General features: G+C 64.1%; 51 protein-coding genes (1 of these 51 running past the window's edge). 29 read left to right on the forward strand and 22 right to left on the reverse strand.

Annotated elements, in window-relative coordinates; all coding sequences use genetic code 11:
• The 5 genes from BG57_RS22120 to BG57_RS22140 form a co-directional block, all read right to left on the reverse strand.
• On the reverse strand, window positions 1-354 hold a 354-nt coding region (locus tag BG57_RS22120; RefSeq protein ID WP_035968084.1), incomplete at its 3' end, for an ABC transporter permease subunit.
• A 24-nt stretch (window positions 355-378) separates the two neighbouring features.
• A complete protein-coding gene (locus tag BG57_RS22125) occupies window positions 379-1,329 on the reverse strand; it encodes a branched-chain amino acid ABC transporter permease (RefSeq protein WP_035968088.1) in 951 nt (316 codons plus the stop codon).
• Between the two features lie 221 nt (window positions 1,330-1,550).
• Window positions 1,551-2,768: a branched-chain amino acid ABC transporter substrate-binding protein gene (locus BG57_RS22130; RefSeq protein WP_035968090.1), complete on the reverse strand. Its 1,218-nt coding sequence runs from the start codon at window positions 2,766-2,768 to the stop codon at window positions 1,551-1,553.
• Between the two features lie 345 nt (window positions 2,769-3,113).
• Window positions 3,114-4,082, reverse strand: a complete 969-nt coding sequence (gene ispH / locus BG57_RS22135; RefSeq protein ID WP_035968091.1) for a 4-hydroxy-3-methylbut-2-enyl diphosphate reductase — start codon at window positions 4,080-4,082, stop codon at window positions 3,114-3,116.
• A gap of 2 nt (window positions 4,083-4,084) precedes the next feature.
• Window positions 4,085-4,540, reverse strand: a complete 456-nt coding sequence (locus BG57_RS22140) for an FKBP-type peptidyl-prolyl cis-trans isomerase (RefSeq protein ID WP_035968092.1) — start codon at window positions 4,538-4,540, stop codon at window positions 4,085-4,087.
• 204 nt (window positions 4,541-4,744) lie between these two features.
• Here BG57_RS22140 and radC point away from each other — a divergent pair, with 204 nt between their 5' ends.
• The 4 genes from radC to nadB all read left to right on the forward strand — a co-directional run bounded on the left by radC (window position 4,745) and on the right by nadB (window position 7,916).
• Entirely contained in the window at window positions 4,745-5,482 is a 738-nt protein-coding gene (gene radC, locus BG57_RS22145) for a RadC family protein (protein ID WP_035968093.1), read from the forward strand.
• Window positions 5,483-5,715: 233 nt separating this feature from the next.
• On the forward strand, window positions 5,716-5,949 hold the full coding sequence (gene rpmB, locus BG57_RS22150; RefSeq protein ID WP_035968094.1) for a 50S ribosomal protein L28: 234 nt from the start codon (window positions 5,716-5,718) through the stop codon (window positions 5,947-5,949).
• A gap of 11 nt (window positions 5,950-5,960) precedes the next feature.
• Window positions 5,961-6,128 (forward strand): 50S ribosomal protein L33, encoded by a 168-nt coding sequence (rpmG, locus tag BG57_RS22155; RefSeq protein ID WP_014190626.1) that lies wholly within the window; start codon window positions 5,961-5,963, stop codon window positions 6,126-6,128.
• Between the two features lie 189 nt (window positions 6,129-6,317).
• A complete protein-coding gene (nadB, locus tag BG57_RS22160) occupies window positions 6,318-7,916 on the forward strand; it encodes an L-aspartate oxidase (protein ID WP_035968096.1) in 1,599 nt (532 codons plus the stop codon).
• A 6-nt stretch (window positions 7,917-7,922) separates the two neighbouring features.
• Here nadB and nadC read toward each other — a convergent pair whose 3' ends face one another.
• From nadC to purN, 6 genes are all read right to left on the reverse strand, one after another.
• Window positions 7,923-8,786 (reverse strand): carboxylating nicotinate-nucleotide diphosphorylase, encoded by an 864-nt coding sequence (gene nadC / locus BG57_RS22165; RefSeq protein ID WP_035968100.1) that lies wholly within the window; start codon window positions 8,784-8,786, stop codon window positions 7,923-7,925.
• Entirely contained in the window at window positions 8,786-9,913 is a 1,128-nt protein-coding gene (gene nadA, locus BG57_RS22170; RefSeq protein WP_035968103.1) for a quinolinate synthase NadA, read from the reverse strand. Before nadA ends, nadC begins: the two co-directional genes overlap by 1 nt.
• A 110-nt stretch (window positions 9,914-10,023) precedes the next feature.
• Window positions 10,024-11,223: a DesA family fatty acid desaturase gene (locus BG57_RS22175; protein WP_035968105.1), complete on the reverse strand. Its 1,200-nt coding sequence runs from the start codon at window positions 11,221-11,223 to the stop codon at window positions 10,024-10,026.
• A 262-nt stretch (window positions 11,224-11,485) separates the two neighbouring features.
• Window positions 11,486-12,859 carry a mechanosensitive ion channel family protein gene (locus tag BG57_RS22180; protein ID WP_035968106.1) on the reverse strand — a complete coding sequence of 458 codons (1,374 nt, stop codon included), beginning with the start codon at window positions 12,857-12,859 and terminating at the stop codon, window positions 11,486-11,488.
• 6 nt (window positions 12,860-12,865) lie between these two features.
• The gene (locus tag BG57_RS22185) at window positions 12,866-14,176 is read right to left on the reverse strand and encodes an RsmB/NOP family class I SAM-dependent RNA methyltransferase (protein WP_035968109.1); all 1,311 of its coding nucleotides are present in this window, start codon (window positions 14,174-14,176) and stop codon (window positions 12,866-12,868) included.
• Window positions 14,173-14,823, reverse strand: a complete 651-nt coding sequence (purN, locus tag BG57_RS22190) for a phosphoribosylglycinamide formyltransferase (protein WP_035968111.1) — start codon at window positions 14,821-14,823, stop codon at window positions 14,173-14,175. Before purN ends, BG57_RS22185 begins: the two co-directional genes overlap by 4 nt.
• Before the next feature lie 164 nt (window positions 14,824-14,987).
• On the opposite strand from purN, the gene BG57_RS22195 reads away from it, so the two are divergent.
• The 6 genes from BG57_RS22195 (at window position 14,988) to dut (ending at window position 22,138) form a co-directional block, all read left to right on the forward strand.
• Window positions 14,988-15,983, forward strand: a complete 996-nt coding sequence (locus BG57_RS22195; RefSeq protein WP_035968114.1) for a bifunctional riboflavin kinase/FAD synthetase — start codon at window positions 14,988-14,990, stop codon at window positions 15,981-15,983.
• 93 nt (window positions 15,984-16,076) lie between these two features.
• Window positions 16,077-18,908: an isoleucine--tRNA ligase gene (ileS, locus tag BG57_RS22200; protein ID WP_035968116.1), complete on the forward strand. Its 2,832-nt coding sequence runs from the start codon at window positions 16,077-16,079 to the stop codon at window positions 18,906-18,908.
• A gap of 14 nt (window positions 18,909-18,922) precedes the next feature.
• On the forward strand, window positions 18,923-19,417 hold the full coding sequence (gene lspA, locus BG57_RS22205; protein ID WP_371875833.1) for a signal peptidase II: 495 nt from the start codon (window positions 18,923-18,925) through the stop codon (window positions 19,415-19,417).
• A 52-nt stretch (window positions 19,418-19,469) separates the two neighbouring features.
• A complete protein-coding gene (coaBC, locus tag BG57_RS22210) occupies window positions 19,470-20,678 on the forward strand; it encodes a bifunctional phosphopantothenoylcysteine decarboxylase/phosphopantothenate--cysteine ligase CoaBC (RefSeq protein WP_035968121.1) in 1,209 nt (402 codons plus the stop codon).
• 3 nt (window positions 20,679-20,681) lie between these two features.
• On the forward strand, window positions 20,682-21,689 hold the full coding sequence (locus BG57_RS22215) for an LLM class flavin-dependent oxidoreductase (protein ID WP_035968122.1): 1,008 nt from the start codon (window positions 20,682-20,684) through the stop codon (window positions 21,687-21,689).
• A 2-nt stretch (window positions 21,690-21,691) separates the two neighbouring features.
• On the forward strand, window positions 21,692-22,138 hold the full coding sequence (dut, locus tag BG57_RS22220) for a dUTP diphosphatase (protein ID WP_035968127.1): 447 nt from the start codon (window positions 21,692-21,694) through the stop codon (window positions 22,136-22,138).
• A 72-nt stretch (window positions 22,139-22,210) separates the two neighbouring features.
• Here dut and clpA read toward each other — a convergent pair whose 3' ends face one another.
• Entirely contained in the window at window positions 22,211-24,514 is a 2,304-nt protein-coding gene (clpA, locus tag BG57_RS22225; protein ID WP_035968130.1) for an ATP-dependent Clp protease ATP-binding subunit ClpA, read from the reverse strand.
• A complete protein-coding gene (gene clpS / locus BG57_RS22230) occupies window positions 24,511-24,825 on the reverse strand; it encodes an ATP-dependent Clp protease adapter ClpS (protein WP_008351199.1) in 315 nt (104 codons plus the stop codon). The genes clpA and clpS overlap by 4 nt, the downstream gene beginning before the upstream one ends.
• Window positions 24,826-25,340: 515 nt before the next feature.
• On the opposite strand from clpS, the gene cspD reads away from it, so the two are divergent.
• Window positions 25,341-25,547: a cold shock domain-containing protein CspD gene (gene cspD, locus BG57_RS22240; protein ID WP_008351201.1), complete on the forward strand. Its 207-nt coding sequence runs from the start codon at window positions 25,341-25,343 to the stop codon at window positions 25,545-25,547.
• A 150-nt stretch (window positions 25,548-25,697) separates the two neighbouring features.
• Here the strand turns inward: cspD and icd are convergent, their stop codons facing one another.
• The gene (gene icd / locus BG57_RS22245; protein WP_035968135.1) at window positions 25,698-26,954 is read right to left on the reverse strand and encodes an NADP-dependent isocitrate dehydrogenase; all 1,257 of its coding nucleotides are present in this window, start codon (window positions 26,952-26,954) and stop codon (window positions 25,698-25,700) included.
• A 202-nt stretch (window positions 26,955-27,156) separates the two neighbouring features.
• Between icd and BG57_RS22250 the strand changes: the two genes are divergently transcribed.
• The 10 genes from BG57_RS22250 (at window position 27,157) to BG57_RS22295 (ending at window position 38,197) form a co-directional block, all read left to right on the forward strand.
• Entirely contained in the window at window positions 27,157-27,732 is a 576-nt protein-coding gene (locus BG57_RS22250; protein ID WP_035968137.1) for a pseudouridine synthase, read from the forward strand.
• A 364-nt stretch (window positions 27,733-28,096) separates the two neighbouring features.
• The gene (locus BG57_RS22255; protein WP_035968139.1) at window positions 28,097-28,312 is read left to right on the forward strand and encodes a hypothetical protein; all 216 of its coding nucleotides are present in this window, start codon (window positions 28,097-28,099) and stop codon (window positions 28,310-28,312) included.
• 299 nt (window positions 28,313-28,611) lie between these two features.
• Window positions 28,612-29,052, forward strand: coding sequence for a DUF192 domain-containing protein (locus tag BG57_RS22260; RefSeq protein ID WP_052005942.1), 441 nt, complete (start codon window positions 28,612-28,614; stop codon window positions 29,050-29,052).
• Window positions 29,053-29,299: 247 nt separating this feature from the next.
• Window positions 29,300-31,405: an elongation factor G gene (fusA, locus tag BG57_RS22265; RefSeq protein WP_035968140.1), complete on the forward strand. Its 2,106-nt coding sequence runs from the start codon at window positions 29,300-29,302 to the stop codon at window positions 31,403-31,405.
• Between the two features lie 102 nt (window positions 31,406-31,507).
• The gene (locus BG57_RS22270; RefSeq protein ID WP_035968141.1) at window positions 31,508-31,987 is read left to right on the forward strand and encodes a cupin domain-containing protein; all 480 of its coding nucleotides are present in this window, start codon (window positions 31,508-31,510) and stop codon (window positions 31,985-31,987) included.
• Between the two features lie 115 nt (window positions 31,988-32,102).
• Window positions 32,103-33,764 (forward strand): ABC transporter substrate-binding protein, encoded by a 1,662-nt coding sequence (locus BG57_RS22275; protein WP_035968142.1) that lies wholly within the window; start codon window positions 32,103-32,105, stop codon window positions 33,762-33,764.
• A gap of 12 nt (window positions 33,765-33,776) precedes the next feature.
• The gene (locus tag BG57_RS22280; protein WP_035968143.1) at window positions 33,777-34,784 is read left to right on the forward strand and encodes an ABC transporter permease; all 1,008 of its coding nucleotides are present in this window, start codon (window positions 33,777-33,779) and stop codon (window positions 34,782-34,784) included.
• Complete coding sequence (locus tag BG57_RS22285; RefSeq protein WP_035968144.1) at window positions 34,781-35,638, forward strand: ABC transporter permease; 858 nt, start codon at window positions 34,781-34,783, stop codon at window positions 35,636-35,638. Before BG57_RS22280 ends, BG57_RS22285 begins: the two co-directional genes overlap by 4 nt.
• A complete protein-coding gene (locus BG57_RS22290; RefSeq protein ID WP_035968148.1) occupies window positions 35,635-37,719 on the forward strand; it encodes an ABC transporter ATP-binding protein in 2,085 nt (694 codons plus the stop codon). Before BG57_RS22285 ends, BG57_RS22290 begins: the two co-directional genes overlap by 4 nt.
• 61 nt (window positions 37,720-37,780) lie before the next feature.
• A complete protein-coding gene (locus BG57_RS22295) occupies window positions 37,781-38,197 on the forward strand; it encodes a Rap1a/Tai family immunity protein (protein ID WP_174447241.1) in 417 nt (138 codons plus the stop codon).
• A gap of 11 nt (window positions 38,198-38,208) precedes the next feature.
• Here the strand turns inward: BG57_RS22295 and BG57_RS22300 are convergent, their stop codons facing one another.
• From BG57_RS22300 to aspT (BG57_RS22310), 3 genes are read right to left on the reverse strand one after another with little or no spacing between them, the layout of a single operon-like run.
• Window positions 38,209-39,054, reverse strand: coding sequence for an aldo/keto reductase (locus BG57_RS22300; protein WP_035968154.1), 846 nt, complete (start codon window positions 39,052-39,054; stop codon window positions 38,209-38,211).
• 53 nt (window positions 39,055-39,107) lie between these two features.
• On the reverse strand, window positions 39,108-40,814 hold the full coding sequence (aspT, locus tag BG57_RS22305; RefSeq protein ID WP_035968158.1) for an aspartate-alanine antiporter: 1,707 nt from the start codon (window positions 40,812-40,814) through the stop codon (window positions 39,108-39,110).
• 29 nt (window positions 40,815-40,843) lie between these two features.
• Entirely contained in the window at window positions 40,844-42,526 is a 1,683-nt protein-coding gene (gene aspT / locus BG57_RS22310) for an aspartate-alanine antiporter (RefSeq protein WP_035968159.1), read from the reverse strand.
• Between the two features lie 513 nt (window positions 42,527-43,039).
• Between aspT (BG57_RS22310) and BG57_RS22315 the strand changes: the two genes are divergently transcribed.
• Window positions 43,040-44,041 (forward strand): LysR family transcriptional regulator, encoded by a 1,002-nt coding sequence (locus tag BG57_RS22315; RefSeq protein ID WP_052005939.1) that lies wholly within the window; start codon window positions 43,040-43,042, stop codon window positions 44,039-44,041.
• 50 nt (window positions 44,042-44,091) lie between these two features.
• On the forward strand, window positions 44,092-45,132 hold the full coding sequence (locus BG57_RS22320) for a 2-hydroxyacid dehydrogenase (protein ID WP_052005940.1): 1,041 nt from the start codon (window positions 44,092-44,094) through the stop codon (window positions 45,130-45,132).
• A gap of 21 nt (window positions 45,133-45,153) precedes the next feature.
• Here BG57_RS22320 and BG57_RS22325 read toward each other — a convergent pair whose 3' ends face one another.
• Entirely contained in the window at window positions 45,154-45,651 is a 498-nt protein-coding gene (locus BG57_RS22325) for a plasmid fertility inhibition factor family protein (RefSeq protein ID WP_035968163.1), read from the reverse strand.
• Window positions 45,652-45,836: 185 nt separating this feature from the next.
• Between BG57_RS22325 and BG57_RS22330 the strand changes: the two genes are divergently transcribed.
• The 4 genes from BG57_RS22330 to pdeM are packed head-to-tail and all read left to right on the forward strand — an operon-like array spanning window position 45,837 to window position 51,919.
• On the forward strand, window positions 45,837-46,889 hold the full coding sequence (locus tag BG57_RS22330; RefSeq protein WP_035968166.1) for a ligase-associated DNA damage response exonuclease: 1,053 nt from the start codon (window positions 45,837-45,839) through the stop codon (window positions 46,887-46,889).
• On the forward strand, window positions 46,886-48,541 hold the full coding sequence (locus BG57_RS22335; RefSeq protein WP_035968170.1) for an ATP-dependent DNA ligase: 1,656 nt from the start codon (window positions 46,886-46,888) through the stop codon (window positions 48,539-48,541). Before BG57_RS22330 ends, BG57_RS22335 begins: the two co-directional genes overlap by 4 nt.
• A 38-nt stretch (window positions 48,542-48,579) precedes the next feature.
• Window positions 48,580-51,243 carry a ligase-associated DNA damage response DEXH box helicase gene (locus BG57_RS22340; RefSeq protein WP_035968172.1) on the forward strand — a complete coding sequence of 888 codons (2,664 nt, stop codon included), beginning with the start codon at window positions 48,580-48,582 and terminating at the stop codon, window positions 51,241-51,243.
• Between the two features lie 7 nt (window positions 51,244-51,250).
• Window positions 51,251-51,919: a ligase-associated DNA damage response endonuclease PdeM gene (gene pdeM, locus BG57_RS22345; protein ID WP_035968173.1), complete on the forward strand. Its 669-nt coding sequence runs from the start codon at window positions 51,251-51,253 to the stop codon at window positions 51,917-51,919.
• On the opposite strand, the gene BG57_RS22350 is transcribed toward pdeM, so the two are convergent.
• Window positions 51,920-52,360, reverse strand: a complete 441-nt coding sequence (locus tag BG57_RS22350; RefSeq protein WP_052005941.1) for a hypothetical protein — start codon at window positions 52,358-52,360, stop codon at window positions 51,920-51,922. It abuts the gene before it with no gap.
• A gap of 269 nt (window positions 52,361-52,629) precedes the next feature.
• On the opposite strand from BG57_RS22350, the gene BG57_RS22355 reads away from it, so the two are divergent.
• The gene (locus tag BG57_RS22355) at window positions 52,630-53,802 is read left to right on the forward strand and encodes an MFS transporter (protein ID WP_035968175.1); all 1,173 of its coding nucleotides are present in this window, start codon (window positions 52,630-52,632) and stop codon (window positions 53,800-53,802) included.
• A 67-nt stretch (window positions 53,803-53,869) separates the two neighbouring features.
• Here BG57_RS22355 and fahA read toward each other — a convergent pair whose 3' ends face one another.
• On the reverse strand, window positions 53,870-55,153 hold the full coding sequence (gene fahA, locus BG57_RS22360; RefSeq protein WP_035968178.1) for a fumarylacetoacetase: 1,284 nt from the start codon (window positions 55,151-55,153) through the stop codon (window positions 53,870-53,872).
• The gene (hmgA, locus tag BG57_RS22365) at window positions 55,150-56,487 is read right to left on the reverse strand and encodes a homogentisate 1,2-dioxygenase (RefSeq protein ID WP_035968180.1); all 1,338 of its coding nucleotides are present in this window, start codon (window positions 56,485-56,487) and stop codon (window positions 55,150-55,152) included. Before hmgA ends, fahA begins: the two co-directional genes overlap by 4 nt.
• 183 nt (window positions 56,488-56,670) lie before the next feature.
• Between hmgA and BG57_RS22370 the strand changes: the two genes are divergently transcribed.
• Window positions 56,671-57,492 carry an EAL domain-containing protein gene (locus BG57_RS22370; protein WP_035968184.1) on the forward strand — a complete coding sequence of 274 codons (822 nt, stop codon included), beginning with the start codon at window positions 56,671-56,673 and terminating at the stop codon, window positions 57,490-57,492.
• Between the two features lie 8 nt (window positions 57,493-57,500).
• On the opposite strand, the gene BG57_RS22375 is transcribed toward BG57_RS22370, so the two are convergent.
• A protein-coding gene (locus BG57_RS22375; protein ID WP_035968186.1) for an FGGY-family carbohydrate kinase crosses the window boundary here: on the reverse strand, window positions 57,501-57,671 show its end. Its footprint extends 1,374 nt past the window's final position; only the last 171 of its 1,545 coding nucleotides appear in the window; the start codon falls outside the window, past its right edge; it ends in the stop codon at window positions 57,501-57,503.

Raw genomic sequence — 57,671 nt, forward strand, 5'->3', positions numbered from 1 at the left:
AAGGAACGGCACGTGCAGGCCGCCCGGCGCGAGGTGCGCGATCCATTCGAACTGCGACGTGAGCTGCGGCGACGACAGCAGCGCCGCCGTGTACGCGCCGACCGCGTAGAACGCGATATAGCCCAGGTCGAGCAGGCCGGCGAAGCCGACCACCACGTTGAGACCGAGCGCCAGCATCACGTAGAGCATCGCGAAGTCGAGCACGCGGACCCAGTAGTTGCCGCCGGCCGCGCCGATCACCATCGGCGCTGCGATCACGAACACGGCGGTCAGAACGCCGACGACGAGCGTCTTCGTCGTGTTCTTCTCGGGGATGAGCGTCGTCGACGGCTCAATCGGTTGAATCGATGTCATTTTATTCAGCTCCTCACACGGTCTTTAAGCGCGATCCGCGACACGTTCGCCGAGCAGACCCGACGGACGGAACACGAGCACGATGATCAGCACGATGAAGGCGAACACGTCCTGATAGTTACTGCCGAAGACGCCGCCCGTCAGATTGCCGATGTAACCGGCGCCCAATTGCTCGATCAAGCCGAGCAGCACGCCGCCGACCATCGCGCCGCCCAGATTGCCGATACCGCCCAGCACCGCCGCCGTGAACGCCTTCAGGCCGGGGATGAAGCCCATGTAGAAGTGCGCGTTGCCGTATTCCGACGCGATCATCACGCCGGCGAGCGCGGCGAGCGCGGAACCGATCATGAAGGTCGCGGAAATCACGAAGTTCGGATTCACGCCCATCAGCGATGCGACGCCGGGGTTCTCGGCGATCGCGCGCATTGCACGGCCGAGCTTGGTCTTGTGCACGAGCAGGAGGAGACCGGCCATCACGAGGAACGCGACCACGATGATGACGATTTCCGTCATCGAGATCACGGCGCCCGGGTTGTTCTCGCCGGCGGTGATCACGTTGATCGGATCGGTCGGCAGAAGCTGCGGGAACGCGAGCGGATTGCGGCCCCAGATCATCATCGCGATGGTCTGCAACAGAATCGACACGCCGATGGCGGTGATCAGCGGCGCGAGACGCGGCGCCTTGCGCAGCGGCCGGTACGCGACTTTCTCGATCGTATAACCCACGACCGCGCAAACAACCGCGGCAATCACGAGCGCGATCGTCAGCATGATCGGCCCGGGCATCGATGGAAAGTGGTTCTGCATGACGCCTATCGCTGACAGGGCGACCATCGCGCCCACCATCAGCACGTCGCCGTGCGCGAAGTTGATGATGCCGAGAATCCCGTACACCATCGTATAGCCCAGAGCGATGATGGCGTAGACGCTGCCAAGCACCAGACCGTTGATGATCTGCTGGATGAAAATATCCATTAAAAGCTCCTTAGCCCCGTGCGACCAGATCACGCCTTTATCACCGGCCGATAAACCGGTGTGAAGCGAAATCTGGAGCAGCACTGCGCGTACTTTTGAAAAAAACCGGTAAGGGTTAATCGCCTGCCGTTCGGCCCGCCGCCGGATAGGTGCGGGCTTCCGGCAGACGGATACGAAACGGCGCTGTCGATAAGGCGCCGCAAGACTGCAAACGCCTGCTGCTACTGCTTGACGACGTCGAGCACTTCCTTCTTTTTGTCCTTGAAGTCGTAAAGCGTGATGGTGCCCGCCTTCAGATCGCCTTTATCGTCAAACGCGATATGCCCCGTCAGACCGTTGAAATCCGTCGTGGCCATCGCCGCGAGCACCTTGCCCGCTTCGATGGAATTGGCGCGCTTCATTGCATCGACGATCACGTACATCGCGTCATACGTGAACGGCGCGTAAATCTGCACCGGCGTGTGAAAACGTGCTTCGTACTTCTGCGCGAAGTCCGCCCCCTTGTCCATCTTCGAGAGCGCGGGCCCGGCTTCCGTGCAGACGACGTTCTGCACCGCGTCGCCCGCCAGCTCCGGCAACTGCTGCGTGCAGACGCCGTCGCCCGCCAGAATCTTCGCCTTCACGCCAAGCGCCGCGGCTTCCTTCGCGAACGGGCCGCCCGTCACGTCCATGCCGCCGTACATCACCACGTCGGGCTGCACGCGCTTGATCTTCGTGATGATCGCCTTGAAATTGCGCGCCTTCTCGGTTGTCGACTCGCGCGCCGCAATCTTTATCCCGCCTGCCTGAACCGTCTTTGCGAACTCGTCCGCGAGGCCGCGGCCGTAGGCGCTGGCGTCATCGACGATCACGACTTTCTTCGCATGCAGCGTCTTCATCGCGTAGCCGGCCAGCACGGGGCCCTGCTGCGCGTCGGTGGCCACGACGCGGAACGTCGTCTTGTAGCCTTGCTTCGTGTACTGCGGGTTCGTCGTCGAGGGCGAGATCTGCGCGATGCCCGCATCGCTATAAATCTTCGACGCCGGAATCGACACGCCCGAATTCAAATGTCCGATCACGGCGACCACATGGTCATCGATGAGGCGCTGCGCGGCTTCCTCGCCGGTGCGCGGATCGGCGGCATCGTCCTGGCTGTCGAGCTGAAGGCGGATGGCGCGACCGTCGATCGTCAGACCCTGACTGCTGATTTCTTCCAGCGCGAGCCGCGCGCCGTTTTCATTGTCCTTGCCGAGATGCGCCTGAGTGCCGGTGAGCGGCGCGACATGACCGATCCTGACGATCGTCGCCTCGCTCGCGGGCGCCACGGCTGCCGCCGGCGCGACAGCGGCGCTGGCCGCCGACGCTGCTCCGCCCGCTCCGCCTTCGTCCTTCTTGCCGCATGCAGTTGCCATTGCAACCGCAGCCGCGATGGACACGGCGTGAGCAAACTTGAATCGCATCAAATAGGTCTCCTGCGGCTTTCAAAACGGTTACCAAAGCCCCTTGGGACTCAAGACGCGCGAATTGTAACGCCAAATATGAGACGAGCAATATTCTTGCGTGGCGGGGTTTTCCAGCATTGCAACCCGCATTTTCGGGCTGTTTCGCAGCAAAAGCGCAACCGGGTTGCGATCCACCGTTGTGCAGTAGTTGCACCACTTCAGCAGTGGGCCTACAGCGAGCCTCAAAAACTTGAGTCGCGAAGTGGTCCAGATTGGTGCATCCTGTTCAATGAAGCCCGTCGCGGTACGAAGCACAGGACGAAAAAAAAGCGCCCGGAGGCGCTTTTCGAGGAATCCGTCTAATTACTGCGGCAGGGACAAACCGCGCGGCAGCGGGAAGGAAATCGTTTCTTCGATGCCTTCGAGCGACCGCACGCTGCGCACGCCAAGTTCCCGCAGCCGTTCGATGACCGCCTGAGCCAGCACTTCCGGCGCGGATGCTCCCGCCGTCACGCCGATGCGCTTCTTCCCCTTCAGCCACGCCGGATCGATCTGGGCAGGCGAGTCCACCATATAAGCGGGAATGCCGCTGCGCTCCGCCACTTCCCGCAGGCGGCTCGAATTCGAGCTGTTCGGGCTGCCGACCACGATCACCACATCGCACTGCGGCGCAAGAAACTTCACCGCGTCCTGGCGATTCTGCGTCGCGTAACAGATGTCCTGCTTCTTCGGTTCCTTGACGCTCGGATACTTGCGCTTCAGCGCATCGATGATGGCGGAGGCATCGTCGACGGAAAGCGTCGTCTGCGTGACATAGGCGATGCGGTTCGGATCGCGCAAGTCGAGCTTCTGCACGTCGTCGATATCTTCGACGAGATGCATGCCTTCGCCCGACTGCCCCATCGTGCCTTCGACTTCCGGATGGCCCTTGTGGCCGATCATCACGATATCGAAGCCTTCCTGGCGCATCTTCGCGACCTCCATGTGCACCTTGGTCACGAGCGGACACGTGGCGTCGAACACACGCAGACCGCGCGCTTCGGCCTCGGCGCGCACTGCCTTCGATACCCCGTGCGCGCTGAAAATCAGCGTGCTGCCCTCGGGCACGTCCGTCAGTTCCTCGATGAAGATCGCGCCCTTCTTGCGCAAATCCGCGACGACATAGGCGTTATGGACGATTTCGTGCCTGACGTAGATCGGCGCGCCGAACAGCTTGATGGCCCGCTCGACGATCTCGATGGCGCGATCGACGCCCGCACAGAACCCGCGCGGCTGGGCGAGCAGGATTTCGAGGTCGGTTTCGATGTCGTTGAGGCTTTCGGTCAGGCTCATGGCTACAGAATTCCGATGATTTTCACTTCGAAGGCCAGCGCCTGGCCGGCGAGCGGGTGATTGAAGTCGAACAGCGCCGACGTCTCGCCCACTTCCTTGAGCACGCCGGCGTAGCGCCCGCCGTTGGGCGCGTTGAATTCGACGAGATCGCCCGGAGAAAAATCCTCGCCGATCATGCTGTTTTCGCGCAGCGTCGCAAGCGACACGCGCTGCACCAGTTCCGGATTGCGCGGCCCGAACGCCTGCTCGGGCGTTAGCTGAAAGGTCGAATGGTGGCCGACCTTCAATCCCAGCAGAATTTCTTCGAGCGGCGGCGCGAGCTGGCCCGCGCCCAGGAGGAGCGTCGCGGGCTTTTCGGTGAAGGTATTCACGATGTCGGCACCATCGGCCAGTGCGAGCCGGTAATGAAGCGTGACGTGGGAACCGGGTTTCACCTCGGAGATATCGATGATGCTCATGAGTATTGGATGTGGCGGTTCAGTGAGAAGCGCGGCGTGCGCCGGGCGAGCGGCGGCTCTTCGGCACGAAGCTGCGAACCGCGGGGCGCATCGTCGGAACGAGCGCCAAAACCGCTATTGTAAGACAGAGTTGCGTAACGTCGTGACGGGCGCACGCGGCGTTCGTGCGGCGCGCCTCGCAAGTTTGCTTGTACGGAGCGTGCGATGACAGCCGCCCTTCCGCTGCCCGCGCCCGTCGATGCAATCGTGCAGGAGCGGCTGCGCTCACTGTCGATTCCCGAATGGGACGAGGCCGACCGGCCGCGCGAGCGTCTGCTCAAGGCCGGACCAGCCACGCTCTCCGACGCCGAACTGCTCGCGCTTTTCCTGCGGACGGGCGTGCCGGGCCTGACCGCCGTCGACGTAGCGCGCGCGCTGCTGCGACGATTTGGCTCACTGCGCGCGGTGCTGGATGCGTCCGCGTCCGATTTGCAGGACGAGCGCGGCGTCGGCGAAGCGCGCGCCGCGACGCTGCTCGCCGTGTCCGAAATGTGCCGCCGGGCGCTCGCCGAGAAGGCGCGCGACCGCATGCTCCTCAATTCGCCCGGCGCGGTGGAAGACTTCCTGCGCCTGAAAATCGGCACGCGGACGAACGAAGTGTTCATCTGCATCTATCTGGACGCGCGTCATCAACTACTGGATATCTGCGAGGAGGCGCAAGGGTCGCTGACGCGGGTGGCGGTTTATCCGCGCGAGATCGTCAAGCGCGCACTTGCATTCAATGCGGCGGGGCTGATCGTCGCGCATAATCATCCGTCGGGCGGCGTCGAGCCCAGCGGCAGCGACCGCAAGCTCACGCGCACGCTGCAGGATGCCCTCGCACTCATCGACGTCAAGCTGCTGGATCATATGGTCGTCGCGTCCAATGACATTTTTTCGTTCGCGCGCGAGGGCTGGCTGTGACGCTCCAAACACAGGCGCGCCCGGACCAGAAAATCTTGATAACGCACTGTTTTTCCTGCTAGAATCCTCGTTTGCTTTTTTCAACCCGCCTGTTCTGATCCACGCAGTCCTCATTGGCATAACCGTGCTGCCAAGTCCCCGATCGGCAAATTGGGCGATTAGAGGCATCGACGAAGGAATTCTCCTTCATTCGAGCGTTCGATTCAGACTCAACGTGTATTAGGAGTGTCACCATGGCACGCGTATGCCAAGTAACTGGGAAAGGCCCGATGTCGGGCAACAACGTTTCCCACGCAAACAACCGGACCAAGCGTCGTTTCCTGCCGAACCTGCAGAACCGCCGTTTCTTCGTTGAAAGCGAAAACCGCTGGGTGCGTCTGCGCGTCTCGAACGCCGGCCTGCGCCTGATCGACAAGAACGGTATTGACGCCGTGCTCGCAGACTTGCGCGCACGCGGTGAAATCTAAGGAGCACGCACATGGCCAAAGGCGCACGCGACAAGATCAAGCTGGAGTCGACCGCAGGCACGGGTCACTTCTACACGACGACCAAGAACAAGCGCAACATGCCGGAAAAGATGCTGATCAAGAAGTTCGATCCCGTCGCCCGCAAGCATGTTGACTACAAGGAAACCAAGATCAAGTAAATCTTGATCTCGAGTCCTTGACGAAGACACCGGAAAGCCCCGCCCATGCGGGGCTTTCTGCGTTTCGGCCCGATATTTCGCGTTTTCACACGCTTTTCACACGCCCGTGCGCGGGTTTTCGTTGTTCGTGCCGCACACCGCGCGTTATGCTTGCCGGCTAGGCAAGCACGGGAACGGAGACGCGGCAGCATGAATTTCGATGTAGCGATCGTAGGAAGCGGCCTCGCGGGACTGAGCGTCGCGCTGAACCTGGCCGAGACGCGGCGCGTCGCGATTGTCGCGAAACGCCCGGTGAGCGAGGGCGCCAGCGACTGGGCTCAGGGCGGCATCGCGGCGGTGCTGGATTCGGCCGACAGTATCGACAATCATGTCGCCGATACGCTTATCGCGGGCGGCGGCCTGTGCGACGAAGCCGCGACGCGCTTCATCGTCGAGAACGGGCGCGCGGCGATCGAATGGCTGATCAATGCGGGCGTCCCCTTCACCCGCGATAGCTCCGCGGAACTCGGGTTTCATCTGACGCGCGAAGGCGGTCATAGTCACCGCCGCATCATTCACGCCGCCGACGCGACGGGCCACGCCGTCGTCACGACGCTCAACGAGCGCGTGCGCAATCATCCGAACATCACCGTTCTCGAAGATCACTACGCGATCGACCTCATCACGTCCGACCGGCTTGGAATGCCCGGCCATCGTTGCCACGGTCTCTATGCGCTCGACCTGAAAAGCGGCCGGACCGTGACGATCCAGGCGCCGCATACGGTGCTGGCGACGGGCGGCGCGGGCAAGGTCTATCTCTACACGACCAATCCCGACACCGCCACCGGCGACGGCATCGCGATGGCGTGGCGCGCGGGCTGCCGTGTCGGGAACATGGAGTTCATCCAGTTCCATCCGACGTGCCTGTTCCATCCGTACGCGAAGTCGTTTCTCATCTCCGAAGCGGTGCGCGGCGAAGGCGGCATCCTGCGTCTGCCGGACGGCACGCGCTTCATGCCCGAACACGACGAACGCGCCGAACTCGCGCCCCGCGATATCGTCGCGCGGGCAATCGACTTCGAAATCAAGAAGCGCGGGATCGACTGCGTGTATCTGGACATCAGCCACCAGCCGCGTGCATTCCTCGAAGAACATTTCCCGACGATCCTCGCGCGCTGCCGCGAATTTGGCATCGACATCGCGAAGGAGCCGATTCCGGTCGTGCCCGCCGCACATTACACATGCGGCGGCATCGTCACCGATCTGGCCGGGCGCACGGACCGGCCGGGGCTGTATGCGGTCGGTGAAACCGCCTGCACCGGTTTGCATGGCGCGAACCGGCTCGCGAGCAATTCGCTGCTCGAATGCATCGTGATCGGACGCGCGGCGGCCAGCGCCATCGAAGCCGACGGCTTCTCCTCCGGCTGCCACGCCGAGTTGCCCGACTGGGACGAGAGCCGCGTGTCGGACCCGGACGAGGAAGTCGTCGTCGCGCACAACTGGGACGAGTTGCGGCGGCTCATGTGGAATTACGTCGGCATCGTGCGCACGGACAAGCGGCTCGCGCGTGCGCAACACCGGATTGCGCTGCTGCGCGACGAGATCCACGAGTACTACGCGAACTTCAAGGTGAGCCGCGATCTGCTCGAACTGCGCAATCTGGTCGACGTGGCGTCGCTGATCGTCGAGAGCGCCTGCACGCGGCGCGAAAGCCGCGGCCTGCACTTCAGCCGCGACTGGCCCGGCACCCTGCCGAAAGCGCTGCCGACCGTGCTGATGCCGCCACCGAAGCGGCGGCGCGGCGTCTGACGGACGCTAGAGAATGCGCATCGAAAAGTCGGTGGCGCGCACGTCTTTCGTGAGCGCGCCGATCGAGATGCGGTCGACGCCCGTTTCCGCGATCGCGCGCACGGTGTCGAAATTCACGCCGCCCGATACTTCCAGCAACGCGCGGCCTGCCGTGATGCGCACGGCGTCGCGCATGGCGTCGAGCGCGAAGTTATCGAGCAGAACGGATTCCGCGCGATGCGCCAGCGCCGTTTCGAGCTGCGCAAGCGTTTCGACTTCGATCTGAATCGGTACGCCGGCGTTCAGGGCGAGCGCCGCATCCATTGCCTCGCCGACGCCGCCCGCCGCCGCGATGTGATTTTCCTTGATCAGAATGCCGTCATACAGCGCGAGCCGCTGATTCGCTCCGCCGCCCACGCGCACGGCGTATTTCTGCGCGAGCCGCAAGCCCGGCAGCGTCTTGCGCGTATCGAGGATGCGCGCGCGCGTGCCTTCTATCGCATCGACATAACGGCGCGTCGCGCTCGCCACGCCCGAAAGCAGCTGCAGGAAGTTGAGGCCGTTGCGCTCGGCGGTCAGCAGCGCACGCGCCGGACCGTGCAGAAGGACGACGGGCGTATCGGCCGCCATGCGCTGCCCTTCCTTGTAATGCCATTCCATCTCGATCGACGGATCGACCCGCCGCATCACTTCGATGAACCACGGCACGCCGCACAGCACCGCGTCCTCTCGCACGAGGATGCGCGCCGTGCGCCGCGCGTCGGCGGGCACGAGACGGCCGGTGACGTCGCCGCTGCCGATGTCTTCCGCGAGCGCATCGGCGACATTGCGCGAAAGCGCCGCGTCGAATGCTTCGCCGTACTGGGCGCGGACTTCTTCGAATATCGACATCACGCGGCTCCGACGTTCGTGAACAGCGCGGCGTCCTTCGCCAGATCGCCGCTCGTCTGCACGCGCTTCTTGTGGCGTGCGGCGAAATCGAGCATCCGGTCGATCGGCACGCGCGCCCGTTCGCCGATTGCGGCATCGACGTGAATCTCGTTGTGGCCGCGTTCGAGCACGTCGGCAAGATTGGCGAGGCCGTTCATCGCCATCCACGGACAATGCGCGCAGCTCTTGCACGTCGCGCTGTTGCCGGCCGTCGGGGCCTCGATGAACGTCTTGCCGGGCGCGGCGAGCCGCATCTTGTGCAGGATGCCCAGGTCCGTCGCGACGATGAAGCGTTTCGCATCGAGCCGTACGGCGGCGTCGATCAGTTGCGTGGTCGAGCCGACGACATCGGCCAGCCGCACGACCGCTTCCGGCGATTCCGGATGCACGAGAATCTTCGCGTCCGGATACTCGGCGCGCAAAAGATCCAGTTCGACGCCCTTGAACTCGTCATGCACGAGACACGAGCCCTGCCACAGCAACATGTCCGCGCCGGTCTTTTTCTGAATGTAGCCGCCGAGATGCCGGTCCGGCGCCCACAGAATCTTCTCACCACGCGCGTGCAAATCCGCAACGATTTCCAGACCGATCGACGACGTCACCATCCAGTCGGCCCGCGCCTTCACCGCCGCGCTCGTGTTCGCGTAGACGACGACGGTGCGGTCCGGATGGGCATCGCAGAAAGCGGAGAATTCGTCGGCGGGGCAGCCGAGATCGAGCGAGCAGGTCGCGTCGAGGTCGGGCATCAGCACGCGCTTGGCGGGGCTCAGAATCTTGGCCGTCTCGCCCATGAAGCGCACGCCCGCGACGACCAGCGTCTTCGCGGCATGGTCGCGGCCGAAGCGCGCCATTTCGAGCGAATCGGCGACGCAGCCGCCCGTTTCGTCGGCGAGCTCCTGAAGCTCGGCATCGACGTAATAGTGCGCCACCAGCACCGCCTCTTCGCGCTTCAGAAGCGCACGAATGCGCTCCTTCAACGCCCGTTTCTCTTCCGGCGACGGCGCGTTCGGCACTCTCGCCCACGCCTCGCCCACTCCGCACGTCAGGCCTTGCGGCCGGTCGTACTCGACGCTCCTGATCGCTTCCATGTCCCCTGTCCCGCCCTTCGAGCAAAAAACAACGCGAAATCCGCCGCACAAAAACAAAGACCCCGCCAGAGCGGGGTCTTGTGACGTCTTTAAATCTTAGCGGATATTGCTCACAAAGCGTAGCGACGCAGACGCAGCGCGAAATCCTGCAGCGCCTTGATGCCGCTCTGTTCCGCGCGATGGCACCAGTCCTGCAACTGAGCCAGCAGTTGCTCGCGCGATGCGTTGGAGCGGTCCCACATCGCCGCCAGGTCCTTGCGCAGTTCGATGTACGTGCGCAGCTTCTGATTGTCGGAGAACAGTTCCGGCAGTTGCTGGCGCTGCGGTTCGTTCAGGCCGTCTTCTTCCTTGTGGAACCACTTACGCGCGCCGCGCATCAGTTGGTACTTCTCGCGTGCGCCGGCTTCCTTCAGCTTCGCCAGTTCCTGCGCGTAGGCGTGCTTGAGGGCCTTGCCGTAGCGCGCCATCACTTCGTAGCGGTTCGCCAGCACGGCCTGCAGCGTGTCGTGATCCACCACAGCCTTGCTTTCCGACAGACGCGGCGTGGGCGCGAGCTTCTTCACCTTCGCAAGGCCGATCGCCGACAGAATGCGGATGTACATCCAGCCGATATCGAACTCATACCACTTGCTCGACAGCTTCGCCGACGTCGCGTACGTGTGGTGGTTGTTATGCAGCTCTTCGCCGCCGATCAGGATGCCGAGCGGGAAGATGTTCGTGCTCGCGTCGGCCGAATTGAAGTTGCGATAGCCCCAGAAATGCGCGAGACCGTTGACGACGCCCGCCGCCCAGAACGGAATCCAGATCATCTGCACGGCCCACACCGACAGACCGACGATGCCGAACAGCGCGACGTCGATGACCATCATGATGCTGATGCCGAGAATCGGATAGCGCGTGTAGACGTTGCGCTCCAGCCAGTCGTTCGGCGTGCCGTGACTAAAGCGGCGCAGCGTCTCTTCGTTTTTCGCTTCCGCGCGATACAGTTCCGCGCCTTCGAGCAGCACCTTCCAGATGCCGCGCGTCTGCGGGCTGTGCGGATCTTCTTCGGTCTCGCACTTCGCGTGGTGTTTACGGTGGATCGCCGCCCATTGGCCGGTCAGCATGCCCGTGGTCATCCACAGCCAGAACCGGAAGAAATGGCTTGCGACGGGATGCAGGTCCAGCGCGCGGTGCGCCTGGCAGCGATGCAAATAGATGGTGACGCCGGCGATGGTGACGTGCGTCATCGCGAGCGTGAACAGCAGAATCTGCCACCAAGAAAAGTCGAGCAATCCGTTGGCGAGAAATTCGAGGGAAGAATTCAGCAAGGCAGTTTACCTGTGTAGCTGTGAAATTCGGGAAAAATGGCCGGTTGAAACTGTTCCGAAGTGAATCCGAAACGCGAGGCGGCCGGCTTGTCGGGCACGTGAAAGGTGTGCGCGCGAGTTCGATCGCATTCTACTGCAGTCGTTCCAAGTCTTTGTCGTAAAGGTGGATTTTTTTGAATCCGCGACAAACGAGAAAAATCTCACGCCCGCCTTTCCGTTCGATTCCTTACGGAACCGGAAGGAATGACGCTCACGGCATCGGTCAGAGGGCGCTTCGCGGCGCTTGCGCGCCGTCAACTTGCCGCGATTCGGTCATTCCGACCGAATCGACCGTCGCGCCTTGGACGATTCTGACTTCTCGCTGCGCATGCGGAATCGAAATTCCGTTCTCCGAGAATAACCGCCAAACGCGCCGGTTGACTTGCGACTTAACGCCGCCGGTCCCCTTGGCTGCATCCTCGATCCAGAAACTCAGCTCCAGATTAATGCCGTCCGCGCCGAAGCTCGCGAGCAGCGCGGCGGGAGCCGGGTTCTGCAGCACGCGCTCGACACCCTCCGTTGCTTCGACGAGCAATTGCATCGCGCGTTCCACGTCGCTCTGATAACTGACCTGCACGGCGATCTTCGCGTTCCCCCGCGTCAGATACGAGGAGTGATTCTGTACGACATCGGTGATGAGCTTTTCGTTCGGAATCAATGTTTCGATGCCGTCGAGTCCGCGCACGACTGTGTATCGCGTGCGAATCTGCGTGACGGTGCCCTGCGAGCCGCTCACGCTGATCATGTCGCCGAGCCGCAACGACCGGTCGAGCAGGATGATGAATCCCGATACGTAGTTGCTCGCGATCTTCTGCAAGCCGAAGCCGAGGCCCACGCCGAGCGCGCCGCCGAACACGCCCAGCACCGTCACGTCGATGCCGACGATCGACAGGCTGACGAGAATCGCCGCGAGAATCATCAGCGCCCGCGCGACGCGCGCCAGCACCACCTTGAGATTCGCATCGAGCGAGCGGGCGCGCATCAGGCGTTCGTCGATGAGCGCGCCGGCCCACATCGCGCCGATCAGCGTCACGCAGACCCACAGCACGCCCGAAGCGAGCGAGAGCAGCGTCATGTGCGCGTTGGCGAAATTGAAGCGCACGCTCGCCATCCAGCGCACCACGTCGTCCTGAATGCCCATCACCGTGAGCAGCATGGCGAGCCAGACGAGCACCGTGACAAGCTTTTCGAACACGAAGAGCAACGCATGCGCTTCGTGCCCGCTCTCGCCGCCGCTCGTGCGGAACACACGGCGCACGGCATAGAACATCATGTAGATGACGGTGATGCCGCACAGCGGCACCAGCGCGAGCCGCAACAGCGCCGTGTGGATGAACGGCGCCAGCGCCAGTTGCGCGATGGCCACGAAGACCATCCCGAGGAGCGGAAAGAGCGCCTTGTTGAGGCTTTCCGCGCCGAATCGCACCGCTTCGAAGCGCGACTGGCGGCGCGCGTCGAGCTTCTTGCGCAACACGCGCGCGCACCACCACGCGATCGCGAGCAAACCGAGCAGCGCCGCGACCTGCCAGAGCGCTTGCGGCTCGCCGAAATCGCGGAACAGGCGCTCGGACAGATGCGTCAGGAAGCGGCTCTGCATCGGCGCTTAAGCGCTGGGTTCCCCGACGTCGTCGCTCGCCGGCTTCTGCGGCTTCGCTTCGGGCACGCGTTCGAGCACGGCGGCGAAAAAGCCGTCCGTGCCGTGCTTGTGCGGCCACAGCGACAGATAATCGCCGGTGTCCAGCTCGATGCGCTGCTCGGCGAGCACGTCGCGAGCGGGCACGACGCGGAAGTTCGGATGCGTCGCAAGAAACTGCGCGACGACGCCTTCGTTTTCCGCCTCGAGCGTGCTGCAGGTCGCGTAGACGAGACGGCCGCCGGTCTTCACGAGGCGCGCGGCGCTCGTGAGAATCGACAACTGCTTCGGCGTCAGCTCGGCGACCGTGGCCGGCGACTGGCGCCACTTGAGGTCGGGATTGCGGCGCAGCGTGCCGAGGCCGGAGCACGGCGCATCGACGAGCACGCGATCGATCTTGCCCGCAAGACGCTTGATCTTCGCGTCATGCTCGCTGTCGATCAGCACCGGGTTCACGTTCGACAAGCCGCTGCGCGCAAGGCGCGGCTTCAGCTTCGCGAGCCGGCGGTCGGATACGTCGAACGCATACAGCCGGCCGGTGGAGCGCATCATCGCGCCGAGCGCCAGCGTCTTGCCGCCCGCGCCCGCGCAGAAATCGACGATCATCTCGCCGCGGCGCGGCGCCACCAGCGAGCAGAGCAACTGGCTACCCTCGTCCTGCACTTCGATCCAGCCTTCCTGGAACGGCTGCAGCCGCGTGAGCGCCGGCTTGCCGTCCACGCGGATGCCGAACGGCGCGAACGGCATTTCGCCCGCGTCGATGCCCGCTTCGACCAGCGCCTTGATCGCGGCTTCACGCGTCGCCTTGATGGGATTCGCGCGCAGATCGAGCGGTGCGGGATAGTTCAGCGCGGCGGCGAGCTGCGCGAGTTCTTCCGGCTCGAAGCGCTTCGCCATGGCTTCGTAGATCCACTGCGGCAAATTCGTGCGCACGCGCACCGGCAGGCTCGCCGGATCGATCTTCGATACCTGCGACAACCACTGGTACTCGTCAGCCGACACATGCGGCTTGAGCGCGCTGAGACCGGCGGTCTGCATCAGCCCCAGCAGCGCAAGACGCCGCGCCTGGTTGCCGGCGCCGCTTTCCGCGAGATGCGAAAACTCCATTTTCCGGCGCAGCACCGCGAACACCGCCTCCGCGATCACGCCACGCTCGCCGTGACCCAGCTTCGGATGCGCGCGGAAAAAGCGGCTCGTCGCGGCATCAGCGGGACCGGCGAAACGCAGCACGTCCGCCAGCAGCGTTTCGGTTTGACCAATCAGAAATCCATGCAGCCTCATACGCCCTCCCCGGCAATGTCGGCAAAGAGCCATTGCGGCTCAGACGGCGTGAGGGCGACACGTTCGCCCTCGATAGCAAGACGCCCTTCGATGAACCAGCGCACCGCGCGCGGGTAAATGATGTGTTCGACCGTGAGCACGCGCGCGGCGAGCGCGGCGGCATCGTCGCCGGCGATGACCGGCACCGCGGCCTGCGCGACGATCGGTCCGTGATCGAGCGTCGGCGTCACGAAATGGACGCTCGCGCCGTGCACGCGCACGCCGGCGTCGAGCGCCTGCTGATGCGTGCGCAGACCCGGAAAACACGGCAGCAGCGACGGATGGACATTGAGCATGCGCCCGGCATAGCGTTCGACGAAGGCATCGGTGAGCACGCGCATGAAGCCCGCCAGCACCACGAGATCCGGCTCGAAGCGGTCGATTTCGCGGGCGAGCGCGGCATCGAATGCGCCGCGGTCATCGAACGCGCGATGATCGACCACCGCCGTGTCGATGCCGTTCGCGCCTGCGAAGCCGAGTCCGGCGGCATCGGGCCGGTTGGAAACGACCGCCGCGACGCGAGCCGGCCAGCCTTCCCGCGCACACGCGCGCACGACGGCCTCCATGTTGCTCCCGCGTCCGGAAATCAGAATAACGATTTTTTTCATCCGCCGATTTTATCATTTGGCGACGGCGAAAATCGTGCCAAAGGACAGCGAACCGCCAGCGAGCCCTTGTAAGCGCCGCCGCGTGGCCCGGGAACCGTCTCCGCGTGCGAGCGTTTATAATCGAATGCTTTGCGGCATCAGCCCTCCCACCGACCAAGCCTATCGTGAGAGTCTTCCGCGGCCTCCCCAATGCCGAGAGCCGGGCGCCCTGCGCACTGACCATCGGCAACTTCGACGGTGTCCATCGCGGCCACCAGGCGCTGCTTGCGCGCGTGCGTGCCGCCGCCGACGCGCGCGGGCTGCCGGTCTGCGTGATGACCTTCGAGCCGCATCCGCGCGAGTTCTTCAATCCGGCAGGCGCGCCGCCGCGCATCGCGATGTTGCGCGACAAGCTCGAAGCGCTGCGCACGAATGGCGTCGATCGCGTGGTGGTCGAGCATTTCAATCACACATTCGCGAGCCAGTCGCCGGATACGTTCGTGAAGAACGTCATCGTCGATGGCCTTCACGCGCGCTGGGTCATGGTCGGCGACGACTTCTGCTATGGCGCGAAACGCGCCGGCAACTTCGCCTCGCTGAAGGCGGCCGGCGACCAGTACGGCTTCGAAGTCGAGCAGATGGCCACCGTTGCGCATCCGAACGGCGCGCGCATTTCGTCGTCGTCGGTGCGGGCGTCGCTCGTCGCGGGCGATCTCGACGCCGCGCATCTCGCGCTCGGGCGTCCGTATGTCATTAGCGGTCACGTCGTGCATGGCGCGAAGCTCGGCCGCGATCTCGGCTTTCCCACGCTCAATCTGCCGATCGCGCACAAGCGCCCGGCCGCGTCGGGCATCTTCGTCGTGCGCGTGCATGGCCTCGCCGACGAGCCGCTGCCAGCAGTGGCAAGTCTCGGCCTTCGCCCGACCGTCGACGATTCCGGCCGCGTTCTTCTCGAAGTCTTCGTGCTCGACTGGCACGGCGACGCGTACGGCAAGCTCGTGCGCGTCGAATTCCTCAAGAAGCTGCGCGACGAGGAAAAGTACATCGACCTCGAAACGCTGTCCGCCGCCATCGCCAAAGATGTCGACAACACGCGCGCCTATTTCGGCCTGCCGCCCGCGAGCAACGCCGGCAGCCGCGCCACGGGCTTCGCCATTTCGGCCACCGACCGAATTAGGTGAGCGCGCGATGCACGCCGCATCGCCCGCTGCCCCGTCTTCGAATCATCGCGCGCCGTTTGCAAGCGCCGTCTCACCGAATTCACTGAGTCACTCATGAGCGACAAGAAAGAGAAAGCCTCCTCGAAATATCCGGTCAATCTGCTCGATACGCCCTTCCCCATGCGCGGCGACCTGCCGAAGCGCGAGCCCGCGTGGGTGAAGGAATGGCAGGACAAGAAGATCTACGAGAAGATCCGCGCCGCCTCGAAGGGCCGCAAGAAGTTCATCCTGCACGACGGCCCGCCGTACGCGAACGGCGACATCCACCTCGGTCACGCCGTCAACAAGATCCTGAAAGACATGATCGTCAAGGCGCGCAATCTCGCGGGCTTCGACGCGGTCTACGTGCCGGGCTGGGACTGCCACGGCATGCCGATCGAAATCCAGATCGAAAAGCAGTTCGGCAAGTCGCTGCCCGCCGCCGAAGTGATGCAGAAGGCGCGCGCTTATGCAAGCGAGCAGATCGAGAAGCAGAAGATCGGCTTCCGTCGTCTCGGCGTGCTTGGCGACTGGGACAATCCGTACAAGACCATGAACTTCGTCAACGAGGCCGGTGAAATCCGCGCGCTCGCGAAGATCATGGAAAAGGGCTATGTGTTTCGCGGCCTGAAGCCGGTGAACTGGTGCTTCGATTGCGGCTCGGCGCTGGCCGAGGCGGAAGTCGAATACAAGGACAAGACCGATCCGACCATCGACGTGCTGTTCGCGTTCGCCGAGCCGGAAAAGACTGCGCACGCGTTCGGCCTGCCGTCGCTGCCGAAGACCGAAGGCGGCATCGTCATCTGGACGACGACGCCCTGGACCATTCCCGCGAACCAGGCGTTGAACGTGCATCCGGAGATCGTGTATGCGCTCGTCGATACGCCGCGCGGCCTGCTGATCCTCGCGCAGGAACGCGTCGAAGCGTGCCTGCAGAACTACGGCCTGCCGGGCGACGTCATCGCGACGACGACCGGCGAGAAGCTCGCCAACCTGCGCTTCCATCATCCGCTCGCGGCCGCGCATCCGGGCTACAAGCGCACGTCGCCGGTCTATCTCGGCGACTATGTGACGACCGAAAGCGGCACGGGCATCGTGCACTCGTCGCCGGCGTATGGCGTGGAAGACTTCGTGTCGTGCAAGGCGCACGGCATGGCGGATTCGGACATCATCAATCCGGTGATGGGGGATGGCCGCTACATCGAATCGCTGCCGCTCTTCGGCGGGCTGTCGATCTGGAAGGCGAATCCGGAAATCGTCGGCGCGCTCGACAATGCCGGGTCCCTGCTCAAGACGGAAAAGTACACGCACAGCTATATGCATTGCTGGCGTCACAAGACGCCGATCATCTATCGCGCGACTTCGCAGTGGTTCGCCGGCATGGACGTGAAGCCGAAGGACGGCGGCCAGACGCTGCGCGAGACCGCGCTCGAAGGCGTCGAGAACACGGCGTTCTACCCGGCGTGGGGCAAGCAGCGTCTTTACAGCATGATCGCGAACCGCCCGGACTGGACGCTCTCGCGGCAGCGCCAATGGGGCGTGCCGATGGCGTTCTTCGTGCACAAGGAAACCGGCGAGCTGCATCCGCGCACGCTCGAATTGCTGGAAGAAGTAGCGAAGCGCGTGGAACAGGGCGGCATCGAGACGTGGCAATCGCTCGATCCGCGCGAGCTGCTCGGCGACGACGCCAACATGTTCGAGAAGAACCGCGACACGCTCGACGTGTGGTTCGACTCCGGCACGACGCACTGGCACGTGCTGCGCGGCTCGCACAAGGACGACCTGCAGTTCCCCGCCGACCTGTATCTCGAAGGCTCGGACCAGCATCGCGGCTGGTTCCATTCGTCGCTGCTCACCGCGTCGATGCTCGACGGCCGCCCGCCCTACGACGCGCTGCTGACGCACGGCTTCACCGTCGATGGCGAAGGCCGCAAGATGTCGAAGTCGCTCGGCAATGGCGTCGATCCGCATGAAGTGGCGAACCGCCTCGGCGCGGAAATCATCCGCTTGTGGATCGCATCGACGGATTATTCCGGCGAGCTCGCCATCTCCGAGGAAATTCTGAAACGCGTGACGGAGACGTATCGCCGTATCCGCAATACGTTGCGCTTCCTGCTCGCGAACCTGTCCGATTTCGACTTCGACCGTGACGCGGTGCCGGTGCAGGACTGGCTCGAGATCGACCGTTACGCGATCGCGCTCGCGCGCAACTTGCAGGACGACGCGCTCTCGCACTACGAGAAGTACGAATTCCACCCGGTCGTCGCGAAGCTCGCGACCTTCTGTTCCGAAGACCTGGGCGGCTTCTATCTCGACGTCCTGAAAGACCGTCTCTACACGATGAAGCCCGCTTCGCGCGAGCGCCGCAGCGCGCAGACCGCGCTGTATCACATCGCGCATGGCTTGCTGCGTCTGGTCGCGCCGTATCTGTCGTTCACGGCGGAAGAAGCGTACAAGGTGCTGAAGCCCGGTCAGGACACGATCTTCACGGAAGTCTTCCACGCGTATCCGGACATCGCGAATGCGGGCGAACTGCTCGACAAGTGGACGCTGATCCGCTCCGCTCGCGGCGACGTGACGAAGGCGCTCGAAGAAGCGCGCACGGCGAACCTGATCGGCTCGTCGCTGCAGGCGGAAGTCGTCGTCCGGGCAAGCGGCGCGCGTTATGACGCGCTCGCCAGTCTCGGCGATGCGTTGCGCTTCGTGCTCATCACGTCGCAGGCGCAAGTCGCGCAGGTCGCGAGCGAAGCGGAAGAAGGCGTCGACGTGACGGCATCGAGCTACATGAAGTGCGAGCGCTGCTGGCACTACTGCGCGGACGTCGGCTCGCATGCGGAGCATCCGGGGCTGTGCGGCCGCTGCTTCTCGAACCTCTTCGGCGCTGGCGAAACGCGAGGCGCAGCATAATGGCAACGAGAACGATGGCGAAACAAAGCTCTTCCAGTGGATCGCTCGCGCCGTGGCTCGGAATCGCGCTGATCGTGATCCTGTTCGACCAGTTGACGAAGATCGCGGTGCAGAAGGTGTTCGCCTACGGCGAGCCTCACGCGCTCGCGCCCTTCTTCAACCTGCTGCTCGTCTATAACCGCGGCGCGGCGTTCAGCTTCCTCGCGGCGGCGGGCGGCTGGCAGCGCTGGGCGTTCACGGCGCTGGGCGTCGTGGCGGCGGCCGTAATCTGCTATCTGCTCAAGAAGAACGCCACACAACGGCTTTTCTGCACGGCGCTCGCGCTCATCATGGGCGGCGCGATCGGCAACGTGATCGATCGCCTCGCGTACGGTCACGTGATCGACTTTCTCGACTTCCACGTCAACGCGTGGCACTGGCCGGCGTTCAATCTCGCCGATACCGCGATCACCATCGGCGCCGTGCTGCTGATTTTCGACGAACTGCGGCGCGTGCGCGGATCGCGATGATGTTCCGGCGCGGCTTCATCCGCAAGCCGCGCCTCTTTGCGACGGAGGCAAGTTGGAACTCGCAGGCAAACATCTCGTATTGGGGCTGACGGGCGGCATCGCGTGCTACAAGATCGCCGAACTCACGCGGCTGCTCGTCAAGGCTGGCGCGACGGTGCAGATCGTGATGACCGAAGCGGCGACGCAGTTCATCACGCCCGTCACGATGCAGGCGCTCTCGGGCCGTCCGGTGTACGTGTCGCAATGGGATGCGCGCATGCCGAACAACATGGCGCACATCGACCTGTCGCGCGAGGCCGATGCGATCGTCGTCGCGCCCGCTTCCACCGACTTCATCGCGAAGCTCGCGCACGGCATGTGCGACGACCTGCTTTCCACGCTGTGCGTCGCGCGTGACTGTCCGCTGCTCGTCGTCCCCGCGATGAATCGCCAGATGTGGCAGAACCCGGCCACGCAGCGCAACGTCGCGCAAGTGCGCGATGACGGCATCGAAGTGCTCGGCCCGGATTCCGGCTCGCAAGCGTGCGGCGAAGTGGGCGACGGACGCATGCTGGAGCCATCGGCGACGTTCGAAGCCATCTGCGCGTTCTTCCAGCCGAAGATTCTGCGCGGCCAGCGCGTGCTGATCACCGCCGGACCGACCTTCGAGCCGCTCGATCCGGTGCGCGGCATCACGAATCGCTCGTCGGGGAAAATGGGCTTCGCGCTGGCGCGGGCAGCGGCGCAGGCGGGCGCGGACGTGCATCTCGTCGCAGGCCCGGTGTCGCTGGCCACGCCGTGGGGCGTGTATCGCGAGGACGTGCAGACCGCGCAGCAGATGTACGACGCCGTCATGGAAGCCACGGCCGACGCGGACATTTTCATCGCGGTGGCGGCCGTCGCGGACTGGCGCGTCGATCACGCGAGCGCGCACAAGATCAAGAAGGCGCCGGGGCAGCCGTTGCCGTCGTTCGACTTCGTCGAAAATCCGGACATTCTCGCGTCCGTCGCCAAGCTGCCGAACCCGCCCTTTTGCGTGGGCTTCGCAGCGGAAAGCGCCGATCTCGACGTTCATGGCGAAGAGAAGCGCAAGCGCAAGAACGTGCCGCTTTTGATCGGCAATCTCGGCCCGCTCACCTTCGGCCGCGACGATAACGAAGTCGTGCTGTTCGAAGCATCGGGCGCCACGCCGCTGCCGCGCGCCGACAAGCAGCTTCTCGCGCGCACGCTGATCGGGGAAATCGCCAAACGTGCGCCGCGCGCCGGCACGCTCTTCTCCTGAGCCATGACGAAGCTATCGGTCCTCGATCAAACGCCGGTCATCCACGGCCACACGGCTGCGGATGCGATCGCGGCCACGCTCGATCTCGCGCAGCTCGCCGATGATCTCGGCTACACGCGCTACTGGTGCGCGGAGCATCACGGCCTCTACGGCGTCTCGAACCCGTGCCCGGAAGTGATGCTCGCGCGCATCGGCAGTCTGACGAAGCGCGTCCGCATCGGCTCGGGCGGCGTCATGCTGCCGTACTACAGTCCGTTCAAGGTGGCCGAGCAGTTTCTGATGCTCGAAGCGCTGTTCCCGAATCGCGTCGATCTCGGCGTCGGCCGGGCGCCGGGCGGCGACATGCGGACCGCGCAGGCGGTCGCTTCGGGCTCCTACAATCGCGGCGACATCTTTCCGCAGCAGGTCGCGGAACTGATTGCGCTTTTCAGCGGCAACATCCCCGAGGATTCCCTCGCCAAAGGCGTGCTGCTGCAACCGCAGATCGACACGCGCCCCGAACTCTGGATGCTCGGCTCGAGCGACTTCGGCGGCCTGCTGGCCGCGCAGCTCGGCATACGCTACGCGTTCGCGCATTTCATCAACGCGCAGTATGGGCATCGGGTGGCGGAGGCGTATCGCGAGCGTTTCACCGCCGGGCATGAGCAGATGCCGTATCTCGCGGCGGCTGTCTTCGTCATTTGCGCTGATACGGACAAGGAAGCCGAAGCGCTCGAACGCGCGGTCGATCTGCGCCGCGTGCAAATGGCTTACGGCCTGAATCAGCCGATACCGTCGACCGCGCAAGGCATCTCGCAGGTCTACGGCGAGCGCGAACTCGCCGTGATCGCGCAGGAAAAAGCACGCAGCATCATCGGCACGCCTGAGCGTGTGACCGACAAGCTGCATGCGCTGCAGGAACAATTCAACGCCGACGAGCTTATCGTCCTGACGGTCGCCGGCAGCTACGCCGCGCGCACGCGGTCCTATCAACTTCTGGCCGACGCGTTCGCGCTCGGCCGTTCAGCCTGACCATGAAACTCGACGTCAAAATTCTCGACGCGCGCATGCGCGACTTCATGCCCGCCTACGCGACACCCGGCAGCGCGGGCCTCGACCTTCGCGCGTGTCTCGACGCGCCGCTCATGATCGAACCGCATCAGACGGTGCTAGTGCCGACCGGTCTTGCCATCCATCTCGCCGATCCCGGCTATGCCGCGCTCATTCTTCCGCGCTCGGGCCTCGGTCACAAGCACGGCATCGTGCTGGGCAATCTCGTCGGTTTGATCGATTCGGATTACCAGGGCCAGTTGATGGTCTCGACGTGGAATCGCGGCGATACCGCGTTCACGCTGAACCCGATGGAGCGGCTCGCGCAACTCGTGATCGTCCCGGTGGTGCAGGCCGAGTTCAATATCGTCGACGACTTCGAAGTGAGCGAACGCGGCGCGGGCGGATTCGGGAGCACGGGCAAGCACTGAGCTTTACCTTGCTCAACGCGAAAAAAAACGGCGCGGTGGAAACCGCGCCGTTTTTGCTTCTGTCTGCCGCAATCAATCCACTTCGATCGCTTCAGGATTCGGATTACGCGGCGGCGCCGAGTTCTCGTCGAACGTGAGCTGCACCTTGTCTTCCGCATCGACATCCACGGTCACGCGGCCGCCGTTGAGCAGCTTGCCGAACAGCAGTTCGTCGGCGAGTGCGCGGCGAATCGTGTCCTGGATGAGACGCTGCATCGGACGCGCGCCCATCAGCGGATCGAAACCGTGCTTCGCCAGATGCTTGCGCAACGCATCGGTGAAGACCGCATCGACCTTCTTCTCGTGCAACTGATCTTCCAGTTGCATGAGGAACTTGTCGACCACGCGCAGGATGATTTCCTCGTCCAGCGAACGGAAGCTGATGATCGAGTCCAGACGGTTGCGGAACTCCGGCGTGAACATGCGCTTGATGTCGGCCATTTCATCGCCCGACTCGCGGCGCGACGTGAAGCCGATCACCGACTTGCCCATGGTCTCGGCGCCCGCATTCGTCGTCATGATGATGATGACGTTGCGGAAATCCGCCTTGCGTCCGTTGTTGTCCGTCAGCGTGCCGTGGTCCATCACCTGCAGCAGCACGTTGTAGATGTCCGGATGCGCCTTCTCGATTTCGTCCAGCAGCAGCACGCAATGCGGCTTCTTCGTGACGGCCTCGGTCAGCAACCCGCCCTGATCGAATCCGACATAGCCCGGCGGCGCGCCGATCAGCCGGCTCACCGCATGACGCTCCATGTACTCGGACATGTCGAAGCGCAGCAACTCGATGCCAAGCGTGAACGCCAACTGCTTCGCGACTTCCGTCTTGCCGACGCCGGTCGGCCCCGAGAAGAGGAACGCGCCGATCGGCTTGTCCAGCTTGCCGAGACCCGCACGCGCCATCTTGATCGATGCCGACAGCGCATCGATTGCCGGGTCCTGGCCGAACACGACAGCCTTCAGATCGCGATCGAGCGTCTGCAGCTTGCTGCGGTCGTCCTGCGACACGCTCTGCGGCGGCACGCGCGCGATCTTCGAGATGATCTCTTCGATCTCGCTCTTGCCGATGGTCTTCTTCTGCTTCGACTTCGGCAGAATGCGCTGGGCCGCGCCCGCTTCGTCGATCACGTCGATCGCTTTGTCCGGCAAATGACGATCCGTGATGAAGCGCGCCGACAACTCAGCCGCCGCCGACAGCGCACCCGACGAGTACTTCACGCCGTGATGCTCTTCGAAGCGCGACTTGAGACCGCGCAGGATAGCGACGGTCTGCTCGACCGACGGCTCGGTGACGTCCACCTTCTGGAAACGCCGCGACAAGGCCGCGTCTTTCTCGAAGATGCCGCGATATTCGGTGAACGTGGTCGCGCCGATGCACTTCAACTGACCCGACGACAGCGCCGGCTTCAGCAGGTTCGAGGCGTCGAGCGTGCCGCCCGATGCCGCACCCGCGCCAATCAGCGTGTGAATCTCGTCGATGAACAGAATGGCGTGCGGACGCTCCTTCAGTTCCTTCAGCACCGTCTTCAGGCGCTGCTCAAAATCGCCGCGATACTTCGTGCCCGCGAGCAACGCGCCCATGTCGAGCGAGTAGACCTGCGCATCCGCGAGGATGTCCGGCACTTCGCCGCGCGTGATGCGCCAGGCGAGGCCTTCGGCGATCGCCGTCTTGCCGACGCCCGCTTCACCCACGAGCAGCGGATTGTTCTTGCGGCGGCGGCAGAGCACCTGCACGACGCGCTCGACTTCCAGCTCGCGGCCGATCAACGGATCGATCTTGCCGTCCTTCGCCTGCTGATTCAGGTTCTGCGTGAACTGCGCGAGCGGCGTTTCCTTCTGAGCGGCGGCGTCTTCCGATTCCGGATTCGCTTCGCTGCTCGCCTTCGCGGCGTCGCCGCTGTTCGTCTTCGCGATGCCGTGCGAAATGAAATTCACGACATCGAGACGCGTCACGCCCTGCTGCTGCAGGTAGTAGACCGCGTGCGAGTCCTTCTCGCCGAAGATCGCGACGAGCACGTTCGCGCCGGTCACTTCCTTCTTGCCGTTCGAGGTCGATTGCACATGCATGATCGCGCGCTGAATCACGCGCTGGAAACCAAGCGTCGGCTGAGTATCGACGTCGTCCGTGCCGGGCACGGTCGGCGTGTTGTCGTGAATGAAATTGCGCAGGTTCTGACGCAAATCTTCGATGTTTGCTGCGCAGGCGCGCAACACCTCAGCGGCGGTCGGATTGTCCAACAAGGCCAGTAAAAGATGCTCGACCGTAATGAACTCGTGCCGCGCCTGACGTGCTTCCATAAACGCCATGTGCAGACTGACTTCCAGTTCCTGGGCAATCATGCTTCCTCCATCACGCACTGCAGCGGATGCCCCGCCTGCCGTGCATGGCTAACGACTTGCTCAACTTTGGTCGACGCAATGTCCCGCGTGTAGACCCCACAAACTCCCCTGCCCTCGCGATGAACCTTCAGCATGATCTGCGTCGCAGTCTCACGATCTTTATTAAAGTATTCCTGCACGATCATCACGACGAATTCCATCGGCGTGAAGTCGTCATTCAGCAGCACCACTTTGTACATCGCCGGCTTCTTGAGCTTCTGCTCCTGCCGCTCGAGTACCGTGCCATCCTGCTTGTTGGGATTAATCGCCATACACCCATTCTAAACAACACGGGCGCTCTCGCAATTGCCGCTCCAGCACCGGCCAAAAACCGGAAAGGGTTACTGAAACGCGCCTTGCGCAGCTACCGTCCATCGAATCCCGCCGGCGCCCAGGAATCTCGGCGCGGCCCGCTTGCATCTCGTTGAAACCAGTATCGCACAGCTTCAAAAAAAACAATCGAAGACACCGTGGCGGGCCGCCGGGCGTATCACACAAGTGAGTCGATTATGCGACTTTTCAAGATGGCTTGCTTGGACGGAGGCGCACACGCGGAGCAGGAATTACCCTACGAATGCGTTCTCTGCAACGAGCATAAGCTCTATCCCAAAAAAATCTTGACACTCGATTTAAGAGATTCAACAATCAAACTGGCACTTTTTTCCGGGGGCCTCCGGGCAAAAAAGGCCGAGGTGAGCTAGTGAGGAGGGGCGGTTGGCTTGTGGGGTGGGCCGTCGAGCTTTTCAAACGTGCTCGGGTTGCGACGAGAGTTAGAGGGGAAGTACGAATGTCTACTGGTACGGTCAAGTGGTTCAACGACGCGAAAGGCTACGGATTCATCACGCCCGATGAAGGCGGCGAGGATCTGTTCGCACATTTCTCGGCGATTCAAATGAACGGTTTCAAGACGCTCAAGGAAGGCCAGAAGGTTTCTTTCGAGATCGTCCAGGGACCGAAGGGCAAACAGGCATCGAATATTCAGGACGCTGCCTGACCGTTCGGATGCATTTGCCTCGTGAAACCCGGCCTCCGTGCCGGGTTTTTTTCATCCGTTGCCAGATCCCGGCACTCGGAGAATGCGGCCGACAAAAAACCCCGAAAGGCCTAAACCGTTCGGGGTTATTCGGGAATCGAGCCGTGCCGCTTACATATTCTCGATCATCACCTCGCCGAACGCCGAACACGACACTTGCGTCGCGCCTTCCATCAGCCGCGCAAAGTCGTAAGTCACGCGTTTCGACAGAATAGACCGCTCCATCGACGCAATGATGCGATCCGCCGCCTCGGTCCAGCCCATATGGCGCAGCATCATTTCGGCGGAGAGAATTTCGGAACCGGGGTTCACGTAATCCTTGCCGGCATACTTCGGCGCGGTGCCGTGCGTCGCTTCGAACATCGCGACGGAATCCGACATGTTCGCGCCCGGCGCAATGCCGATGCCGCCCACTTGCGCCGCGAGCGCATCCGAGATGTAGTCGCCGTTCAGGTTGAGCGTGGCGATGACGTCGTATTCGGCGGGACGCAGCAGGATTTGCTGCAGGAACGCATCGGCGATGACGTCCTTCACCACCACTTCCGCGCCCGTCTTCGGATGTTTCACCTTCATCCACGGGCCGCCGTCGATCAGTTCCGCGCCGAACTCCTTCTGAGCGAGCGCGTAGCCGTAGTCGCGGAACGCGCCTTCGGTGTACTTCATGATGTTGCCCTTGTGCACGAGCGTCACCGAGCGCCGGTTGTTGTCGAGCGCGTACTGGATTGCCTTGCGCACGAGCCGCTCAGTACCCTCGCGCGACACCGGCTTGATGCCAATCCCCGACGACTCCGGAAAGCGAATCTTCGTCACGCCCATTTCGTCGCGCAGGAAGGCGATGACCTTCTTCGCCTCGGCGGACTCCGCCGGCCACTCGATTCCCGCGTAGATGTCTTCCGAGTTCTCGCGGAAGATCACCATGTTCACCTTGTCCGGCTCGCGCAGCGGCGAAGGCACGCCCTTGAAGTACCGCACCGGGCGCAGGCAGACATATAGATCAAGTTGCTGACGAAGGGCGACATTCAGCGACCGGATGCCGCCGCCGACCGGCGTGGTCAGCGGTCCCTTGATCGACACGATGTATTCCTTCACGACATCGAGCGTCTCGTCGGGCAGCCAGACGTCCGGCCCGTAGACGCGCGTCGCCTTCTCGCCCGCGTAGATCTCCATCCAGCGGATTTTGCGCTTGCCGCCATAGGCTTTCTCGACTGCCGCATCGACCACCTTGATCATGACGGGCGTGATGTCGACGCCCGTGCCATCGCCCTCGATATAAGGGATGATCGGCTGATCCGGCACGTTGAGCGAGAAATCCGCGTTGACGGTGATCTTTTCACCGTCCGCCGGCACGTTGATGTGCTGATACGGCATGGTCGACTCCAGAGAAGGTCGGGCTCTAATGGAAAGCTGGCGGGATACAGCGAAACGGCCGGGCGCCGTCCGCAGGGATGGCCAGAACATCATTCTATGCCGCACATGCCGGCAATCACGCGCTACCGAAGCGAAGGCGGTTCGCGGATCATTATGCATTAAGATGCCGCTCCGACCGTCCTCGCGCCTGCCCTGCCCTCCGATGCCGCTCATCGCTCTCAACAAACCCTTCGGCACGATCTGCCAGTTCTCGGCGCACGAGACGCGGCCGTCGCTCGGCGACTGGGTGAAGACGCCGGGCGTCTACCCCGCGGGCCGCCTCGACGCCGACAGCGAAGGGCTGCTCCTTCTCACCGACGACGGCGCTTTGCAGGCGCGTATTGCGGAGCCGCGTCATAAGCTCGTGAAGCGCTATTGGGCCCAAGTCGAAGGCGCACCCGGCGACGACGCCCTCGCGCATCTCGCGAAAGGCGTCGATCTCGGCGATTACGTGACGCGGCCGTGCCGCACCGCATTCGTCGCCGACGCGCGCATCGAAGCGCTATGGCCGCGCAATCCGCCGATCCGGTATCGCGCCGCCATCCCGACGACATGGATCGAGCTTGCGATCACCGAAGGCAAGAACCGGCAGGTCAGGCGCATGACGGCCGCGGTCGGCTTTCCGACGCTGCGGCTCGTGCGCGTGGCGATCGGCGCCCTCGATGTCTTCACACTCGGACTTGCGCCCGGCGAAACCGTCGAAGTGCCGGCACGATCGCCGTGGCAGCGTACCGGTTGAATGACGTTCGCGAACGCCGATTTTTATCGGCGTTTTTTTCACGGCGATGACATCGAACAATGACAAGCCGCTTGCAGTGCGAACTTTTTTTTCATTCTCCGCGCGATTCTCGTGAAAAAGACGTCAACCGACCTTTTGCACCACGCGTTAAGCGCCACAGATGCCGTGCAAAGCTATCCGGCATGAACGAATCAAGCTTTCGATTACCTGTGTGCTCCAGGCTATTTGAAAGAAAAGGCGTTCACAGCCGTATCGAGTTTCTTTTGTCGATACGACTGTCAACCGAAAGGTGGATGGCTCGTTTACCGACATGACTCAATGACCGGGTCGTTTGGTTAATCAAACTCAAGCTGAGGATTCACAAATGAACAAACTGATCGCTGCTCTCGTCGCTGGCCTGTTCGCAACGGCTGCATTCGCACAAGCTTCGGCTCCGGAAGCTGCTGCTCCGGCAGCTGCTTCGACTGCTGCTCCGGCAAAGGCACACAAGTCGACGAAGAAGCACGCACACAAGGCTTCGCACAAGAAGTCGCACAAGGCTGCCGCTTCGGCGCCGGAAGCTGCTTCCGCAGCACAGTAAGTTTGTTGTAAGAGGCGGTAAAGCGAAGTCAACAACGAGCATTACCGCCGCTTGCGGCGTTAAAGGGCAGATCGCCGAAAGGCATCTGCCCTTTTGTTTTGCGTTCGTTTTGTATCCTCGTCCTCGCTTCAAGTAACATGCGCGGGCCTGCTGGTTATCCGGCGCGACGACTGATTTCAAAGGAGCATCGTGTGAATTCGCTATTGCTTTTGCTGCGTGCCTTGCGCTTTTCATTCACATCGGCCAAGGCTGCGCGGCGCTTGACGATTATCAACGCAACGCGCGCCTTTCTCATTGCGATGCTGCTGCCGCTCGCATCGATCACGCTGGCCGAAGCGCAGACCCTGCCGCCCGGCGCGAAACAGCCGTCCGACTTTCCTCGCGCGAAACTCACCGCCGGGATGTACGTGATCGACGCCGCAGTCGCCGCGAACGACGCCGACCGCGAGCAAGGACTCATGTACCGCACGAAGCTCGGCGCGAACGAAGGCATGCTCTTCGTGTTCAACGAGAACGCCGTGCACTGCTTCTGGATGAAGAACACGCTGATTCCGCTGTCGATCGCGTTTATCCGCGCGGACGGCACGATCACCGACATCGACGAGATGCAGGCAGAGACCGAGAACAATCATTGCCCGCGCAATAACGGCGTCTATGCGCTCGAAATGCCGAAGGGCTGGTTCGCGGCCAAGGGCATCAAGCCGGGCGTGAAGATCAAGGGATTGCCGGGCGCTCAGTGAGCCTGGCCTGAACGGTCGGCCAATGTCCCAAAGCGCGTTTCCCGACGCGCTTTTTTTTCGCCTGCACGCCCCGCCGCCCGAAGTGGGCCGCCCTTTGCGTCGAGCTGGCAAGATTCCTGCAAAGAGATTGTCGACGCGCTATCCTAAAAAGGTTAGCGCGATGCTGCCCCCACTGTTCGGCGGCCGCCGCGTGGCGCGGCGCACGACCTGCGCCGCGCCGCCATGACATCTTCCACAGGAGGTTCACGTGCCCCGCAAGACCCCCATCGAGCGCTATCGGAACATAGGAATTAGCGCTCACATCGATGCCGGCAAAACGACGACGACCGAGCGCATCCTTTTCTACACCGGCGTGACCCACAAGATCGGCGAGGTTCACGACGGCGCGGCCACGATGGACTGGATGGAGCAGGAGCAGGAGCGCGGCATCACGATCACGTCGGCCGCCACGACCGCCTTCTGGAAAGGCATGGCCGGCAATTACCCCGAGCATCGGATCAACATCATCGATACGCCGGGACACGTCGACTTCACCATCGAAGTCGAGCGCTCCATGCGCGTGCTCGACGGCGCCTGCATGGTCTACGACTCGGTCGGCGGCGTGCAGCCGCAGTCCGAAACCGTGTGGCGTCAGGCGAACAAGTACAAGGTGCCGCGCATTGCGTTCGTCAACAAGATGGACCGCGTCGGCGCGGATTTCTTCCGCGTGCAGCGGCAGATCGGCGAGCGTCTGAAGGGCGTCGCCGTGCCGATCCAGATTCCGATCGGCGCGGAAGAGCATTTTCAGGGCGTCGTCGACCTGGTCAAGATGAAGGCCATCCTCTGGGACGATGAAAGCCAGGGGATCAAGTTCGCCTACGAGGAGATTCCCGACAATCTCAAGGAAATCGCTCACGAGTGGCGCGAAAAGATGGTCGAGGCCGCGGCCGAATCGAGCGAGGAACTGCTCGAGAAGTATCTGACCGACCACGAAAGCCTGACCGAGGAAGAGATCAAGGGCGCCTTGCGCAAGCGCACGATCGCCAACGAAATCGTGCCGATGCTGTGCGGCAGCGCGTTCAAGAACAAGGGCGTGCAGGCGATGCTCGACGCGGTGATCGACTATCTGCCCTCACCCGTCGACGTGCCCGCGATTCTCGGCCACACCGAGGACGATCAGCAAGCCGAGCGTCATCCGAGCGATGACGAGCCGTTCTCAGCGCTCGCGTTCAAGATCATGACCGACCCGTTCGTCGGCCAGCTCATCTTCTTCCGCGTGTATTCGGGGGTCGTGAATTCTGGCGATACCGTCTACAACCCGGTGAAGTCGAAGAAGGAACGCCTCGGGCGCATCCTGCAGATGCACGCGAACGAGCGCAAGGAAATCAAGGAAGTGCGCGCGGGCGACATCGCGGCGGCGGTCGGCCTCAAGGAAGCCACGACCGGCGACACCCTCTGCGATCCCGACAAGATCATCATTCTCGAACGCATGATCTTCCCGGAGCCGGTGATTTCGCAGGCCGTCGAGCCGAAGACGAAGGCCGATCAGGAAAAGATGGGCATCGCGCTGAACCGTCTCGCGCAGGAAGATCCGTCGTTCCGCGTGGCGACCGACGAGGAATCCGGCCAGACGATCATCTCCGGCATGGGCGAGCTGCACCTCGAAATTCTCGTCGACCGGATGAAGCGCGAGTTCGGCGTCGAAGCGACCGTCGGCAAGCCGCAGGTCGCGTATCGCGAGACGGTGCGCAACAAGGTGACGGATGTCGAAGGCAAGTTCGTCAAGCAGTCGGGCGGGCGCGGCCAGTACGGGCACGCGGTCATCACGCTCGAGCCGGATCCGGGCAAGGGCTACGAATTCGTCGACGCCATCAAGGGCGGCGTGATTCCGCGCGAGTTCATCCCGGCGGTCGACAAGGGCATCCAGGAAACGCTGAAGGCGGGCGTGCTGGCGGGCTATCCGGTCGTCGATACCAAAGTGACGCTGACCTTCGGCTCCTATCACGATGTCGATTCGAACGAAAACGCGTTCCGCATGGCCGGTTCGATCGCCTTCAAGGAAGCGATGCGCCGCGCGAAGCCCGTGCTGCTCGAACCGACGATGGCTGTCGAAGTGGAAACGCCCGAGGAATTCATGGGCAACGTGATGGGCGATCTGTCGAGCCGGCGCGGCATCGTGCAGGGCATGGAGGACATCGCGGGCGGCGGCGGAAAGCTCGTGCGCGCCGAGGTGCCGCTCGCCGAGATGTTCGGTTACTCCACGTCCCTTCGCTCGCTGACGCAAGGCCGCGCGACCTACACGATGGAGTTCAAGCATTACGCGGAGACGCCGAACAACGTGTCGGAAGCGATCATCAATTCCAAAGGGAAATGATCGCGGCTCGCCGTTGTGACATTCGCGTGTAATATCGGAAGTCCGTTGCTCGCTCGTGTTGGTGGCGGCAACGGACTTTTTTTGTCCACGGACGCAAAGACCATGAGCGACGCACATCACATCGATTGGCGCGAAAACGGCGTCAAGGTCATCAAGGGCGATCAGCTCGACACCAACACCGCGCAGACGCCGGGCATGCACCGCGCGGCGGCCATCAATGCTGCGCGCGTCGGCGCGCAGAAAATCTGGGCGGGAACGGTCACGATCCATCCGAACGCGAAGACCGGCGCGCACCATCACGGCGCGCTGGAAAGCGTGATCTACATCGTCCACGGACAGGCGCGCATGCGCTGGGGCGAGCACCTCGAGTTCACCGCCGAGGCCGGACCCGGCGATTTCATCTTCGTGCCGCCTTACGTGCCGCATCAGGAAATCAACGCGAGCACCGATGAGCCGCTGCAGTGCGTGCTCGTGCGCAGCGACAACGAAGCGGTCGTCGTCAATCTGAACATCGACGCTGTCGAGCAGCCCGAAGAAGTCTATTGGGTCGATCCTATTCACAAAGATCCGCACGCCCACTAAAGCCGCATCGCGCCTGAAAACGCATGCGGCGCGTTCCTTGCTCCCGCGCCCTGACGCGCGACGCGGGTCCTTGCCTGACGAAAACGCCGGACAACAATCACACGGAACGACACGGATGAAGAAAAACTCGACCGACGCGCATCACATCGAACTCGCACGCGCGCAAGCCGGCGAACTCGGCAATCATGCGATCGACGAATTCAGGGCCGGCCGCCTCACGCGGCGCGAACTGCTGCGGCATGCGAGCGTTCTCGGCATCGCGCTGACGGCGGGCGGGCTGTTCGGCATGCCGATGGCGCGCGCGCAGGGCGCGGGCAAGCCCGGCGGCACGATCCGCGTCGCGCACATGACGCCGGCCGGCGCGGTCGATCCGCTGACCGTCACGGATGCAGCCGGTCTCGTGCTCATCAATCAGACGGGCGAATTCCTGATCGACGACGACAGCGAGACGCTCACGCTGCGTCCGGCGCTCGCGCTGTCATGGTCGTCGAACGCGACGGGCGATGTCTGGACTTTCAAGCTGCGCCCCAACGTGAAGTTCCACGACGGCCAGCCGATGACCGCGAAGGATGTCGCCGCGACCTTTAACCGCCTGGCCGATCCCGGCGCGGGGTCGGCGGCGCTGTCGGTGCTGAAGGGCGTGTTGTCGAAGAACTCGGCGAAAGCCATCGACGATCACACCGTCGAGTTCCATCTCGATGCGCCGAACGGCAATTTTCCGTACTACGTTTCGTCGGACAACTACAACGCGGTGATCCTTCCGGCGAACTTCAGCGGATCGTACGAGAAGTCGTTCATCGGCACGGGCGCGTTCAAGCTGGAGAAGTACACGCCGAAGGTCGGCGCGTCCTTCGTGCGCAATCCCGACTACTGGGGCGACAAGGCACTGCCCGATCGCGTCAATTTCTCGTTCTACGCGGACCATCAGGCGCAGCTTCTCGCGATGCAGGGCCGCCAGGCCGACGTGATGGGCGACTTCACCGTGCAAGGCGGCGTCTCGCTGCTGACGAACCCGCAATACAAGGTGCTCGGCGCGAAGTCGAGTTCGCATCGGCAGATTCATATGCGATGCGACACCGGCGCGTTCAAGGACAAGCGCGTGCGTCAGGCGCTCGCGCTGGCGATCAATCGCGAAGTCATCGTGAAGGGGCTGTTTCGCGGACGTGCGGTCGTCGGCAACGACAGTCCGTTTGCGCCCGTCTTCCCGTCGAGCGATCTCACCGTGCCGCAGCGCAAGCTCGATATCGCGCAAGCGAAGAAGCTGATGAGCGAAGCCGGCGTCGGGAACGGCTTCGACATCACGCTCACGACCGAGAAGTACATGGAGATCCCCGATCTCGCGGTCGTCGTGCAGAACGCGGCGAAGGCGATCGGCATTCGCATCACGCTGAAGGTCGAGAGCCAGGACCTGTATTACGGCTCGGGCACGTTCGGCAAGTCGGACTGGCTCGATTCGCCGCTCGGCATCACCGATTACGGGCATCGCGGCGTGCCGAACGTGTTCCTCAACGCGCCGCTCACGAGCGGCGGAACGTGGAATGCGGCGCACTTCAAGAACGCCGATTACGACAAGCTCGTCGCCCAGTTCGTCGCGGCGCTCGATGTCGCGTCGCAGAAGAAAGTGTCCGGGCAAATCCAGCGTCTGTTGCTCGATGAAACGCCTGTCATCATTCCGTATTTCTACGACCAGTTGATCGTCACGCGCGCCACCGTGAGCGGCGTGCGTTTCAACGCGATCTCGCAAATGTGGTTCGACCGCGCGACGGTATCGGCATAAACGAGAGCGTCCATGAGCACGATCACGCCAACGGCGCACGGTGCCGACTTCGCCAGAATGAAACGCATCATGCGCTTCGTCGGCGTGCGCGTGCTGCTTGCGCTCGTCACGCTTTGGCTGCTGTCGATGATCGTCTTCGCGGGCGGCCAGCTCCTGCCCGGCGACGTGGGCCGCGCGATTCTCGGCCCGCTCGCCGACGCGCGCGCGGTCGCGGCGCTCAATCATCAACTGGGCGTCGACAGGCCGCTCGTCACGCAATACATCGACTGGATCACGCATTTCGTGCGCGGCGACATGGGCGAGTCGTATGCGTTTCGCGCGCCGGTTGCGCCGTTCATCGGTGCGGCGCTGCTGAAATCGGCCAAGCTCGGCGCGCTCGCTTTCGTGGTCGTCGTGCCCCTGGGCATCGCGGGCGGCGTGTATGCGGCGCTCCACGCGGGGCGCTTCATCGATCGCGTGATCAGCATCGGCGGGCTGACGGCGACGGTCGTGCCGGAATTCGTGTCGTCGATCGTGCTGATCCTGATCTTCGGCGTGTGGCTGCAATGGCTGCCGATCGAAGCGACCGCGCCCGCCGACGCGAGCATTCTGCTGCAATTTAAGCATCTGATTTTGCCCGTGCTGCCGCTCGTCTTCGTGTTCTTCGGCTATATCGCGCGGATGGCGCGTGCAGGCACGGTCGAGGCGCTCGATGCCGACTACACGCGCACCGCGATTCTCAAGGGGCTGCCGCGCCGCATCGTGATCTTCCGGCACGTGCTGCGCAATGCGCTGCTGCCGACGGTGACGGTCGCCGCGACGCAGCTCGGCTACATGATCGGCGGGCTGGTCGTGGTGGAGACGCTGTTTCATTATCAGGGCATCGGTTCGCTGATCTACGGCGCGGCGAAGGCCAAGGACTTTCCGATGCTCGAAGCGGGCGTGCTGACCATCGGCGTGATTTATACGGCGGCGAATCTGATTGCCGACGCGCTCTACGTCGTGCTCAATCCGCGGCTGCGCACCGGAGGCGCGCGATGAGCACCGCCACCGCCTCCGCACCGAAACCGCGCCGCTTCGAAGCGCTTGGCGCGCTGCTGCGTTCCGGCACGTTCGACTTCGGCGCGCTGATCCTGCTGTTCTGGGTCACGTGCGCGTTGTTCGGTCACTGGCTCGTGCCGCTCGATCCGTATGCATCCGATCCGCTCAACTCACTCGCGCCGCCGTCGCCCGAACACTGGTTCGGCACCGACCAGCTGGGCCGCGATGTTTTCGCGCGCGTGATCGTCGGTTCGCGTGACATCCTCACCATCGCGCCGCTCGCGACGCTCATCGGCACGGCGGCGGGCACGGCCATCGGGCTGATCGTCGGTTATTTCGGCGGATGGGTCGATGCGCTCATCGGCCGTATCACCGATGCGCTGCTCGCGCTGCCGCTCGTGATCGTCGCGCTGCTCGCGCTGGCGGCGGTCGGCGCAAGCGACGCGACCGTGATTCTCGTGATCGGCCTCACCTTCGCGCCGATCACCGCGCGCACCGTGCGCGCCGCCGTGCTCGGCGAGCGCCATCTGGACTACGTGCTCGCGGCGCAGCTGCGCGGCGAGAACGCGTTCTACATCATGTTCGCGGAGATCCTGCCGAACGTGCTGCCGCCGATCGTCGTCGAGGCGACGGTCCGGCTCGGCTACGCGATCTTCGCGGTCGCGACGCTCTCGTTCCTCGGCTTCGGCATCCAGCCGCCTTCCGCCGACTGGGGCCTCGCGCTCTCCGAAAGTTATACGCTGATGGCGGGCGGCGCATGGTGGACGGTCGTCTTCGACGCCGCTGCGATCGCGTCGCTGGTGGTCGCCGTCAATCTCGTCGCCGATGCCGTGCAAGGAGTGCTCGACCGATGAACGGACCGCCGCCATCGGCATTCCCCGCGTTCGGCGCGGCCAAGGGCGATCAGGCCGATGCACTGACGGTCGTCGGACTGACCGTCGCGTATCGCGCGCGCGGGCACGAGCGCGAAGTGCTGCAGGACGTGACGCTGCGCGTGCGGCGCGGCGAAGCGTACGGGCTCGTCGGCGAATCGGGCTGCGGCAAATCGACGGCGGCGCTGGCGATAATGCGCTATCTGCCGCGCAACGGCCGCGTCAAGGCGGGGCGCATCACGATCGGCGGCCGCGATGTCGCCACGCTTCATGCCGATGCGTTGCGCGGCCTGCGGGCGAACGCGGTATCGATGGTCTATCAGGACCCTGGCCGCGCGCTGAATCCGTCGCTGACGATCGCGCGGCAAGTGTCCGAAGCGTTCGAAGCGGCGGGCGCATCCGCCGACGAAGCGCGCTCCCGCACCGCCGACATGCTGCGCCGCGTGCGAATCGCATCGCCCGAGCGGGTGATGGAGAGCTATCCGCATCAGTTGTCGGGCGGCATGCAGCAGCGCGTGGTCATCGCGATGGCGCTCGCATGCAATCCCGAACTGCTGATCCTCGACGAACCGACGACCGGCCTCGACGCCACGGTCGAAGCCGAAGTGCTCGATCTCATCGCGCAATTGCGGGCGGAACTCGGCACGGCCGTGCTGTTCATCAGCCATAACCTCGCGGTGATCGGGCGCATGTGCGACCGCGTCGGCGTGCTGTATGCGGGCAAGCTCGTCGAAGAAGGCGTAACCGCCGATGTCTTCGCGAAGCCGCGTCACCCGTACACGGTCGGCCTGTTGCGATGCCTGCCGACGCGCGGCCGCAGCAAGGAAAACGGCCGTCTCGACACGATCCCCGGTTCTCTGCCGCTGCCGGGATCGATTGCGCAGGGCTGCGTGTTCGCGCCGCGCTGCAAGCTCGCCGATGACCGATGCGTGAAAGACGCGCCGCCGCCGTACCGGATGGCGGCGCTGCACGGCGATCAGATGGCGCGCTGTCATTACCATGAGCGCGCGCAGGACTTGCCCCGATCCACGGCGGAAGCGCCCATGCCCGTCGCTGCCGCCGGCGATGAACCGGCGCTCGCGTTGTCCGCGCGCCATCTCTCGAAGACCTTCCGCGTCGGCGATGAGGAGGTCCGCGCCGTGCACGATGTCTCGCTCGATCTCATTCAGGGCGAAACGCTCGGGCTCGTTGGCGAATCGGGCAGCGGCAAGACGACGCTTGCCAAACTGCTGCTCGGCCTCGTCGCTCCGGACAAGGGCGCGACGCTCGAACTCGATGGCGAACCGTTGCCCGAGCGGGTCACGCGCCGCAGCGGCGAGCAGGTCAAGTCGCTGCAAATCGTGTTTCAGAACCCCGATTCGGCGCTGAATCGCGCGCATTCGGTGCGGCGGCTCATTGCGCGGTCGCTGTCGAAGCTCGCGGCGCTGCGCGGCGAAGCGAGGGAAACGCGCCTGCGCGCGCTGACCGAAGCGGTGCGCTTGCCGGAGCGTTATCTCGGCTCGCGCACGCGGCAGTTGTCGGGTGGATTGAAGCAGCGTGTGGCCATCGCGCGGGCGTTCGCGGGCGATCCGCGCGTCGTCGTCTGCGACGAACCGACTTCCGCGCTCGATGTCTCCGTGCAGGCCGCGATCCTCAATCTGCTTGCGGACCTGCAGCGCGAGCGGCGCGTGAGCTACGTGTTCATCTCGCACGATCTGAACGTCGTGCGCTATCTGTCCGATCGCATCGCGGTGCTCTATCTCGGACGCATCATGGAGATTGGCCGCGCCGCCGATGTCTTCGATGGCCCGCAGCATCCGTACACCGAAGCGTTGCTGTCGTCGGCGCCGTCGCTCGACGAAACCGATGCGGGCAGCAAGCGCATCCGTCTGTCCGGCGACTTGCCGAGCGCGGCGAACCCGCCTTCCGGCTGCGTGTTTCATACGCGATGCCCGCGCAAGATCGGCGACATTTGCGAGCGTGAGACGCCGCCTTGCCGCGATGCGGGCAACGGCCACGCGATCGACTGCCACATTCCCGTCGACGAGTTGCGCGCGCTGCAATCGCAGGAAAAGGTCATCTGAAACGACGCACGCCGGAACCAAAGCGCGTTACGGGCCTCTCATCGACATCACAACAACGAGGATGTCCATGAAAAAGTACGCTCTCTCGCTCGCAGCTTCCCTGGCGCTTGGCGCCGCCGTTTCGGCTCATGCACAGTCGGCGCCCGCGCCCGGCGCATCCGATCCGTCCTTCTCGGCGTGGTCGCTTGCGCAACAATGCGGCCAGAAAGGCGACAACGCGGCGCAAGGCCAGTGCGTCGGCGCGGTGCGCGGCATCGTGCGGGGCTATCAGTACGGCGTGCTGTTCTTGTCGCAACGTGCATCGCTCGCGGATACCGACACGAAGCGCGGGTCGCTGTGTCTCACGAACACGTCGGTGTCGTCGATCGTCGATGACTTCATCGCCGATGCAAAGCAGGTCAGCGAAGCCGATTTGCGGCGCACGCCGGCCGAAGTCGCGGTGCTAGGGTCGGTGCACGCGCACCATGCTTGTTCCTGAGCGGTTGAAAGCTAAAGCATCTCCAGCCCCCGCTTGACCTTCGGCGGCTTGAACTGCTGATCGATATCCGCGAGTTCGTCGGTGGACAAGTGGATATCGAGTGCGGCGCGATTCTCGCGGACATGCGCAACATCGGCGGCTTTGGGTATCGCGATTACGTCCGGCTGCTGCAACACCCACGCGAGCGCGACCTGAAACGCCGACACGCCACGCGATGCGGCGATCTTCTCCAGCACTCCGCCGCGCGGCAGCCGCGCATGATCGACGGGGCTATACGCCATCGCCGGCAGCCGATGTTCCCGCAGCCACGGCAGCAGATCGAACTCAGGCCCGCGTCGCGCGACGTTATACAGAATCTGATCCGTCGCGCACGCATCGCCGCCATCGAGCGCGAAAAGCTCTTCCATATCGTCGGTGTCGAAGTTGCTCACGCCCCAATGGCGAATCTTGCCGTCGCGCTTCAGCTTCTCGAAACCCGCGACCACGCCCGGCAGATCCTCGCCGCCGCGCCAGTGCAGCAAGTACAGGTCGATGCGATCCGTCGCCAGCCGCTTCAGGCTCCGTTCGCACGCGGCCTGCACGCCGCGCTCCGTGCCGTTATGCGGATACACCTTGCTGACGATGAAAAGATCTTCGCGCCTGTCCGACAACGCCTCCGCGATGAGCCTCTCGCTTTCGCCGTCGCCATACATCTCGGCCGTATCGATGAGCGTCATCCCCAGTTCGACGCCCTCGCGCAACGCGGCGATCTCCGCCTTGCGCGCGTTCGGTCGCTCGCCCATTTCCCAGGTGCCCTGACCGAGTTTCGGAATCGCTTCGCCGTCCGGCAGTTCGACGGCAGGAATTGCGTTCGCCATGAGGAGCCTCCTTGTGTCCCGCCGATTATGGCGCAAGGCGGCATCTCATGCCGTCACACGAGCCCGACGATCAGCGGCCCGAGCAGCGTCAGCAACACGTTCGCGAGCGCATAGGTGACGGCGAAGGCCGCCGTCGGCGCCGGGCTTTCCGCCTTGTCGAGCACGCCGCCGAACGCGGGATTCGCGCTGCGCGCTCCGGACAGCGCACCCGCGAAGATCGCCGCGTTGTCATAGCGCAGCACGTAGCGCCCGAAGAGCATCGCCAGCAGCAGTGGAAACAGCGTGACGAACTCGCCGAGCAGAAAGATCGTGAGGCCGCTCTGCTTCACCGTGACCACGGCCTGCAAGCCCGAATTTAGCCCGACGACCGCCACGAACGCGGCGAGCCCGAAGTCCTTCAGCAATTGCGATGCAGCCGGCGGCATCACGCCGTACATCGGATGCTTGCCGCGCATCCAGCCGAATACGAGCCCCGCGAGCAGACAGCCGCCGCCCGAACCGAGCGTAATCGGTATGCCGCCCACGCGCACGACGATCAGCCCGATCAGCAGCCCGACGACGATGCCCACGCCCATGTAGATGAAATCGGTCTTGTCGGAGTACGGCAGTTCGTAGCCCGCCGCGTCGACGGCGCGCTTCGTGTCCTGCGGCGAGCCATAGAACGTGATGACATCGCCATGTTCCAGGCGCGTTTCGGGTAGCACGGGCAGCGGCATCCCGGCGCGCGTGACGGCGTGTACGTAGACGCCGTGGCGCATGTCGCGATCGACGGTGGCGCGCACGGCTCGCATCGTCCAGTGATTCATGCCGCGCATCGCGAAGACGCCCTGGCGCTTCTGCATGACGACGCTGACGCCGTCCGTGTCCGCGACTTCCTCGCCGAGTTGCGCCGCCGCGCCCGCCATCACCTCGCGCCGCCCGACGACGAGCACGATATCGCCCGGCTCGAGCGTCATGTCGGGCTGCGGTTCGATCGCGTGGCCGGCGCGCCGGATGCGCTCGATGGTGATCGCATCCTGTTCGTCCATCTCGATGTCCGCGACCGTGCGCCCTGCCGCGCCCGCGCCGCCAGCACCGTCCAGCATCACGCGATACGTCCGCCCGACCAGGGGCGGCAGCGCCGAAACCTGCCCCGGCGCGGGACCGCCGAGGCCGCCCGCAAGCGACTTCTCCGCTTCGATCGACGCTTCCTTCAGGCTTTGTCCCATGAACTTCGGCAGGATGTTCACGCATACGATGATGGCGCCGAGCGAGCCGAACACGTAGGTAACTGCATAGGCGATGGCGACATCCGCCTGCAGCGCCTTCGTCTCCTGCGCCGGCAAGCCGAGCCGCGCGATGGCGTCGCCCGCGGTGCCGATGATCGCCGATTGCGTGAGCGCCCCGCCCGCCAGCCCCGCCGCGAGTCCCTTGTTCAGGCCGAAGACCTTCGCGCACCCGATCACCGTGACGAGCGCGGTGACGGCGAGAAAGACGGCCATCGCAATCTCGCGCAGCGTCCGGCGATTCAGCGAGTTGAAGAACTGCGGCCCCGAGTCGTAGCCGACCGCGTAGATGAACACGGCGAACATCACGGACTTCACGCCGTTGTCGATCTGCACGCCTACCTGACTCACGACGACCGCCGCCAGCAGCGAACCGCCGACGCCGCCCAGCTGGAACTTGCCGAAGTTGATCTGGCCGATCAGATACCCGGCCGCCAGCGACAGGAACAGCGCGGTTTCCGGCGACTTCTGGAAAACATGATGGAGCCAGTCCACTGCGCCCTCCGGGGTAGCGGCCGAATCGTTCAGCCAAGCTTGCTAACGAGTCCGACGACGAGCGGGCCGAGCAACGGCAACAGCACGTTCGAGATCGCGTAAGTGATCGTGTAGCCGATCACGGGCGTCGAATTTCCCGTCACGCCGACGAGCGCGCTAATCGCCGGCGTGCTGCATTGCTGACCGGCGATCGCGCCGAGCAGCATCGGCACTTCGAGCTTGAGGAGCAGGCGGCCGATGAGAAGCGAGGCGATCGCCGGCCCGAGCGTGATGGCGATGCCCGCGATCGGCAGCGCAATGCCGAACTCGCGGATCAGCCGCAACGCATCCGCCCCCGCCGACAGCCCCACCGCCGCGATGAAGGTGCACAAACCGAAGTCCTTGAGAATCTGCGCCGCCGCCGACGGCAACGAGCCGATCAGCGGATACCGCGAGCGAATCCAGCCGAACACGAGCCCCGCAAGCAGACAGCCGCCGCCCGTCCCGAGCGACAGGTCGATGCCGCCCACGTGCGCCGACAGCCGTCCGATGGCGATGCCGATCAGCACGCCGATCCCGAGAAAGACGAAATCGGTCTTCTGCGTCGCGCGGATGATGTAGCCGAGCTTTGCCGCGCCGCGCGCGACATCCGCCTTTGCGCCGACGAGCGTCAGCACGTCGCCGCGCTGCACTTGCGTGCCCGGCAACGCGGGGATCGTGCTGTCGAGGCGCGTCACGGCGGCGACGTACACGCCGCGCCCTTCCGCCGGATTCGCTCGGGCGCGCGCCTGCGCGAGCGTCAGTCCGTGCATTGCGCGGTTCGTGAGCATCACGTCGACTTTCTCGACGAAGACATCCGATCCGCCGTTGCTGAACACTTCCTCGCCGATCAGCGGGATCGCATCGAGAAGCGCCCCGCGCCGCCCCGCGATCACGATGCGATCGCCCGCTTTCAGCACGACGGCCGGCTGCGCCTTGACGACGGAACGCTCGCGCACCACGCGCTGCACGCTGATGTCGTGCCCGAAGCGCTTCTCGAGGTCGCCGATAGCAAGCCCCGCGGCCGTCGTCACCTTCAGTTCCCGCGCGGCGAGCGGCGACACGGCGGGCGCCTGCCCTTCGGCGAGCGCGCCGTCGCCGCCGAGTTGCCGCCACACGCGCTCCGCTTCGTCGCGCAAATTCACACGGACGATGAGCGGCGCAATCTGGCTGACGAACAGCACGATGGCGACGAGCCCGAACAGATAGCTCACGCTGTACGCGGTCACGATGTTCGCCTGAAGCCGCGCGATTTCCGCCGCGGGCAGGTTGAGCCGCGCCACGGCCTCGGATGCGGTGCCGATCACCGCCGATTCCGTCGCGCCACCGGCGAGCAATCCGGCCGCTGTCCCTGCATCGAGCCTGAGCGCCGCCGCGATGCCGAGCACGAGCGCGACCACGAAAATGACCTCGACAAGAGACAGCGCCCCGTAGCGCCATCCGCGTCCGATGTTCGCGAAAAATTGCGGACCGCCCGTGAAACCGAGCGCGAAGATGAAAAGCGCAAACGCGATGTTTTTCAAATCCGGAGATATGCGCGCGCCGCTTTGGCCGAGTATCAGCGCGACGATCAGCGTGCCGCAGACGCCGCCCAGTTGAATCGGCCCGAATTTCAGCGACCCAATGAAAAAGCCTATCGCCAGGCTGGCGAATAGTGCGATTTCCGGTTGTCGCACGAGAAGTTGCCAGAGCATGGCGCTTTATCCTTATCGGTTCCAACGTATCACGTGCATTATCAATATGACTTGAATGCTAGTTGGTCGATGCAAAACGTGCAGGTTCAGACTATCGGGACTCCCCTCGCGGTACAAAAAAATCATGCGTGCACCACAATGCGGAAACTCGCCATAAGCAATGAGAAGCAATAAACAAGCAGCCGGTTCAATTAAGTATATTCACCATTTAGTGAGCGAGCATATTGGTAAGAAGAACACTGCGCAACAAGACTCGCAAATTACAGACGCATTTCACCCAATCGGTTGAACGATCTATTTAAAGCGCAACGAAGAGAATAATGTTTCTTAAAGCACGTTTTCTTGATCGTATTGTTTCGCCTCGGCAAGTTTTTCCAAGGGCTGAAGAATTGTTATTCTGATATTGCAATATCTTCTTTTTGTCAATATTATGCGTACAAGCATCTTAAAAAGTGGGTGACCCGCAAGGTGACGCTCACATTCAACGCGGCACAACTGAGAGAGGGCCAAACGATGAATCAGATCCATGCTATGCGTGTGTTCGTTCGCGTGGCGGACACGGAAAGTTTTCGACGTGCCGCGCAGCAACTCGACGTTTCGAATGCGTTGGTTACCCGCGCGATTGCAATGCTAGAAGCGCACCTCCGAACTCGCCTTATTAACCGCACCACTCGCAATCTCTCATTGACTGAAGCCGGCACCCGTTATTTGGAGGGATGCCGCGCATTACTCGAAGAACTCGATCATCTTGAATCCGCCGTCACGCATACCGAAGGCGAGCCGAGCGGCACGCTGCGTGTCGTGGCATCCAGTGCGCTTTCATTACTCACGTTGACGCCGCTCATCGACGGTTTCCGCAAGCTTTATCCGAAGGTGAATGTCCGCCTTACACTGGCCGAGCGGCACGTCGATCTTGTCGAAGACGGTTACGACGTCGGCATCGTCGCGGCGTTCATGGTCACGAGCACCGCGCTGGTCGAGCGGCCCATCGGCGTGAATGCGCTGGTGCCGGTCGCAACGCCCGCGTTCGTGGCCGAGCACGGCCTGCCCGCCGCGCCCTCCGACCTTCAAACGATGCCGTCGGTCGGGCTGCCTAACGACATGCGCAGTTCGTCATGGCACTTCCGGCATCGGCTGGGTACATCGGAACAGGTGACGCTCGCGCCGGTCTACTCGGTCAACAGCGCGCTGATGGTGAGGCTCGCGACGCTGCGCGGCATGGGCTTCTCGGTGCTGCCGGAAGGCATCGTGGCCGGCGACATCAGCGACGGATCGCTCGTGCGGCTCTTGCCCGACTATTCGGTCGAGGACCCCGAAATGAAGCTGTCGATCGTCTATCCGGGCCGTCAGTATTTGCCCGCCAAGACGCGCTTTTTCATCGACTATGCGCTGGAAAGGCTGACCAAGGAGATCAACTCCGGCAACACCCGGCCGGACGAGATGTTCCGTCAGCCGCCGGCTGGCTACCCCGCTTCCGTTGGGACCGGCGCCGCCGGCGCGGCGACAACGCATTGACGTTCGCGTTTGCCTGAATTCGGGCCGGCGCGAGTCCCGTAACGAACCCGCTGCCGGCCGGAACGACGCCAGACACCTCCGCGAATCCAGACACGAACCCGAAGCTCATTCTTTTCAGCGCCCGCCAATACGACGCCGATACCTTCCGCCAGGCGAACGAAGCCTTCGGCGTCGCGCTGGACTTTCCGGAAGCGCATCTCGATGCGCAGACCGCCATCCTCGCGCAGGGCTTCACAGCGGTTTGCCCCTTCGTCAACGACAGCCTCGACGAAAACGTCCTCGAAAAGCTGCATGCAGACGGCACGCGGCTCATCGCGCTGCGCTCGGCGGGCTTCAATCACGTCGATCTGAACGCCGCGAAGCGGCTGGGCATCATCGTGACGCGCGTGCCTGCTTATTCACCGCATGCGGTCGCGGAGCATGCCGTCGGGATGATCCTCACGCTGAATCGCCGGTTTCATCGCGCGGTGGCCCGCACGCGGGAAGGCGACTTCTCGCTGAACGGCCTGCTCGGCTTCGACCTTTACGGCAAGACGGTCGGCGTGATCGGCACGGGTATCATCGGGCGCGTGTTCGGCAACATCATGGTGGGCTTCGGCATGCGCATCCTCGCCTACGATCCCGGCACGCCCGCGCAAGACCTGCTCGATCGCGGCGCGCGTTACGTCGAACTCGACGAACTGCTCGCCAGTTCGGACATCGTGTCGCTGCACTGCCCGCTTCTGCCGTCGACGTATCACCTGATCGACGAACGCGCGCTCGCCCGCATGAAGCGCGGCGCGATGCTCATCAACACGGGGCGCGGCGGGCTCGTCGAAAGCAATGCGCTGATCGGCGCGCTCAAGAGCGGCCAGTTGGGACATCTCGGCCTCGACGTGTACGAGGAAGAAGGCGGCCTCTTCTTCGAGGACCATTCGGATCGCCTGCTGCAGGACGATGTCCTCGCGCGGCTGCTCACGTTTCCGAACGTGATCATCACCGCGCATCAGGCGTTTTTCACGCGCGAGGCGCTGATGGAGATTGCGCAGACGACGCTCGGCAACGTGAAGGCATGGGCCGAAGGCGCGCCGCGCAACGTGGTCGAAGCCTGACGCACGCAGATCAAGCCCGGCTCACACCTCGCCGTATTCCGCGCTCGTTTCGCCCGGCGCGGCGCACATCGCGCGCAGCAGATCGGCTTCGCGCTCGTGCACCTCGACCGGCATGCACAGCGCGCCCGCATGCGCGAGATAACGCGCGCGATGTTGCCCGTTGCGAAAGGCGACGACGCCCTCGCGATGCACGCCCAGCAGCCCGAGCAGCCCGCCCGTGCGCCGCGCGGTGATGGTCACGTAGGGCATCTCCGGCACGCGCGGGTTGTCGGGATCGAGGAACTCGCGAATGCCGCGCACCTTGCCCGCGTGCCAGTCATCGACGGCCTTGAGCACGTAGTCGGTGTCGTCCCGGTCGGCGCATTGCAGCAGCCTTCTCACGTCGACGAGCACGACCTGATGGCGCGAACCGGCATCGGCGAAGACCCGCTTCAGGCGCACGAAGTCGTACTGCGGGTGGCTTCGCAGCCTGACGATATACACCGCTTCCGCGGCGGTCGGCGCAACCATCGTGTCCATTTCGGCTTCACCAGAAAAATCGCCGCGCGAAAAACACCGCGCTTCGACAAGGCAGTAACTGAACAATACTTTTACACCGTAGCCGGTCTTCGTGAAAGCGGCATGACGGGCACGTGGCGTGCTTTGTTGCGTGAACTGAACACTCGAGGGCCAACGTGCAGGCAACGCAGCACACACGACGACCCGTGGACACCTCATCCGACCTCATCGTCGCGCGTCCCGAAGGCTTGTACTGTCCGCCAGGCGGTTTCTATATCGATCCGTGGCGGCCCGTCGAGCGCGCAATCATCACGCATGCCCACGCGGATCACGCCCGCTTCGGCCACGCGCGCTATCTCGCGGCCGAAGCCGGCGTGAGCGTGCTGCTGTCGCGGCTGCCGGGCATCGACGTGCAAGGGCTTCCCTACGGCGAACCTATCGACGTGAACGGCGTGCGCGTCTCGCTGCATCCGGCGGGACATGTGCTCGGCTCGGCGCAAGTGCGCGTGGAGCACGGCGGGCGCGTGTGGGTCGCGTCCGGCGATTACAAGGTCGAGCCCGATCCGACCTGCGCGCCATTCGAGCCGGTGCGGTGCGATACGTTCATCACCGAATCGACGTTTGGCCTGCCGATCTATCGCTGGGAGCCGTCGCAAACCGTGTTCGACGGCATCGACTCATGGTGGCGGCACAACGCGAGCCAGGGCCGCGCGTCGGTGCTCTTCTGCTATTCGTTCGGCAAGGCGCAGCGGCTGCTCGCGGGCATCGACGCGGCCATCGGCCCGACCTTCTGTCACGGCGCAGTCGAGCCTCTCAATCGCGCGTATCGCGAGGCGGGCGTCGCGCTGCCGGATACGCGGCTCGTCAGCGAAATCGCCGCACGCGACAAGGCCGCGTTCAAGGGAGCGCTGATCGTCGCGCCGCCGTCCGCGCAAGGCAGCACGTGGATGCGCCGGTTCGGCGATTACAGCGACGCCTTCGCCTCCGGCTGGATGCGCCTGCGCGGCACGCGGCGGCGCAAGGGCGTGGATCGCGGCTTCGTGCTGTCGGATCACGCGGACTGGCCCGGCCTGCAACTCGCGATCGGCGCGACCGGCGCGGAACGCGTGATCGTCACGCACGGCCAGATCGAACCGATGGTGCGATGGCTTTGCGAGCAAGGCCTCGACGCCGGCGCATTCAGGACCGAATACGGCGACGATGCGATCGAGGCCGATACCGCAACGAGCGACGCCACCGCGGAGACGCCACCGCAATGAGACGCTTCGCGACGCTCTATGCCGCGCTCGACGCGACCACCTCGACCAATGAGAAGCTCGAGGCGCTGATCGCGTATTTTTCCGGCGCGGAGCCTGAAGATGCGGCGTGGGCGTCGTACTTTCTGGCGGGCGGCAAGCCGCGCCAGTCGGTGCCGACGCGCCTGATGATCGAATTTGCCCGCGAGCGCGCGGGGCTGCCCGAATGGCTCTTCGAAGAGTCGTATCAGTCGGTCGGCGATCTGGCCGAGACTATCGCGCATGTGCTGCCGCCGCCCGAACGCGAGTCCGAACTCGGGCTTGCGCAGTGGATCGAGGATCGCGTGCTGACGCTGCGCGGCGCGAATCCCGACGAACTGCGCGAGCGGCTCGTCGGCTACTGGAACGAGCTGAACTGGAGCGAGCGCTTCCTGCTGACGAAGCTGATCGGCGGCGGCTTTCGCGTGGGCGTCGCGCGGCAACTGGTCGTGCGCGCGCTCGCGGAAGTGGCGGGCGTCGACCACAAGCGCATCGCGCAACGCATGGTCGGCTGGACCGATTCACGGCAAGCGCCCAGCGCCGCGCGTTATCTGCGGCTGGTTGCACCGGCCGCCGAGGGCGATGACGTCGATACCCCGCACGAAAGCGATCTCGGCCTGCCGTATCCGTTCTTTCTCGCGCATCAGTTGCAGGCCGAACCGGCGACGCTCGGTTCACCGGCCGACTGGATCGCCGAATGGAAGTGGGACGGGATTCGCGCGCAACTCGTCAAGCGCGGCGGCCGCGTGTGGATCTGGTCGCGCGGCGAAGACTTGCTGACCGAGCGCTTTCCGGAGCTTGCCTCGCTCGGCGCGGCGCTGCCGGACGGCACCGTGATCGATGGCGAAATCCTCGCATGGGAGCCGGGCGCGACCATGCCGCTGCCCTTCGCGCGCCTTCAGCCGCGCATCACGCGCAAGTCGCTGACGAAGAAGGTGCTCGCCGATTCCCCCGCCGCGCTGCTCGCCTACGACCTGCTCGAAGCCGATGGCCGCGATCTGCGCACGGAGCCGCTGCATGCGCGCCGTGCAAAGCTCGATGCACTCGCACGCGAACTGTCGGTCGATCTGCTGCGCGTGTCGCCGGTCGTCGAGGAATCCGACTGGTCCGCGCTCGCGGCCTTGCGCGAGGAAAGCCGCGCAAGGGGCGTCGAGGGGCTGATGCTCAAGGAGCGCGCGTCGATGTACGGCGTCGGCCGCACGAAGGCGTCCGGCACGTGGTGGAAGTGGAAGATCGACCCGTATACCGTCGATGCCGTCCTCCTATACGCACAGCCCGGCCACGGACGGCGCGCGAGCCTGTACACCGATTTCACGTTCGCCGTCTGGGACGAAGCCGACGGCGTGCGCACCCTCGTCCCGTTCGCGAAGGCGTACTCCGGCCTGACCGACGAAGAGATGCGCCAGGTCGATGCCATCGTGCGCAAGACGACCGTCGAGAAATTCGGCCCGGTGCGCAGCCTGACACCGACGCTCGTGTTCGAGATCGGCTTCGAAGGCATACAGGCGAGCCCGCGCCACAAGTCGGGCATCGCGGTGCGATTCCCGCGCATGCTGCGCTGGCGCACGGACAAGTCCATCGAAGATGCCGATACGCTCGATCTGCTGAAGGGCTTCCTCAACGAGGCGGCGGCATGAAGCGGCAGGCTTCATCGCAGCGAGGCGAAGCTGACGCCATGACCACTCCCGACGAACACGACGACACCGCGCCGCCCGACGTCGCAAGCCGCGCTCGCCGCCGCGCGCCGCGTCCCCGGCGCGTGCCGCGCACGCAGGCTGCGCAAGCCAAACTCGATGCCGCCGTCGAAGCGTTCAAGCCCGCGCCCTTCGTCTTCGACCCGATGGAAGCGGCGAAACCGATGGACGAGCGCATCGCGCGATGGTTCGGCGAGCGCCGCTGGCAGCCGTTTCCGTTCCAGAGCGAAGTCTGGCGCGAAGTCCGGCGCGGCGCGAGCGGGCTGCTGCACGCGACGACGGGCGCAGGCAAGACCTGGGCGATCTGGCTCGGTGCGCTCGCTGCGTTCGCGAGCCCGCCGAAGACGCGGCGCAACGAGAAGCCAGTCAAGGACGCCGCCGACAAAGCCCCGCTTCCCGCGCCGCTTACCGTGCTCTGGATCACGCCGATGCGCGCGCTCGCCGCCGATACCGCCCGCGCGCTGCAAACCGCCGTCACGGCGCTCTCGGTGCCGTGGACCGTCGGCTTGCGCACGGGCGATACCTCGTCCACCGAACGCGCGAGGCAGAATCGCCGCATGCCGTCCGCGCTCGTGACGACGCCCGAAAGCCTCACGCTGATGCTCACGCGCGCCAACGCCCGCGAGGAGCTATCGCATGTGCGGCTCGTCGTCATCGACGAATGGCACGAATTGCTCGGCAACAAGCGCGGCACGCAGACTCAGCTCGCGCTCGCACGCCTTGCGCGCTGGCGGCCCGATCTGCAGGTCTGGGGCTTGTCCGCGACGCTCGGCAATCTCGCGCTCGCGCACGATGCGCTGCTGCATGCTGTGTCGACGCCGCGCGTCGTCGTGCGCGGCGCGCAGCCGAAAACGCTCGTCGTCGATACGCTGATCCCGGACACCATCGAACGCTTTCCGTGGGGCGGGCATCTCGGCGTGCGCCAGGTCGGCCCGGTCGCCGATGAAATCGAGCACGCGCAAAGCTCGCTCGTCTTCACCAACACGCGCTCGCAATCGGAAATCTGGTATCGCGCGCTGCTCGATCTGCGGCCGGAATGGGCCGGGCTGATCGCGCTGCATCACGGCTCGCTCGACAAGGAAGTGCGCGACTGGGTCGAACTCGGGCTGAAGAACGGGCAACTGAAGGCCGTCGTGTGCACGTCGAGTCTCGATCTCGGCGTCGATTTTCTGCCGGTGGACCGCGTGTTCCAGATCGGTTCGCCAAAGGGCGTCGCGCGGCTGATGCAGCGCGCCGGACGATCCGGCCATGCGCCGGGGCGCGTATCGCGCGTGACGATTGTGCCGACGCACGCGCTCGAACTCGTCGAAGCGGCGGCGGCGCGCTGGGCGATCGAGGAACGCCGCATCGAAGGGCGCGACATGCCGATGAAACCGCTCGACGTGCTCGTGCAGCATCTCGTGACGGTGGCGATCGGCGGCGGCTTCCATCCCGCCGACATGCTCGATGAAGTCCGCGCCGCCTACGCGTACCGCGATCTGAAGCAGGCCGAATTCGACTGGGCGCTCGCGTTCGTCGAGCGCGGCGGCGCGTCGCTGGCGGCGTATCCGGACTATCACCGCGTCGTGGCGGGCGATGACGGCGTGTATCGCGTGCCGCGCGAAGATCTCGTGCGGCGGCATCGGAACAACGTCGGGACGATCGTCGCCAATGCGACCATCAACGTCGCCTATATGACGGGCGGGCGCATCGGCGCGATGGAGGAATCGTTCATCTCGCGCCTGAAGCCCGGCGATGTCTTCACGTTCGGCGGCCGCGCGCTCGAACTCATCCGCGTGCGGGACATGACCGCCTATGTGAAGCGCGCGACGTCCTCACGCGGCGCGATGCCGCAATGGGCGGGCAGCAAGATGCCGCTGTCGTCCGAACTGGCGGAGGCAGCGCTCGTAATGCTCGCCCGCGCGAACGACGGCATCTACGACGAGCCCGAAATGCTCGCTGTCAAGCCGCTGCTCGATCTCCAGGCGAAGTGGTCCGCGCTGCCCGGGCCAGGCGTGCTGGTCGTCGAGGCGGTGCGATCGCGCGAGGGGCATCACTTTTTCTGTTATCCGTTCGCGGGGCGGATGGCGCATATCGGCCTCGGGTCGCTGATCGGCTGGCGCGTCGCGCGGGATCAGCCGAGCACGTTCTCCATTTCGATGAACGATTACGGCTTCGAGCTACTGTCGGCCAAGCCGTTCGACTGGGAAACGCTGATCGCCGACGGCCTCTTCTCGCCCGACAATCTGGAGCACGATATTCTCGCGAGCCTGAACGCGTCGGAGTTGTCGGCGCGGCGGTTTCGCGAGATCGCCCGCGTGTCGGGGCTGATCTATCAGGGGCATCCGGGGCAGCAGAAAAGCGCGCGGCAGTTGCAGGCGTCGAGCGGCCTCTTCTACGAAGTGTTCCGCAAGCACGATCGCGGCAATCTGCTGCTCGCGCAGGCCGATCAGGAAGTGATGCTGCAGGAGCTGGAAATGCGCCGCCTTCGCGATGCCCTCGTCCGCATGAGCGAAAGCCGCCTCGCGTTCACGCATCCGAAGAAGCCGACGCCGTTCGCGTTCCCGCTGATCGTCGCGCGGCTGCGGGAAAAGGTGAGCACGGAGAAGCTGTCGGATCGCGTGGAGCGGATGCTCGCCGATCTGGAGAAGGCGGCGCAAGCTTGAGCAACTTATGGCAATAGAAGCACTGACAATCGACGTAAATGGCCGCGCGCTGCTGCTCTCGGCGGAGCGCGCCGCATTCGATCCGCTGGAGAAGGCGCTCTTTATCGCCGATGCGCACTTCGGCAAGGACGCCGTGTTCCGCGCGCGCGGCATTCCGGTGCCGGCGGGCGCGACCGCCGAGAATCTCGCGCGGCTCGATGCGCTGATCGCGACGCACCGGCCGGAGTCGATCGTCTTTCTCGGCGACTTGCTGCATGCCCGCGAATCCCACGCCGATGAAACCCTCGCCGCGCTCGATGCCTGGCGCGCGAAGCATCGCGCGTTACGGCTCGTGCTCGTCGAAGGCAATCACGATCGTCACGCGGGCGAGTTGCCGTCGCGCTTCGGCGTCGAGCTGGTGAAGGAGCCGTATCGGCTGGGGCCGTGGGCGCTTTGCCATCATCCGCAGACCGTCCCCGATGCTTACTCGCTCGCCGGCCATGAGCATCCGGTGTATCGGCTGTCGACGCGCATCGAAAGCGTTCGGCTGGCGTGCTTTCGCTTCGGCGCGCGCGCGGGCGTGCTGCCCGCGTTCGGCGCATTCACCGGCGGCTTCGAAGTCAACGACAGCGTGCGCCGCGAGCGCGAAACCGTGTACGTGGTGGCGGGCGAGCGCGTGTTCGGCGTGCGCGTCTGATCAGTGATAGACCTTCGTCGATGCCTGCAGCTTCGACAGCGCGCCGCGTTCGAGCTTGTACCAGCCGAGCGATGTCTGCATCACCACTTCATCGCCTTGCCAGAACACGCGCTGCACCGTCATGCGCTTGCCCGAGCGTTGCACGAGCGGCGGATTGCGGCGGAAGTCATAGAGGACCGGGCCGACATCGGTCTGCATCAGCGAGCGCGTGAGTGCGCCGCTGGCGTCGGTTTCATCGAAATGGGCGATGCGGCGGGCGTCGAAGCGATCGAACGCCTGCGTGCCGAGCATCGCGGCGAAGCCGGATTCATCGCGCAGGAAGTACACCGTGCCCGCCTTCGTCGCGATGGGGCCGGAAGCGTCGCTTTGCGCGTACGCATGAGTGGCGAGAAGCACCGCGCACGCGATGGCGGCGCGCAGACGGCTGGTAATCGATGACATAGGTTGTCTGCTGGTTGCTGTGTAATTCCAACACTTCGCGATGCGCAATGATTCGCGCGCACGGAAGCTCGTTGCGAAACGTTCGCCGCATCGTGCGCCTGCCACGAACACTTTCGTGCCCGGCGCGTGTCGATGCGGTAAAAGTCCGCTCATCATCCGGCATTGTCTGGACGCGTGCGTGTCAGGGTTTCTACCAGCATCAAAATTGACCTTTCGGTAGAATTCCACCCTTCTTCGCGCCGACCGCGCCACTTCTGCCCGCCTCCGCCATGCCCTTGCCTCTCCTAGCTCTTGCTATTGCTGCGTTCGGCATCGGCACGACCGAATTCGTCATCATGGGCCTGTTGCCCAACGTTGCTCGCGATCTCGCCGTGTCGATTCCCGCCGCTGGCATGCTCGTGTCGGGCTATGCGCTCGGCGTGACCATCGGTGCGCCGATTCTCGCCATCGTCACCGCGAAGATGCCGCGCAAGAAGGCGCTGATGGGGCTGATCGGCGTGTTCATCGTCGGCAATCTGTTGTGCGCGCTGGCGCCGAACTACTGGGTGCTGATGGGCGCGCGCATCGTCACGGCGTTCTGTCACGGTGCGTTCTTCGGCATCGGCTCGGTGGTCGCCGCCGATCTCGTCGCGCCGAACCGCCGCGCGCAGGCCATTGCGCTGATGTTCACCGGGCTCACGCTCGCAAACGTGCTAGGCGTGCCGCTCGGCACGGCGCTCGGACAGGCGGCCGGATGGCGCGCGACGTTCTGGGTCGTCACGCTGATCGGCGTGGCGGCGGCGGGCGCGCTCGCCGTTTGCCTGCCGAAACACATCGAGATGCGAGAAACGAGCATCCTCCGTGAATTCGACGTGCTCAAGAACCCGCAAGTGCTGATGGTGCTGGGCATCAGCGTGCTGGCATCGGCGAGTCTGTTTTCGGTGTTCACGTATATCACGCCGATCCTCGAAGACGTCACGGGCTTTTCGCCGCACGCGGTCACGTATGTGTTGCTGCTGTTCGGTCTTGGCCTGACGGTGGGAAGCACGCTCGGCGGCAAGCTCGCGGACTGGAAGCTGTTGCGGTCGCTGCTGTCGTTCCTGGCGTCGATCGTCGTCATTCTCGTCATCTTCGCCGGGACGATGCATGAATCCGTCTCCGCGATGATCACGATCTTCCTGTGGGGCGTGCTCGCGTTCGCGATCGTGCCGCCGCTGCAGATTCTCATCGTGAATCGCGCGAGCGATGCGCCCAATCTCGCTTCGACGCTCAATCAGGGCGCGTTCAATCTCGGCAACGCGACGGGTGCCTGGCTTGGCGGATGCGCGATCAGCGCAGGCGCGCCGCTGACGTCGTTGCCCTGGGTCGGGGTCGCGATGGCTTGCGGGGCCCTTGGGCTGACTTTGCTGTCGGCTACGCTGGATAAGCGGGCGCGGCGCGGGGCAGTGGGGCAGGCTGCCTGATGGAGGGTGCGGCCGCTGCCTGACGATGCTCGAACGAGCGGCCGGCAAGCAGCCGCTCCTTCCCGATTCACCGCGCCGGCAGAATGCTCCCGACGCACTCGCCAAATCCCACGCGATACCCTTCGCCCTGACACCAGCCGCGCAGCGTGATTTCATCGCCGTCGAGCAGGAAAGCGCGTTCCCCGCCGTCTTCGAGCTTAAGGGGCCGCTGCCCGTTCCACGTGCTCTCGAGCAAGCTCCCGCACGAGTCCGCCGTCGGTCCGCTGATCGTCCCCGAGCCCATCAAATCGCCGACGCGGGTGTTGCATCCGGACACCGTATGATGCGCAAGCTGCTGCGCCATCGACCAGTACATCAGCTTGAAATTGGTCCGAGAGATGATGGTCGCCCTCGACGCGCCTTCCGCCCGCAACGCCACTTCCAGCTCGATATCGAATGCATGATTGCCTGCATGCCGCAGATACGGCAGCGGCTCCGGCTGCTGCTCGGGCGTCGCGGTGCGGAAAGGTTCGAGCGCATCGAGCGTGACGATCCACGGTGAAATCGTCGTCGCGAAGCCTTTCGAATTGAACGGTCCGAGCGGCACATATTCCCATTGCTGGATATCCCGCGCGCTCCAGTCGTTCAGCAGCACCATGCCGAAGATATGCGCCTCCGCCTCCTCACACGCGATCGGCTCGCCCAGCGCATTGCCGCGCCCGACGATAAAGCCCGTCTCCAGTTCGATATCCAGCTTGCGGCACGCGCCGAAGATCGGCCGTTCCTCGTCCGGCAACTTGATCTGACCGTTCGGACGACGCACCGGCGTGCCGCTGACCACGACCGACGACGCGCGCCCGTTGTACCCCACCGGCAATTCCGACCAGTTGGGCAAAAGCGCATTCTTCGGATCGCGAAACATCGAGCCGACGTTCGTCGCATGCTCTTTCGACGAATAAAAATCCGTATAGCCCGGAATATCGACCGGCAAGTGCATCGTCGCGTCCTTGCGCGGCACGAGCACCCGGCGGCGCAACGCGGCATCGTCCCGCAGCGTCGGCGTGTCCCGTGCGAGCAGCCCGCTCAGTGCGATCCGCACCGCGCGCCACGTATCGCGTCCGAGCGCGATGAACGGATTCAGACGCGGCGCGGCGAAAGCGCCCTGCGCGTCGATCAGACGTTCGCCTTCCAGCGCGGCCAGATCGACGATCCATTCGCCGATCGCCGCGCCCGCGCGCGGCCGCTCGTCGACGGCATCGCTGAAAATGCCGAACGGCAGGTTCTGAATCGGAAAGTCGCTCGCCGGATCGTTCGCGGACTCGATCCAGCTCTTGAGCGTGGGTGCGAGTGTCGCCTTCAGCGCGTCGTTCATCGTTGCTCCGGATTGAAGTGTTTCGTGAGGCCTTGCCAGCATTCGTAGTAATTCGCCTGCAATTGCGCGGTTTCCAGCGCGAACTGCGTCGGCTTGATGAGCGTGCGCGTTTCGAACATGAACGCGAGCGTGTCGCCGACCTTCGCGGGCTTCGACGTATCGCTCTTCGATGCCTTCTCGAACGTTTCCGCATCCGGCCCGTGGCCCGACATGCAGTTGTGCAGGCTCGCGCCGCCGGGCAGGAAGCCTTCGGCCTTCGCGTCATATACGCCGTGCACGAGGCCCATGAACTCGCTCGCGACATTGCGATGGAACCATGGCGGCCGGAACGTATCTTCAGCGGCGAGCCAGCGCGGCGGGAAGATCACGAAGTCGATGGAATCGACGCCGGGCGTATCGCTCGGAGACTGCAGCACGAGGAAAATCGACGGATCGGGATGGTCGAAGCTGATCGAACCGATCGTGTTGAAGTGCCGGAGATCGTACTTGTACGGCGCATAGTTGCCGTGCCACGCGACGACATCGAGCGGCGAATGGCCGATGTCCGCGCGCCACAACGCGCCGTTCAGCTTCGTCACGAGTTCGAAATCGCCCTCGCGGTCTTCATACGCCGCATGAGGCGTGAGGAAATCGCGCGGATTCGCCAGGCCGTTCGAGCCGATCGGCCCGAGATCGGGCAATTGCAGCAGCGCGCCGAAGTTTTCGCAGACATAACCGCGCGCCTCGCCGTCGGGCAGCGCCACCGAAAAGCGCACGCCGCGCGGAATCACCGCGATTTCGAACGGCGCGACATCGAGCTTGCCGAGTTCCGTCGCAATCGACAGGCGCCCTTGCTGCGGCACGATCAGCAATTCACCGTCGGAATCGTAGAAGAAGCGGTCCTGCATCGACCGGTTCGCGGCATACAGATGAATCGCGCAACCCGACATGGATTCCGCCGCGCCGTTGCCGGCCATCGTCACCCAGCCGTCGATGAAATCGGTCGGCTCGGCGGGCATCGGCAGCGGGTCCCATCGCAACTGGTTCGGCGGCGTGGGCGGCACATCGGCGAAATTCGCGACGAGCTTCGCGCGCAGCCGGTCGCCCGTGATGCGCGTGAACGGCTTGTGTACCGCCCCCGGCCGGATGCGATACAGCCACGAGCGCCGGTTGTGCGCGCGCGGCGCGGTGAACGCGGTGCCGGATAGCTGCTCGGCATACAGGCCGTAGGCGGCGCGCTGCGGCGAGTTGCGGCCGAGCGGCAATGCGCCGGGTAACGCTTCGGTGGCGAAATCGTTGGCGAAGCCGGATTGATACTGCCGGCTCGCGTCGGTGTGAGTTTCGAAAGCGGACATCGCGGAAGTCCTCAAGGGTTCGACGTTCACCAATAGTAAACCGATTACGATTAGTGAAATAGCTCGTATACCCTGATTCGACGCCGCGCGCCTTGCATATCAATATGTCGATTTGGTGCAAGGCGATCGGTTGCGCGCTGGTAGCATCGATACGAGAACTTCAAACGCCTCCACGACGCCCTCATGATCGCCCCTTCGTTGCCAGAACTCGTCGCCCGGGCTGCGGAACATCGGTTCCTCGGCGCGCATATCGTTCTCGGCGAAGGCGAACATGCGCGGGAGGCGATCGCGCATTACGGTGAAATGACGGTGGCGAGCGCCTACGAGCCGATCTTCGATGTCGGCACGCACAGCTTTCCGCAGACACTGTCCGCATCGCACGAAAGCGCGGAGCGGTTCGGCGATGAACTCGGCTTGCAGGCACTGACGCTGATCGAAGGCGACGTCCCGCGCGATCCGTTCGCCCGCTTCGACGATGACCGCGAGCTGGTCGCGCTCGACCGCCTGTCGCGGACGCTGCATGCGTTCAACTTTTTCGGGCGGCAGCGCACGGGCTTGCTCTTTCTGCGCGTTCACGAGCGCCTGCTAAAAAGCGTGAAGTACGATCACGGGCTGCACTTTTCGTCGGTGCTGCTGGAGTTCGGGATCAACCCGGCGCGCGTGGTGATCGAACTGCCGGCGGCGGCGGTCGCGCACAAGACCTTTCTCGGCTATCTGACCAAGAGCTATCAGCATTACGGCTTCAAGGTGGCGGGTAATCTGCCCAACGCGGGGCAGATCATGGCGGTGTCGGAGATGGCGCGGCTCGACTTCATCAAGATGGATGCCGGCGCCGCGCTGCGCGATTCCGTCGTGAAGCATCTCGTGGCTTACGCGCATCGGCTGAAGATCCCGCTGATCTTCTCGAATGTCTCCGACGAAGCGCAGTTCAACGCGCTTCAGCAATTCGACGTGCACTTCGTGCAGGGGCCGGTGTTCGACGCGCATGCGGGCGCTGCCCGCTAGCCGTTGCGCTATTCGGCGCGCAGCCGGTGCATCGCGTCCTTGAGCGCCGGATAGAGATCGACGTACACGCCGAACCGCTCCTGATACACGCGCTGCCGCCCGGCGTCGGGCGTCGCGCGCTCGACGAGCGTGACCCATCCGCCTTCGGCGGTTTCGCGTGAGATGAGTCCCGCACCGAG

Source organism: Caballeronia grimmiae (assembly GCF_000698555.1).
In the GTDB taxonomy this organism is placed as follows: domain Bacteria; phylum Pseudomonadota; class Gammaproteobacteria; order Burkholderiales; family Burkholderiaceae; genus Caballeronia; species Caballeronia grimmiae.

Coding starts and splice junctions, on each gene's coding strand:
- BG57_RS22125 (WP_035968088.1), bottom strand. CDS start 1,329: ATGGATATTTTCATCCAGCAGATCATCAACGGTCTGGTGCTTGGCAGC.
- BG57_RS22130 (WP_035968090.1), bottom strand. CDS start 2,768: ATGCGATTCAAGTTTGCTCACGCCGTGTCCATCGCGGCTGCGGTTGCA.
- ispH (WP_035968091.1), bottom strand. CDS start 4,082: ATGAGCCTGACCGAAAGCCTCAACGACATCGAAACCGACCTCGAAATC.
- BG57_RS22140 (WP_035968092.1), bottom strand. CDS start 4,540: ATGAGCATCATCGATATCTCCGAGGTGAAACCCGGTTCCCACGTCACG.
- radC (WP_035968093.1), top strand. CDS start 4,745: ATGACAGCCGCCCTTCCGCTGCCCGCGCCCGTCGATGCAATCGTGCAG.
- rpmB (WP_035968094.1), top strand. CDS start 5,716: ATGGCACGCGTATGCCAAGTAACTGGGAAAGGCCCGATGTCGGGCAAC.
- rpmG (WP_014190626.1), top strand. CDS start 5,961: ATGGCCAAAGGCGCACGCGACAAGATCAAGCTGGAGTCGACCGCAGGC.
- nadB (WP_035968096.1), top strand. CDS start 6,318: ATGAATTTCGATGTAGCGATCGTAGGAAGCGGCCTCGCGGGACTGAGC.
- nadC (WP_035968100.1), bottom strand. CDS start 8,786: ATGTCGATATTCGAAGAAGTCCGCGCCCAGTACGGCGAAGCATTCGAC.
- nadA (WP_035968103.1), bottom strand. CDS start 9,913: ATGGAAGCGATCAGGAGCGTCGAGTACGACCGGCCGCAAGGCCTGACG.
- BG57_RS22180 (WP_035968106.1), bottom strand. CDS start 12,859: ATGCAGAGCCGCTTCCTGACGCATCTGTCCGAGCGCCTGTTCCGCGAT.
- BG57_RS22185 (WP_035968109.1), bottom strand. CDS start 14,176: ATGAGGCTGCATGGATTTCTGATTGGTCAAACCGAAACGCTGCTGGCG.
- purN (WP_035968111.1), bottom strand. CDS start 14,823: ATGAAAAAAATCGTTATTCTGATTTCCGGACGCGGGAGCAACATGGAG.
- ileS (WP_035968116.1), top strand. CDS start 16,077: ATGAGCGACAAGAAAGAGAAAGCCTCCTCGAAATATCCGGTCAATCTG.
- lspA (WP_371875833.1), top strand. CDS start 18,923: ATGGCGAAACAAAGCTCTTCCAGTGGATCGCTCGCGCCGTGGCTCGGA.
- BG57_RS22215 (WP_035968122.1), top strand. CDS start 20,682: ATGACGAAGCTATCGGTCCTCGATCAAACGCCGGTCATCCACGGCCAC.
- dut (WP_035968127.1), top strand. CDS start 21,692: ATGAAACTCGACGTCAAAATTCTCGACGCGCGCATGCGCGACTTCATG.
- clpA (WP_035968130.1), bottom strand. CDS start 24,514: ATGATTGCCCAGGAACTGGAAGTCAGTCTGCACATGGCGTTTATGGAA.
- clpS (WP_008351199.1), bottom strand. CDS start 24,825: ATGGCGATTAATCCCAACAAGCAGGATGGCACGGTACTCGAGCGGCAG.
- cspD (WP_008351201.1), top strand. CDS start 25,341: ATGTCTACTGGTACGGTCAAGTGGTTCAACGACGCGAAAGGCTACGGA.
- icd (WP_035968135.1), bottom strand. CDS start 26,954: ATGCCGTATCAGCACATCAACGTGCCGGCGGACGGTGAAAAGATCACC.
- BG57_RS22250 (WP_035968137.1), top strand. CDS start 27,157: ATGCCGCTCATCGCTCTCAACAAACCCTTCGGCACGATCTGCCAGTTC.
- BG57_RS22255 (WP_035968139.1), top strand. CDS start 28,097: ATGAACAAACTGATCGCTGCTCTCGTCGCTGGCCTGTTCGCAACGGCT.
- BG57_RS22260 (WP_052005942.1), top strand. CDS start 28,612: ATGCTGCTGCCGCTCGCATCGATCACGCTGGCCGAAGCGCAGACCCTG.
- BG57_RS22270 (WP_035968141.1), top strand. CDS start 31,508: ATGAGCGACGCACATCACATCGATTGGCGCGAAAACGGCGTCAAGGTC.
- BG57_RS22275 (WP_035968142.1), top strand. CDS start 32,103: ATGAAGAAAAACTCGACCGACGCGCATCACATCGAACTCGCACGCGCG.
- BG57_RS22280 (WP_035968143.1), top strand. CDS start 33,777: ATGAGCACGATCACGCCAACGGCGCACGGTGCCGACTTCGCCAGAATG.
- BG57_RS22285 (WP_035968144.1), top strand. CDS start 34,781: ATGAGCACCGCCACCGCCTCCGCACCGAAACCGCGCCGCTTCGAAGCG.
- BG57_RS22290 (WP_035968148.1), top strand. CDS start 35,635: ATGAACGGACCGCCGCCATCGGCATTCCCCGCGTTCGGCGCGGCCAAG.
- BG57_RS22295 (WP_174447241.1), top strand. CDS start 37,781: ATGTCCATGAAAAAGTACGCTCTCTCGCTCGCAGCTTCCCTGGCGCTT.
- BG57_RS22300 (WP_035968154.1), bottom strand. CDS start 39,054: ATGGCGAACGCAATTCCTGCCGTCGAACTGCCGGACGGCGAAGCGATT.
- aspT (WP_035968159.1), bottom strand. CDS start 42,526: ATGCTCTGGCAACTTCTCGTGCGACAACCGGAAATCGCACTATTCGCC.
- BG57_RS22315 (WP_052005939.1), top strand. CDS start 43,040: ATGAATCAGATCCATGCTATGCGTGTGTTCGTTCGCGTGGCGGACACG.
- BG57_RS22325 (WP_035968163.1), bottom strand. CDS start 45,651: ATGGACACGATGGTTGCGCCGACCGCCGCGGAAGCGGTGTATATCGTC.
- BG57_RS22335 (WP_035968170.1), top strand. CDS start 46,886: ATGAGACGCTTCGCGACGCTCTATGCCGCGCTCGACGCGACCACCTCG.
- BG57_RS22340 (WP_035968172.1), top strand. CDS start 48,580: ATGACCACTCCCGACGAACACGACGACACCGCGCCGCCCGACGTCGCA.
- pdeM (WP_035968173.1), top strand. CDS start 51,251: ATGGCAATAGAAGCACTGACAATCGACGTAAATGGCCGCGCGCTGCTG.
- BG57_RS22350 (WP_052005941.1), bottom strand. CDS start 52,360: ATGTCATCGATTACCAGCCGTCTGCGCGCCGCCATCGCGTGCGCGGTG.
- BG57_RS22355 (WP_035968175.1), top strand. CDS start 52,630: ATGCCCTTGCCTCTCCTAGCTCTTGCTATTGCTGCGTTCGGCATCGGC.
- fahA (WP_035968178.1), bottom strand. CDS start 55,153: ATGAACGACGCGCTGAAGGCGACACTCGCACCCACGCTCAAGAGCTGG.
- hmgA (WP_035968180.1), bottom strand. CDS start 56,487: ATGTCCGCTTTCGAAACTCACACCGACGCGAGCCGGCAGTATCAATCC.
- BG57_RS22370 (WP_035968184.1), top strand. CDS start 56,671: ATGATCGCCCCTTCGTTGCCAGAACTCGTCGCCCGGGCTGCGGAACAT.